Source organism: Aromatoleum toluclasticum ATCC 700605 (assembly GCF_000378245.1).
In the GTDB taxonomy this organism is placed as follows: Bacteria; Pseudomonadota; Gammaproteobacteria; order Burkholderiales; family Rhodocyclaceae; genus Aromatoleum; species Aromatoleum toluclasticum.
In genome coordinates, this window is the sequence record NZ_KB899493.1 from 111,922 (window position 1) to 168,816 (window position 56,895).

The window sequence follows — 56,895 nt, forward strand, 5'->3', positions numbered from 1 at the left end:
CGCAACGGCCGGCGGCGGCGCGATCACCGGGTCGCCCGGCACATTCACGGTGATGTTGCGGAAGGCGTTGATCAGCGAATCGGACAGGACGCGGTATTTGCCCTCATTCACCGACGAAAGCGAATACATCACGACGAAGAACGCGAACAGCAGCGTGATGAAGTCTGCGTAGGACACAAGCCAGCGATCCTGATTCTCGCGGTTCGCGTCGTCGTGCTGGCGGTGTCGGCGGTGGCGTCGCATCGCGGCACGCTCAGGCCATGTAGCCCTGCATGCGGCTCTCGATGATGCGCGGGTTGTCGCCGTTGGCGATGCCCACCAGGCCGTCGACGAGCATCTCGCGCTGCGACACCCCGTCGGCCACGTAGGCCATCAGCTTCTTCGACATCGGCAGGAAGACCAGGTTGGCGAAACCCACGCCATACACGGTCGCGACGAAAGCCACCGCGATGCCCGCCCCCAGCTTCGACGGATCGGTGAGGTTTTCCATCACATGGATCAGGCCCAGCACCGCACCGAGGATGCCCAGCGTCGGCGCGTAGCCGCCCGCGGCCTCCCAGATGCGCGCCCCCTGGCGCATCTGCGCCGCCCAGGCGTCGATCTCGACCTCCAGCACCTCGCGCAGCCGCTGCGGCTCGACGCCGTCGACGAGGAGCTGCAGCCCCTTGCGCGTGAACGGGTCGTTGATGCGCGGGATCTGCGCCTCCAGCGCCAGCAGCCCTTCCTTGCGCGCAACCTGGCTCCAGCCCGTCGCCTGACGGATCAACGCCGCATGGCTAGCCGGCGGCGGCACGAAGACCCAGCGGGTCATGCGGATGCCTTCGCGGAAGACCTTCAGCGGGCTCTGCAGCATGACCGCACCCAGCGTGCCGCCGACCACGATAAGGAAGGCGGTGGGCTGCATGAGGGACGCGATGTGGCCGCCCTCGATCACCTGCCCCATGATCAGGGCGGAGATGCCTAGCGTGAGTCCGACGACGCTGATCTTGTCCATGTCCGCAGTCCCTCGACCGGCCCGCTCAACCGCCGGACGGCGGATTCTTGGGCGGGCGACCGCGGCGCGCCCCGGTCGTGGCGCCGCCCGGCCGCGCGGTGCCGAGGATTCGCGAGCGCAGACGCGCCACGGCCTGGCTGTGGAGCTGGCACACGCGCGACTCGGACACGCCCAGCACCTCGCCGATCTCGCGCAGGTTGAGCTCCTCGTCGTAGTAGAGCGCCATCATCAGCTTCTCCCGCTCGGGCAAGTCCTCGATCGCCCGCACGAGCGTCTTACGCATATCGGCCTGTTCGAGGATGTCGGCCGGATTCGACTCATGTTCGCCGAGATGGCGCTCGAAGTAGTCCTCGCCCTCACCGTCGGTGAAGTCCTCGAAATGCACGAGCTGGTAACCGCGCGCGTCCTGCAGCATGCGCTGGTACTCGGCGAGCGGCATCCCCAGCAGCTCGGCGAGCTCCGCCTCGCTCGGCTGGCGCCCGTTGCGTTGCTCGAGTTCGTGCACCGCCGACTCGATGCGCCGCATGTCCCGCCGCATGCTGCGCGGCAGCCAGTCGTTCTCGCGCAGGCCGTCGAGCATCGCGCCGCGGATGCGCTGCACCGCGTAGGTCTCGAACTGCGCTCCGAGCCCGTCCTCGTAACGGCTGATAGCATCCAGCAGGCCCATCATGCCGTTCTGGATCAGGTCGTCCATCTGCACGCTGGCCGGCAGCTTCGCCATCAGATGGTAGGCGATGCGCTTGACCAGCGGAGCGTAGGCCTCCACCAGATGGTTCTTGTCGAGATTACCTGCTGCGTCGTACATCCACTTCGCCTGTATTTTCTTACGGCCCGGACGGGTTTCCGCGCTTGGGGGCAACGCAGCGGATTTCCATTGTCCCGCAGCCGACCCGCTTTTGCCAAACGGGTACGCACTCAATCCCATGCCTGTCTCCCGCGGACTGCCGCCGCGCCGGCCTGTGCGTTGCCGAAGGCCGCGAGACGCCGCAGGAAGGCGGCCTCCGCATCGCGCGGCGACGCTTCCGCCGCACTGTGCCCCAGCCCCGCCACCAACTCGTCGCGCTCCAGTTCGCCCAGCCATGCGAGCGGCACGCCGACGTGGCGGCGCACGAGCTCGCTCAGGCTGTGGAAGAAAGCCATTGCATCCTCGCGGCCGCGCGCACCGCACACCGCCACATGCAGCGAACCCGCCCCGGCCGTGGCAAGGCGCTTGATGACCTGGTAGGCGTCCGTCGCACCGCTGCGACTCGCCTCGGCGACGACCAGACGGCGCGGCGCGGCCAGCGCGAAGGGCGACGGATCGGTCGCGCTCTCGCACGCCGAATGGATCAGGACAACGTTCGCGGGGCGCTGCAGCGTGCGCAAGGCGTCGAGCACACAGTCGCGCCGCTCGCCGTCGAGCAGCGGCAATGCGAGCGCGCACGCCGCCACCGGCACGCGCCCGAGCAGGCCCGGCACCGGCTGGACGAGCGCCCGCACCGAACTGCGGCCGCCGAGCACGCTCAGCAAGTCGCCGCCCGCGGGCAGGCCGAGCACCCCGGCCAGCGAATCCTCGCCCTGCACCTCGTCGAGCAGCAACACACGCCGGCTGTGCCCGGCGATGCGGTGCGCCGCCTGCAGCGCAATGTCCGCACGGCGGCGTCCGGTCGCGTACAGCGCGACGACCGTCGGGGGTGCGCGCCGGAACAGGCGCCGCAGCCCGGCCGCCTGGTCTTCACGCGGGTCTATCATGTCAGACTCCGCCCGCCGCCAGCATCAGGGCTGCTTCGTCGCCCTGCAGCCTCCACGGCGACTCGGCCGACTGCTCGCGCAGCGCGCGGTGCAGCAGGTAGGCGCGATTCGGCAGGTGCAGGTCCTCCGGCACACGCTGCCCGTTGGCGACATAGAACACGTCGAGCTCGTTGCGCACGGCCACATCCAGCGCGGGGGCGAGCGATGCCGCCTCGTCGACCTTGGTCAGCACGCAGCCCGCCAGGTCCGGCCCGCTGTAGGCGCGCACGACATCGGCGAGGGTGTCGCCGCGGCAGGTCGAATTGAGCAGCAGCAGGCGGCGCACATCGCCGGCACCGGTCAGCATCGCCGCCTGGTCGGCGACCATCTTGTCGCGCTGGCTCATACCCATCGTGTCGATCAGCACCATGTGTTTGTTGCGCAGCTCAGCGAGGGTCTGGCGCAGGTCGGCCCCGTCGCGCACCGAGAACACCGGCACGCCGAGGATGCGCCCGTAGATGCGCAGCTGTTCCTGCGCGCCGATGCGGTAGCCGTCGGTCGTGATCAGCGCCAGCCGCTCGGCGCCATGACGCACGACGCAACGCGCCGCGAGCTTCGCCGTCGTCGTCGTCTTGCCCACGCCCGTCGGCCCCACCAACGCATACACGCCGCCGCGGTCGACGATGTCCGCATCCGACGCAACCGCACGCAGGTCGCGCGCGAGGGCGTTCTTCACCGCAGCGCGGGCGTCCTCGGGCGACGCCTCCTCCTCCACGGCTTCGGCCAGCCGGCGCGCGAGCACGCCGGAGAAACCGGCTTCGAGCAGTTCGCCGACGATGTCCGCGCGCGCGGGCGCCTTGCGCCGCGTCTCGCCCCACGCGAAACCCGCGAGCTGGCGCTCGATCATGCTGCGGATACCGGCCATTTCCTTCATCAGCTGAACGTTCGCATCCTGCAGCGAGCGGATGCGCTCGTCCTCGACCTCGCGCGCGGGCTCGGCGGCGCGGACCGGCGGCGCGGCCGGAGCAGGCTGCTTCGGCGCGGGAGGCATTTCCGTGGCAAGGGGCCTGGCCGCGGCCTCGGGAGCGCTCCAGTCGTCGATCGCGTACTGCTCGCTCAGTGCCGCGGCGCGCGTGCGCATCACGTAGTCGGGCGTTTCCATGCGCGGCGGGTTGAACGGGCGGATGATCCTGGCCGGTTTGCGCGGAGCGGCCTGCGGCGCCGGCGAGCGTCCCGACAGGCTCACCTGGAAATCGTCATCCTCGACCGACGGCGCCGGCGCACGCGGGGCCGGCTGGGGGATCCGCTGGGGGGCAGGCGCGGCTGCGCGCTGCGCACCGGGCAGCGCTCCCACGTCCTCCGCCGGCAAGGCGAGGATCTCGACGCCGCCCTCGACCGCGCGATTCGACAGCACGATGGCATCGGCGCCGAGTTCGGCCTTCAGGGCGCGCAGGGCTTCACGGGCGGAGGGGGCAAAGTAGCGCTTGACGTTCATGGTGGATCTCCCGGCTACCGCGCTCTGTGCGCAGCATGGAACCGATTATGGTGGCGGGGAGACGGATCGATAGCGCGGAATAGACCCTTTTTCCCCCCGCAAATCCCGCCCGCGACGGCTTCATCACAAGCGCTCAGCGCGCCGCCCCGCCCACCATCGCCGTGACGCGGATCGTGCGCGTCTCGGGCACTTCGGAATTCGCGATGACCTTGAGGGAAGGCACCGCACGGCGCAGGAAACGCGACAGCAGCCAGCGCAGCTGCGGCGGCACCAGCAGCACCGGCGGCAGTCCCATGTCTTCCTGCCGCTGCGACACCTCGGCCGCATGCCGCAGCATGCCGTCGGCGAGGCTCGGCTCGATGACGCCGCCATCGCCGCCGCCCGTTGACATCGCCTGCATGAGGATGCGTTCGAGCGCCGGATCCAGCGCCATCACCTGGATATCGGCATTGCCCGGGAACAGGCTCTGCAGGATCGAACGACCCAGCGCCTGACGCACGCGCGACGTGAGTTCGAGCGGGTCCTGGGTGCGCGGCGCGTTCTCGGCGAGCGTCTCGATGATCGTGCGCATGTCGCGGATGTTGACGCCCTCCTCGAGCAGGTTCTGCAGCACGCGCTGCACCGTCGCAACCGGCAGCAGCGCCGGCACAAGGTCCTCGACGAGCTTGGGCGTCGTCTTGCCGATGTGATCGAGCAGCGCCTGCGTCTCCTGACGCCCGAGCAGCTCCGCCGCATGGTTCAGGATCAGGTGGTTGAGGTGCGTCGCCACCACCGTGCTCGCATCGACGACCGTGTAGCCCAGCGCGTGCGCCTGTTCGCGCTGGCTCGCGTCGATCCAGTACGCCGGCAGGTCGAACGCCGGATCGCGCGTCTCGCGCCCGGCGAGCACCCCCGTCACGCGCCCCGGGTTGATCGCAAGATACTGCCCCGGGTAAGCCTCGCCGGACCCGATCTCGACGCCCTTCAGCGCGATGCGGTAGGCGTTGGGCTTGAGCTCGAGGTTGTCCCGGATATGCACCGGCGCCGACAGGAAACCGACATCCTGCGCGAACTTCTTGCGCAACCCGCGGATGCGCTTCAGCAGCTCGCCGTCCTGCCCCTTGTCGACCATCGGAATCAGGCGGTAACCGACTTCCAGTCCCAACACGTCCACCGGAGCGACGTCGTTCCAGCTCGCCTCCTGGCTCTCGGCCGGCACCACCGCCGCTGCGGCCTCGGGCGCGACCCGTACGGCAGCGGCCGCCTCCTTGCGCAAGATGCCGAAGCGCCGCCACGCGAGCCACCCAAGCGAACCGGCCATCAGGATGAACACCAGGTTCGGCATGCCGGGAATCAAGCCCAGCACGCCGATGATCGCAGCCGCGAGCATCAGCACCTGCGGATTCGAGAACACCTGGTCGATCACCAGGCCGCCCACGTCCGCGTCGTCGCCGACGCGCGACACCACCATGCCCGCCGCGACCGAGATGATCAACGCCGGGATCTGCGCGACGAGACCGTCGCCGATCGTCAGAAGCGTGTAGGTCTCGACCGCGACACCGGCCGCCATGTCGTGCTGCACGACGCCGACCATCAGCCCGCCGACAATGTTGATCAGCAGGATCACGATGCCCGCGACCGCATCCCCACGCACGAATTTCGACGCACCGTCCATCGCGCCAAAGAACTCCGACTCCTGCGCAACCTCCTTGCGCCGGCGCTTCGCCTCCGCCTCGTCGACCAGGCCCGCATTGAGGTCGGCGTCGATCGCCATCTGCTTGCCGGGCATCGCATCCAGCGTGAAGCGCGCACTCACTTCCGCGATCCGCCCCGCACCCTTCGTCACCACGACAAAGTTGATGACGACCAGGATCACGAACACCACCAGGCCGATCGCCGTATTGCCGCCGACGAGGAAGTGGCCGAAGGCCTCGATCACCTTGCCCGCCGCGTCGGGGCCAGTGTGGCCTTCGAGCAGCACGATGCGCGTCGACGCGACGTTCAGCGCCAGGCGCAGCAGCGTCGTCACCAGCAGCACGGTCGGGAACACCGAGAACTCGAGCGGACGGCGCGTATACATCGCCACCAGCATCACCATCACCGACACGGCGATATTGAAGGTGAAGAACACGTCCAGCGCGAACGCCGGCAGCGGCAGCACCATCATGGACAGCACCATGATGATGAAGATCGGCGCGCCGAGCATCCGCAGGTTCGTCGGCGTCAGCAGCGCACGCAGGTTGAGGACATCGTTCATTGCCAGCCTCTATCGCATCGTCCGTTCCGCACGCCCGCTCAGTCGGGCGCGCCGGGGTCCATGTCGGCGGGCACCGGCAGCTTGCCGGGCGCCGCAGGCGGAAGTCCGCCGTGAGCCATCCAGTGGTTGAGCTGATACACGTAGGCCATCACCTCGGCCACCGCCGTGTACAGCGCCCCCGGCACCGCCTGTTCCAACTCGCAGTGCTTGTACAGCGCGCGCGCCAGGGGCGGCGCCTCCAGCATCGGCACCTTGTGTTCCTTCGCCAACTCGCGGATCTTCAGCGCAAGCTCGCCGCGTCCCTTCGCGACGACGATCGGCGCGCGCATCTTGTCCGCGTCGTACTTCAGCGCCACCGAGAAGTGCGTCGGGTTCGTCACCACCACGTCGGCCTTCGGCACCTGCGTCATCATGCGACGACGCGCCATCTCGCGCTGCATCGCGCGGATGCGGCCCTTCACCTGCGGATCCCCTTCCTGTTCCTTGCTCTCGCGCTTGACCTCTTCCTTCGTCATGCGCAGCTTCTTGTTGTACTGCCACAGCTGGAAAGGCACGTCGATCAGCGCAAGGATCGCCAGCCCCATGATGATCAGCACCGTCGCGAACAGCACCATCTCGAGAAAGTCCGGCACCGCCGCTTCCACTGCCTCGCCGGTCAGGCCGAAGATGTGCTCGTGTTCGCGCCACACCGCGAAGACGCCCATCAGGCCGACCACCGCCGCCTTGAGGACCGACTTCACCAGCTCCGCCACCCCGTGCATCGAGAACATACGGCCGATGCCCTGGATGGGGTTCATGCGTTCGAGCTTCAGCCCCAGCATCTTCGGCGCGAACACGAAGCCCCCCATCAGCACCGGCGCCGCGATCGCCGCGACCATCAGGACCCCGAACAGCGGCAGCATCGTCAGCAGCGCATCGGTGAACAGAGCCCCGAAACTCTCCAGCATCAGCTTCGGATCGAAGGCGCGCGCGCGCTCGATCGCGAATCCGGCGCGCAACATGCCGAGGATGCGCCCCGACATCCATTCCCCCATCATCCACAGCGCGCCGATCCCGGCGATCAGGACGAGAAAGGTCGACAGCTCGCGCGACTGCGGAACCTGCCCTTCCTCACGGGCCTGTTCCAGCCGTCGTGACGATGGCTGTTCGGTTTTCTCGAGATCGCTGTCTTCGGCCACGGCCGACTCCTTGCCTGCACGCCGGACGCGGCCCGTTCAGCACGGACGTTCGGCGACGTGCGGCAATTATCGCCGCACACCGGCAAGCCCCGCCGCCGGATAAGCGCGGGAAAACAGCCCTAAATCGCGTATTGGAACGTGCGGCGGCCTGCTTGGGGCCCGCGGCGCCTCAGCGCCCGGCCGGCAGCCGGTCGACGCCGCGGATCACCGTACCCGCGCCGATGCCGCGCGCGGCGAACCAGCCTGCGTTCATCTCCAGCGCGAAGCGCGCCGGCGCAGCCGCACAATGGCTGTCCTCGGTCTGCGGCTTCATCTCCGCGATGTTCAGGATGCGCCCCTCGCGGTCCATGAACGCCACCGACAGCGGGATCAGCGTGTTCTTCATCCACATGCAGTGGCGTGCATCCTGCGCAAACGCGAACACCATGCCGTGCTGCAGCGGCATCGCCGTGCGGTTCATCAGGCCGATCTGACGCGCCTGATCCGTATGCGCCAGTTCCGCCTCGATGCGGTACATCCCCGCCCCCAGCTCGACCATCGGCAATTCCGCACGGGCAGCGGGCAGGCAAGCGCCGGCCATCGCAACGATCGCCGCACAGCGGCCGAAAAAGGACGGGAGACTCATCGCCGGAAAGCCCTGGGGAATGATTGGGAAGCGCGATTCTACCGCCTACGCCGCAGCGCGGTTAAGAACGCCGTCCTCGGGCGCCCCCGGCTGCGCGCGGCTGGCGCCCCGCAGCTTCCGGCCCGCGCCGGACCGGCACCGCGCGGCCCTGTTCCTCGCCGCCGAAACTCGCGCCATCGACCTCCTCGGCGCGCCACACCCCCGGCGCCAGGCCAGCGAGCGCCCAACCGCCGATCGCCACCCGGATCAGGCGCAGCGTCGGAAAACCCGCCTTCGCCGTCATCCGTCGCACCTGCCGGTTCTTCCCCTCGCGCAGCACGATCTCCAGCCACGACGTCGGCACGCTCTTGCGGAAACGCACGGGCGGATCGCGCGGCCACAGCCAGTCAGGCTCCGGAATACGCCGCGCCTCGCACGGCCGCGTCACGAAATCCCCCAGATCCAGTCCGCCGCGCAGCCGCGCCAACGAGTCCTCGTCCGGCTCGCCCTCCACCTGCACGACATAGGTCTTGGGCAGCTTGTGGCGCGGATCGGCGATCCGATGCTGCAATGCGCCGTCATCGGTCAGCAGCAGCAACCCTTCGCTGTCCGTATCGAGCCGCCCGGCCGCATACACGCCGGGCACCGGCACGAAATCCTTGAGCGTCGGCCGCCCCGGCTCCGCCGTGAACTGGCAGATCACGCCGTAGGGCTTGTTCAGGAGAATGACGCGGGACATGCGGAGAAGGAGGGGGAGAAGATCCGGACGCCGGAAGATGCGGGGAAGATAGGCGGGATCTGGCGGAGGCGGTGAGATTCGAACTCACGAACGGTTGCCCGTTGCCGGTTTTCAAGACCGGTGCAATCGACCACTCTGCCACACCTCCGGAAGCGGCGGAGTATATCACCCCGCCCCCGCATGTCATCCCCGCTCGAACAGTGCAATCGACTCGACGTGCGAGGTCTGCGGGAACATGTTCGCGATCCCGGCGCCGCGCAGCACGTAGCCCTTTTCGCGCACCAGCACCGCCGCGTCGCGTGCCAGCGTCGCCGGGTTGCACGACACATACACGATGCGCGGCGGCATCTGCTGCTCGCTCAGCGCCTTCACCACCGCAATCGCCCCCTCGCGTGGCGGATCGATCAGCAGCTTGTCGAGCCGGCCGAGCGCGGCGAGGCTGTCCTCGGTGGCTTCGAAAAGATTCGCCGCGTAGAACTCGGTCCGCTCCGCCAGTCCATTGCGCCGCGCGTTCTTCAACGCGCGTGCGACCAGCTCGTCGCTGCCCTCGACGCCGATCACATGCGCCCCGCGGCGCGCGATCGGCAGGCTGAAATTCCCCAGACCGCAAAACAGGTCGGCGATGCGCTCGCCCGGCTGCGGATCGAGCAATTGCATCGAGCGCCGGATCAGCAGCCGGTTGATGTCGACATTCACCTGCGTGAAGTCCGTCGGCAGGAAATCGAGCGTCACGTCGAATTCCGGCAGGGTATACGCGAGCCCCGGCCCCTTCTTCGGATGCAGTGGCTTGGCCGTTGCCGGGCTGCCCGGCTGCTGCCATACCTGCACGCCATGCAAGTCGGCAAACGCGGCGAGGTGCGCGATATCCTGCGGCGTGAACGGCAGCAGGTTGCGGAACACCAGAACCGTAATGCCCTCACTCACGGCGATCTCGATCTGCGGAAGCCGGTCGGGAATCGACAATCCCGCGACCAGCTCGTGCAACGCCGGCAGCAGCGCCGACACATGCGCGGGCAGCACCGCACAGCTCTGCATGTCGGCGATGTAACTGCTGCGGCGCTCATGGAAGCCGATCAGCACCCCGCCCTTCGACGGCACCATCCGCACGCCGATGCGCGCGCGGTAGCGGTAACCCCAAGCCGGCCCGTGGATCGCCGGATACACCACTTCCGGCGTCACCTTGGCGATATGCCACAACGCATCCTCGAGCACGCGCTGCTTGGTCGCCGCCTGCGCCACCGAATCGAAATGCTGCATCGAGCAGCCACCGCACGTGCCGAAATGCGGACACGGCGGCACCACCCGCTGCCCGCTGGGCTTGAGCACGCGCTCCAGTTCGGCCAGATCGTAGCTCGGTCTCTGGCGCACCACCCTGTATTCGACCGTCTCGCCAGGCAATGCGCCATCGACGAACACCGCCTTGCCGTCCACACGGGTGAACCCGCGCCCTTCGTGGTCCAGTGATTCGATGACAGCAACCGGCATCAAACGTCCGCCCAAAAGAGCGTGATTTTACTACTCGCACAGCGCTTTACCCGCCGGGTTCTATAATTGCCCCGACCGGGCGGAGAACAGGCGATTGCATCCGGCCTCTGCCTCCCCGCCCCACCCCGCTCACCGTGCAGGCTCTGATCATGGATACCCCACGCGAACAGACTTTCGACAGCTACGGCGAATACCGCTCAGCCTTCATCGGCGCCCTGGAGAACGCGCAGCAGACGGTGATCATCTTCGACCCCGACCTGCGTGAATGCGGACTGGAAAGCCCGCAAGGCATCGCGCAGCTGGAACGGCTGTGCTCGCAGAGCACGCGGCGCGACGCCCTGCGCATCCTGCTGCACTCAACCACCTGGCTGGAACAGGACTGCCCCCGCCTCACACGCCTCCTCGGCCATTACGCGCACTGCGCCAGCGTCCGCAGTGCGGACACCGGGGCCCGCCTCTGGAGCCAGCCCTTCCTGATCGCAGACGCCAGCGACCTCGTAACCCGCTTCCATCAGGACCTGCCGCGGGGAAAGCGCAGCACCGACGGATCGGGCACGCTCGCGCACCTTGCTACGCAATTCGAAACATTCTGGATGAATGGCGGGGTCAGTGCAGTCGGCACGCCGCTTGCACTTTGACCTATCGTTTTTCCTTATTGCGTTGCACCAACAAACTATTGGCACGCCTGCATCACATGCTAGAATTTCTTGAGGTTCACCGGACGGGAGGCTGTTTGCGCCCGCCCGGATGGAACTGATCACCCATTTAGCCCCCACAAGAAAGGACATCGAACATGAAACAGTCGCTCCTCGTTGCTTCCCTGCTCGCCCTCGCTGTTGCCGCCTGCGGCAAGCCGGCTGAAGCTCCGAAGGCTGAAGCCCCCGCCGCTGCCGCTCCGGCTGCGCCCGCTGCCGCCCCGGCCGCTGCTCCGGAAGCCGCTGCTCCCGCCGCCGCCCCGGCTGCTCAGGAAGCCGCTCCGGCCGCCGCTGCTCCGGCTGCTGCCCCCGCCGAAGCTCCGAAGGACGGCGCGCAGAAGTAATCCCGCCGCTCTCGCAGCGACGCAAAAAAGCCGGCTCTCGAGCCGGCTTTTTTGTTGCCCGTCGCAGTCCTTCACTTCGCCGCGGTCAGGCCATGCTGCTGTCCCGCCACGCGAAACGCAACCCGGCTTGCGGAACCTCGCGGACCCGCAAGCCGAATCCGACACCTCAGCGCAACTGCTCCTGCAGCAGCCCAAGAATCTTGCGCGCGGTTTCGGACGAATCCTCGCCCCCTTCGCGAGTCATCACGCTGACCACCGACTTTTCGCCCTCACCCCGGACACGCAGGCGGTATTCGCCCCCCTTCTGCACGGACTGTTCGTTGCTGCGCCAGAAAGCGAGCTTGGACAAGATGCCTTCGGATTTCTTCGTCTGCACGTCCGCATCCGGATCCACGTAGCGGACAAAGAAGAGTCCCTTCGAGCGGTCACGATCCTCGACCGTGAAGCCGATGCGATCCAGCGCCAGACCCACGCGACGCCACGCCCGGTCAAAGGACTCATCCATTGCCAACGTCACGCTGCCGCCGCTCGCCCCCTTGAGAGCGGCACGCTCGGCCGCCGGCGCCGCCGCCACGATGGCCGCCGCGCGCTCTTCCGCCGCGCCAAGCCGAACCATCAGGCGACGCAGCATTTCGGCTTCGAGCTCGGGATCGGCCGGGCGAGGCTGCCAAACGGTCGTGTCCTTCGCCTCGTTGGGATAGATCTCCATCATGCCGCGATGGCTGATGTAGATTTCCACCGTATTGGGATCCTTGCCCGCCTCCATCCGCGTACGGAACTTGTCGCGCACCGGCGTCGAGAACACACCGTCGAGCACCTTCCCGAGCGTCGAGCGGATGAAGTCCTGCGGAAGCTTCGCGCGGTCCTCGGCCCAATCCGTCTCCATCACGCCGAGTTCGGGACGCTCGACGTTGAGGATGAAGCCCGTCTCGAGCCAGAAGTCCTTGACCTTGGGCCACATGACATCCGGTGAGCCTTGCACGACGAGCCAACGCTGACTGCCCGCGCGCTCGACGCGCATGCTTTCGACCTTCGGCAGCACCTCCTGCTGGCTTGCGCTCGGCTGGGGCTGCGCGCGGTCGGTCGCATAGGCCGAGTAGGTCGCCACACCCTTGGGCGAGACGTCCGGCACCACGTAACGGTCATCGCGTGTCGGGGCCGTGAGGTCCGGCGGAATCTCGAGCGATGGCAACTGCCGCGCGCTCTTGTAATCGATCTTCTTGGATTCGACGAGGGAGCCGGAGCAACCCGACAAGGCGACGGCCGCGCCGAGCAGCGAGGCCGCAGTACGCAAGGTACGATTCATGAGTTTCGGTAGTTCCAGGAAAAATCAGACGTTCACGCCGGCGCGACGCATTGCCGCACGTACGCGCTCGTGCAGGCCCTCGGACAGCTGGGTGAGCGGCAGGCGGATGCCGGACGTGACCAGCCCCATCTGCTCGACCGCCCACTTCACCGGGATCGGATTGGCCTCGCAGAAAAGGTCGCGGTGCAGGCCGACGAGACGTGCATTGATCTCGCGCGCCTTGATCGCGTCGCCGGCGATGGCCGCGGCGCACATCTCGTGCATCGCGCGCGGGGCGACGTTGGCCGTCACCGAGATCGCGCCATGGCCGCCCAGGAGCATGAAGGCCATGCCGGTCATGTCATCGCCGGTATACAGCGCAAACCCCTTGGGTGCACGCTCGATCAGGTCGCACGCACGGTCGATGCTGCCCGTGGCGTCCTTGATGCCGACGATGTTCGGAATCTGCGCCAGCCGCAGCGCCGTGTCGTTGGACAGGTCGGCCACCGTGCGCCCCGGCACGTTGTACAGGATCAGCGGCAGTTCGACCGCCTCGGCGATCGAGCGATAGTGGCGGTACAGGCCTTCCTGCGTGGGCTTGTTGTAGTACGGCACGACCGACAGATGCGCCACGGCGCCCGACTTCTGCGCGAAGCGCGCGAGTTCGACGGCCTCGGCCGTCGAATTCGCGCCGGTGCCGGCGATCACGGGGATGCGTCCGGCCGCGTGCTCGACCGCCACGCGGATCAGCTCGCAGTGTTCTTCGACGGTCACCGTGGGCGACTCGCCGGTCGTTCCGACGATGACGATTCCGTCGGTACCCTCGGCAACATGGAAGTCGATCAAGGCGCGCAGGCGCGGAATGTCCAGGCTGCCATCTTCGTTCATCGGGGTGACGATGGCGACAATCGATCCGGTAATCATGGAAGCGGCCGAAAATTAAAAGAATCGATTCTACCTGATCGACGCCGGACGGCCAGTGGCTTGCACGAAGGACTGGCTGCCGGCCCCGGCTCGCACCCTCCGGTGCGGGCGTCCTGCAACTCGGCGTTCAAAGGTCGGCAAGCTCCTTGACGTGCGCCACGACCGAGCGTGCCAGCGATGACAGCGAGTAGCCGCCCTCGAGGATGGACACGATGTTCTTGTGCCCGCACTCCTCGGCCACCGCCTTGACCTGCCGGGTGACCCACACGTAGTCCGACTCCACCAGCCCCACCGAGCCCATGTCGTCCTCGTAATGCGCATCGAAACCGGCCGAGATGAACACCATCTGCGGCTTGTGCTCCCGCAGTGCAGGCATCCAGCGCTCGGCGACGATCGTGCGGAAAGCATCGCCGCGCGTCCCCGCGGGCACGGGCACGTTGACCATGTTCGGCGCCGTGCAGTCCGCACCGCTGTACGGATAGAAGGGATGCTGGAAGATGCTCACCATGAGCACGCGCGGGTCGTCGCGAAAAGCGTCTTCCGTGCCGTTACCGTGGTGCACGTCGAAATCGACGATCGCCACGCGTTCCAGCCCGTGCGCCTCCAGCGCATGACGCGCGGCAATGGCCACGTTGTTCAGGAAACAGAACCCCATCGCCTTGCCGCGCTCGGCGTGATGACCCGGCGGACGCACCGCGCAGAACGCATTCTCGATTTCGCCCTTCAGCACGAGATCAGTGGCCAGAACGCCGGCACCAGCCGAGCGCAACGCCGCCTTCATCGTCCCCGGACTCATCGCGGTATCCGGGTCGAGATGGCGGATGCCGTGATCGGGCACGCTGGCATTAAGCTCTTCGAGATAATTGGCCGGATGCACCCGGACGATCTGCTCCTCCGTCGCCAACGGGGCGTCATAGAACGAGAGGTACATGTCGAGACCGGCGGCGATCAGCCGATCGTTGATGGCAGCCAGCCGGTCCGGACATTCCGGATGGAAGGTTCCCATGTCGTGCAGCCAGCAATCGCGGTGCGTGATGAACGCAGTCGTCGTCATACCCCCCCTCTCTCGCGTGCGGGTCAAACTTCCCGCATCCCAGCCTTCGAATCGGCGCATCCTTGAAGGGCGCAGCCTGTCGGTCTTTGCTCTATTATCACCGCTTCCCGGTGAATTTCACAGTACGTCCGCGCCATGCCCCATCGCTACGCAATTCGCGTTCTCGAAGCTGCCAACTGCATCATCCTCGGCAAGGACCGCGAACTGCGGCTCGCCCTCTCCTGCCTCATCGCGCGCGGACATCTGCTGATCGAGGACATCCCGGGCGTGGGCAAGACGACGCTTGCGCACGTCATTGCCCGCCTCATCGGACTGCACTTCCAGCGCATCCAGTTCACGAGCGATCTTCTTCCCGCCGACATCGTCGGAGTGTCGATCTTCGACCGCGAAACCGGCAGTTTCCGCTTCCACCCCGGCCCCGTCTTCAGCCAGCTCATCCTCGCCGACGAGATCAACCGCGCCACACCCAAGACGCAGAGCGCGCTGCTGGAAGCCATGGAAGAGCGTCAGGTCACGGCGGATAGCGAAACGCACCCGCTACCCGACCCGTTCTTCGTCATCGCGACGCAGAACCCGTCTCACCAGATCGGCACCTTTCCGCTGCCCGAGAGCCAGCTCGACCGCTTCCTGCTGCGCATCCGCCTCGGCTATCCCGACCGCAGCGCCGAACGGGCACTGCTGATGGGCGAGGACAGGCGCGAACTCCTCGAACGCCAGCGTGCCGTGATCCAGCCGGACGACCTGCTGGCGATGCAGCAGGCGGCGCACGCGATCACCGTATCCGAACGCCTCGTCGACTACATCCAGGCGCTCCTCGCCAGCACCCGCCACAGCCCCGAGCTCGCCGCCGGCCTCAGCCCGCGCGCCGGCCTGGGCCTGATCGCCGCAGCCCGCGCCTGGGCTCTCATCGAGGGACGCGACCACGTCCTGCCCGAAGACATCCAGACCGTATTCCCGCACGTTGCCGCCCATCGCATGCATTCGGCGGTCGACGGACGCAGCGTCACACCCGAGGTGCTCGGCCAGCTCATCCGCGACGTACCCGTCGTCTGATGCCCCCTCGTCCCGACGCTCCGCGTCGCCACCTACTGGACGGCACCCCCGCGGGGTTTCGACCGGCGCAGCCCGAACGGCATTCGCTCGCCGGGTTGATGATCCCCCTGCGTCGCCACCTCGATCGCTGGCTGTTTCGGATCGGCCCGCCGGAACCGTCCCCGATCGTGCTCGGCCAGCGGCGCATCTTCGTATTGCCGACACCCGCGGGCCTGGCCTTCGCGGCCGCGCTCCTGGTCATGCTGATCGCATCGATCAATTACAACCTCAGCCTGGGCTATGCGCTCGTGTTCCTCCTTGGCGGAGTGTCGGTCGCGAGCATGGTGCACGCCTTCCGCAACCTCCTGCACCTGTCCTTCACGCCGGGGCGTGCAGAGCCGGTCTTTGCCGGCGAGAGTGCCTGCTTCCACGTCGTCGTCGCCAATCACAGACATGCGCGGCGGCCTTCGCTGCGCCTCAAGGCGCACGGCGCGATCGTACCGTTCGAGATCGGGGCCGGTGACGGAGGCGACCTGATCGTTCCGGCCGTGACCGCAGGACGCGGCTGGATGGCACTCGGCCGCGTGCGTATCGAAACGACCTATCCGCTCGGCCTGATCCGCGCGTGGAGCGTGCTGGTCCCCGATCAGCGCTGTCTCGTGTATCCCGCGCCCGAGCCAATGCCCCCGCCACTACCCGAAGGCGCATCCCGCAACCTGGGACGGCGTGCCGGCTCGACCGGCGATGATGATTTTGCCGGCTTGCGGCCGTATCAACCGGCGGACTCTCCACGCCACGTCGCGTGGAAGACGCTCGCCCGCGGCGGCCCGATGCTCACGAAGCAATTCAGCGGCATGGATGGCGGAGAGATCCATCTCGACTGGGACGATTTCCCCCCGGACCTCGACATCGAGGCCCGCTTGTCGCGCATGACGGCCTGGATCGTGGCGGCCGAGCAACGGGGGCTCGCGTTCTCGCTCACGCTGCCCGACGCACGAATCGCCATGGGGCGCGGGTCCGAGCACAGCGCCGGCTGTCTGCGGCGGCTTGCCCTCTTCGGAACTGAAGCCGGCACCGATGCGTGACGCCCGCTCGCCCGCTCCCGCACAGTTCGGCTGGCTGCTCGCGGCAGTCGCCGCGACCCTCGCGCCTCACGCGATGGAACTCCCCTACTGGCTCGTCATCCTCTGCGCCGGCCTCATCGCCATCCGCGGCGCGCTGCTGTGGCGGCGCGGGACGCCGCCCCGCCAGCTCCTCATCCTGCTCGTTGCGGTCGCGGCGGGAATCGGGGTACGGTTCGAATTCGGCCATTTCTTCGGCAAGGATCCCGGCGTCGCCCTGCTTGCCGTGCTGCTGTGCCTGAAACTGCTCGAATCGCGCAACACACGCGACCTTCGCGCAGCCGTCCTGCTCGCCTACTTCCTGCAACTCGGCCTGTTCTTCTACAACCAGACACCGGGTATCGCAGCCCTGGCGCTCGCGGGCTCGCTGCTGACCACGACGAGCCTGCTGAGCCTCGAAGACGCCGCCGCACGGCCGGCCGCCCAACTGCGCGCCAGCGCGCTGCTCCTCGCGCAGGGCTTGCCCTTCATGCTGGTCCTGTTCGTGCTCTTCCCGCGTGTGCAGGGCCCCCTATGGGGCCTGCCGACGGACGCATACAGCGGGATGACCGGACTCTCCGACACCATGACGCCCGGTTCCATCAGCCAGCTCGGCCTGTCCGATGCCATCGCCTTCCGCGCCGAATTCAACGGTGCTCCGCCGCCGCCCTCCCGACGCTACTGGCGCGGCCCGGTGCTCACCCGCTACGACGGGCGAAGCTGGCGACCGGGCTTCAGCACGATCGCCGCCGCGCCCCGTTACCAGCCTTCAGGCCGCGCCTACGAATACCGCCTCACTCTCGAACCGCACAATCAGCCGTGGCTTCTCGCGCTCGACTTCCCGGCTGCAAACATTCCGAAGGCGCGCTATGCCGGCGACTACCGGCTGCTCGCCGAACAGCCCGTGCGTGCGCGTACACGCTTCGATCTGCGTTCGTACCCCGCGACCGCGGTGGGAAAGGACGAGAGCACCATCGTGCTTGCCGAGGCGAGGCGGCTTCCGGCCAACTTCAATCCACGCAGCACAGCCCTGGCACACGAAATCGCGGCGGGCACCTCCGACCCCGCGACCATCCTCGCACGCGCCCTCGAACGCATGCGCGGCATGGACCTGACATATACGCTCAGCCCGCCCCTGCTGGGCACTCACTCGGTCGACGAATTCCTGTTCGACACCCGGCAGGGGTTCTGCGAGCACTTCGCGTCAGCTTTCGTGTTCCTGATGCGGGCGGCGGGCGTTCCGGCACGCGTGGTCACCGGCTACCAGGGCGGCGAGATCAATCCGGTCGACGGCAGCCTCGTCGTGCGGCAGTCGGACGCCCACGCCTGGGCGGAAGTGTGGCTCGCCGAGCGCGGCTGGATTCGCGTAGATCCCACGGCGCTATCCGCCCCTGCCCGCATCGAGTCCGGCCTGAGCGCGGCCTTGCAGGATTGGGATGCCCTTCCGCTGCTCCGGCGCCCGGGCATGGACTGGCTGCGCGACGTGCGGTATCGCTGGGAAGCCCTCTCGAATACGTGGAACCAATGGGTTCTTGGATACAATCCCGAGCGGCAACGCGACCTGCTCGAGCGGATAGGATTCCCGCAGCCCGACTGGCGCACGCTGGCCATGCTGTTGGGTATCTCCGCGGCAGGCCTGATGATGATGCTCTTGGCGTGGGCCTTTGCGCAACGCCACCGACATGATCCGCTCGACGCTGCGTGGGCACGGTTTTCCGGCAAACTCGCCCGCCACGGCGCGGCCAGGCACCCGTGGGAGGGGCCACTCGATTACGGCAAACGCCTGGCGATGACCTTCCCGGAGCACGCCGAGCCGTTGCGCTCCATCAGCGAAGGCTACGCCAATCTGCGCTACGGCGCGGAGCCTGCCAACCCGCACCGCGTGCGCCTGCTCGCCCGATCCATCCGGAGATTGAAGCTTAAATGAAACGTACCTTCGCCGCCGCGGCCCTGAGCCTCGGACTGATATCACAACCCGGCCTCGCCGGCGGCTCCTTCGCCGAGCGCCCCGAAGCCATTCGCTTCGCAGACTCGATGCAGGAAAAGCACGGCTTCGACCGCGACACGGTGCTCGCAACGCTCGGACGGGCCCACCAGGAACCTCGCGTGCTTGACCTGATCCGTCCGCCCGCAACGCCCGGCATCCGCTCCTGGCAGCGTTACCGCGCACGTTTCCTCGACAGCAAACGGATCGAGGGCGGCATCGCGTTCTGGCAGACACATGCGGGCGCGCTGCAGAAAGCCGCCGATCAATATGGCATCCCGCCCGAAATCGTCGTCGCCATCATCGGCGTGGAAACCTATTACGGGCGTAATACGGGCAATTTCGAGGCCGTCTCCGCCCTCGCAACCCTCGCCTTCGACTACCCGCCGCGCGCGGCGCTCTTCCAGGGCGAACTCGAACAACTGTTCCTGCTCGCTCGCGAACAGGTCCGCGATCCGCTCTCATACTACGGGTCCTACGCCGGCGCGATCGGCTATCCCCAGTTTCTGCCCAGCAGCATCCGCAGCTATGCCGTCGACTTCGACGGCGACGGGCACATCGACTTCGACAACGAACCTGCCGACGCCATCGGCAGCGTCGCCAACTACCTTGCCCGGCACGGATGGGTGCGTGGCGAAACGGTCGCCATTCCGGCCCTCGTCCCTGCCGAAGCCGACGCGCAGACACTTGTCGACTCCGGTATCGAACCGGCACTCGCGCCCGAAACGATCGCCTCCGCAGGCATCGTCGCGGCCAGCGCGAATCCCCCGGCAAAGCCGGCGACCCTCGTCGACCTGGCGACCCCGGGTGCACCGACCGAATACTGGCTCGGTTATCGCAACTTCTACGTGATCACGCGCTACAACAAGAGCAGCTTCTATGCGATGGCCGTGTACGAACTGGCACGCGCACTGCGCGACCAGTACGTGAACGTCGCGGCACCACAATAGACACAGCCACTAACAGCGGGGAAAAGCGTCAGAGCAGTTCGTCGCGCGAAATGCCGCGGCGCTTGACCGTGCGCCGCAACTGGCTCAGGGCTTCGAGCTGGATCTGCCGCACCCGCTCGCGCGTGAGCGACAGGCGCGCAGCCAGCTCTTCCAGCGTCATCACCTCGCATTCATCCAGGCCATAGCGGTGGCGAATCACAAGGCGCTGCTTCTCGTTGAGCATGCCGATCCACTCGCGGATCAGCTCCTCAACCTCGGCGTCCTGGATCGAAACGTCCGGCGACGTCGCCTGGTCATCGGCCAGCGATTCCCCGATCGACAGCGTCGGATCGATCTCCAGCGGCGCATCGAGGGAGGCGGTGTGCTCGCTCAGGGACAGGATCGCACGCACCTCGTCGACGGATTTGTCCAGCATCGTCGCGACCTGTTCCAGCGTGAACTCCCCGTTCCCGGCCGCCTCCAGGCTGCGCTGGGCCCGCAGGACCTGATTGAGCTCCTTCACCACATGGACAGGAAGCCGGATCGTGCGCGACTGGTTCATGATCGCACGCTCGATGTTCTGGCGTATCCACCAGGTCGCGTAGGTCGAGAAACGGAACCCTCGCTCGGGATCGAACTTCTCCAGTGCGTGCATCAAGCCGAGGTTGCCCTCCTCGACCAAGTCGAGCAGGGGGATGCCGCGATTCAGGTAATGCTTGGCGATATTGACGACCAGACGCAGGTTGCGCTCTATCATCGTCTGGCGGGCCTGAAAATCACCCACCCTCACGCGGCGCGCCAAGGCCGCCTCCTCCTCCGCGGTCAGCAGCGGATTCGCGCCGATCTCGTTGAGGTAGATCTGGGTGACGTCGCTGAGAAACTCGTTCTCGAAAACCGGCGCAACCCGCTCGACAAAAACCTCCACCTCGAGGGGCAGATCCGGTTCCTGACTCTCTACATCGTCATGACTTGCCGGATCGTACATAGCCTCCTCGTCAGCGTGCAGGCAAATACTTCAGCGGATCTACCGGACGGCCCTGCTTGCGGATCTCGAAGTGCACCTTGGGACGATCCGCATCGGTGCTCCCTAGCTCCGCGATCTTCTGGCCTTTCGACACCGAATCGCCTTCCTTCACCAGCAGCTGCTGATTATGCGCATACGCTGTCAGGTAATTGGCATCGTGCTTGATGATGACCAGTTTTCCGTAGCCACGCAAGCCGCTTCCGGAGTACACCACCTTTCCGCCCGCAGACGCCACCACCGGGTCCCCTGGCTTGCCGGCGATATCGACACCCTTGTTCGTACCCTCGTCGTAGGTCTCGATGACCTGCCCGGCGGCCGGCCACAGCCACGACGTATTGCCCGGCGCCTTGTCCGGCTCCGGTGCAGCAGAAGCAGACGGCGCGACCGGCACGCTCGCCCCCGCCCGCGGATTCACCGAGGCCCACGCCTCGTCGCTATAAGCCTGTTTGCCCCCGCGGGGTTCCTGCTTGAACCCGCCCGCGACCGGCGGGGCGGCTTCGCCCGGCGTCTTGACCGGCTGGACGTCCACCGGCTGGGTAATCGCGATAGGCTGCGCCACGGCGCCGCCCCCCCCGCCACTGGCCGTCGCAGGAGCAGCGCCAACCTTCAGCGCCTGCCCGACATGGATCTGGTTCGGGTCGGCGAGGCCGTTCCAGCCGACCAGATCCTTCACCGTGACGCCATACTGCCGCGCGATGCCCAACAAGGTCTCCCCGGGGCGCACCACGTGAGTCGGCGCCTCCGTCTTCGACGCCGTGGCTGCGGCCCCCGAAACGGATTCGGCGGCGGGCGGCGACGTGCCGTCCCTGACAGGGGCAGGCCGCGTGGCAGCGCATCCCACCAGCATCGCAACGATGCCGCACAGCGTCAGCCAGCGGCACACATGACCAAGCTTCACTGAATCACTCATTCCGTACCAGTCAATAATGGGACGAACCGCACAGCTTCGAGGCGGCTCTCCCGAAAAACATTCCCCTGCCGCTCGATCATCACGAGCCTCTGGTCCGCACCACCGACGGGCAGCATCAGCCGTCCGCCCGGAGCAAGCTGCTCCCTGAGCGACACCGGCACGCTCGCCGCAGCAGCCGCGACGATAATCGTGTCATACGGAGCAGCCTCGGGCAAACCCATCGTGCCATCGGCACATTTCAGGCGCACGTTGGGCAGACGCAAGGGTCGGAGATTTTCACGCGCTACATCGAGCAGCGGACGGATCCGTTCGACCGCATACACTTCCGTGGCGACGAAGGACAACACCGCCGCCTGGTAGCCACATCCCGCTCCGACCTCCAGGGTCCGCCCCAGTTCGCGGCCGGCCCGCAACGCCTCGATCATCTTCGCGACCACGAAAGGCTGCGAGATCGTCTGCTGATAGCCGATGGGCAGGGCCGTGTCGTCGTATGCGCTGTACGCGAGCCCCTCTTCGACGAATGCATGCCGCGGCACCTGCATCATCGCCCCGAGCACTTTCTCGTCCCGGATGCCCTGAGCACGCAGGCGGTCCACCATGCGAGCCCGCGCACGCGTCGCGGCCTGCACGGCATCGGGTCGGCGCAGGCTCATCGTGCCAGCCATTCGGAAACGCCCGGCATCAGGTTGTAGTGCGTCAGATCGATCTGCAGGGGGGTAATGGAGACAAAACCTTCCGCCACGGCATGAAAATCCGTACCCTCGCCGGCGTCGGCCGCCTGACCCGCCGCGCCGACCCAATATACCGTCTCGTTGCGCGGCGTCGTGCTGCGGATCACCGGCTCGGCCTTGTGGCGCTTGCCCAGGCGCGTGATCTTCTGCCCGCGCAATTCCTCATACGGCCGATCGGGAACATTCACGTTCAGCAGCACCGGCTGGCGGAACGGCTCGCGCAGGAAGCGTTCGGCCAGGTCGCGTGCCACGCGCGCCGCGGCGGAAAAATCGCTCGCCTGCTTGCTCACGAGGGAAATCGCGATCGACGGCACGCCGAGCAGGTAGCCTTCGGTGGCCGCCGCGACGGTGCCGGAGTACACCGTGTCGTCACCCATGTTGGCACCGTGATTGACCCCCGACACGACCATGTCAGGCAGATGATCCAGCATTCCGGTCACCGCCAGATGCACGCAGTCCGTGGGCGTGCCATTGACGAAGTGGAAGCCGTTGGCAGCACGGCGCAGCGACAAGGGACGATCGAGGGTCAGCGAATTGCTCGCACCGCTGCGGTCGCGCTCGGGCGCCACGACGGTCACATCTCCCACCTCGGCGAGCGCCGCTGCCAGGGCAGCGATACCGGGGGCAAAATAACCGTCGTCGTTACTGACCAGAATGCGCATGATTTTTCCGTTCGGAGGGATACAAACCACAATGGGAGCCGGATGTATCGCAGAAGCGGGAAAACATCTTAGCACACCGGCGCCCCCCGCCCGGCCACCCGGAGAGTCCGACGGAGTGCATAAAAGCAAAAACCGGCCAGCGGCCGGTTCTTGTTTGAACTTATTGGTCGGGGCGGCGGGATTCGAACTCGCGACCCCTTGCACCCCATGCAAGTGCGCTACCAGGCTGCGCTACGCCCCGACACAAGCCGCCATTATAGCAGGGCTATCGGATATTGCCAGCCCCGCATCACGCTTTCAGCAGCGCGAGCGTCGCGACGATCTCCGCTCGCACGCCGGCGAGTGTTTCGCGCAGGAGAACGGACGCCTCGGCCTCCTCCTGCTCGTGGATGGCGGACTCGCCAAGCTTGTTACGCGCACCCGAGATCGTGAAGCCTTCGTCGTACAGCAGTTCGCGGATGCGGCGCACCAGCAGCACTTCGTGATGCTGGTAGTAGCGCCGGTTGCCCCGCCGCTTCACCGGCTTGAGTTGGGTGAACTCCTGCTCCCAGTACCGCAGCACATGGGGCTTCACCGCGCACAACTCGCTCACTTCACCGATCGTGAAGTAGCGTTTTGCCGGAATCGGCGGCAGAGGCCCGGAGGCCTCGTTATGGCTGCTTGCCTGCATCACTCAGCTGCTCCACGGCTGCCTTCAGCTTCTGACTGGCATGGAAGGTGACAACCCGGCGAGCAGTGATCGGAATTTCCTCGCCGGTCTTCGGGTTCCGTCCGGGCCTCTGCGGCTTGTCACGCAACTGGAAATTGCCGAACCCGGAGAGTTTCACGGATTCGCCCTTTTCCAGCGCGAGCCGGATCTCCTCGAAAAAACCTTCCACCATGTCCTTGGCTTCACGCTTGTTGAGGCCGACACGCTCGAACAGCAGATCGGCCAACTCTGCTTTGGTCAGGGTCACGTTCATGATGGGACTATCCACGCAAGCGGGCGCCGAGCACAGTTTCTGCATGATGCACAATCGCCGTGACTGCGGCATCCACCTCTGCATCCTCAAGCGTGCGCTGAGTATCTTGCATCAACACCCTGAACGCAAGGCTCTTTTTTCCCGGGTCGATGCCTTTGCCATGGTACACATCGAAGAGCTCGACCCCCTTCACGATGGCGGGCACCGACTCGTTCAGCACCTCGATCACACGCGCCACCGGCAGCGCCTGCTCGACTACGAGAGCAAGGTCGCGCGTGACCGCGGGCTGCCGCGAGATCTCCGAGTAGGCCGGCAGATCAGCCAGCAGCACCGCGTCCATGTCGAGCTCGAACACGACCGGAGCGGTACCGAGGTCATAGCGTTGAACCCAGACCGGGTGAAGCTCGCCGACAACGCCGATGCGGCGGCCGTCCAGCAGCACCGCCGCGGCACGGCCGGGATGGAGCGCGGGCTCCGAGACCGGCTCGAACTTGAGGACACGCGGCGCGAATAGCGCCTCGACGTCCCCCTTCACGTCATAGAAATCGACGTTGCGCGTCGGCACACCCCATTGCTCGGGCAGTGCGGGACCGGCCGCGAGGCCGGCAACACGCACCGGCTGATGGAATCCGACGACCGGTTCGCCGTCCGCCTTGCGCTCGAAACAACGACCGATCTCGAACACGCGCACGCGGCTCAACTGGCGCTTGCGGTTCGCCACGAGGTTGCCCGTAAGCCCGGGAATCAGGCTGCTGCGCATTACGCTCATCTGGCTGGCGATCGGGTTCGCGAGCCGGATCGGCGCGTCGTTGGCGCAGAAATCGCGCTCCCACGCCTCTTCGACGAACGCGTAGTTGACCACCTCCTGGTAGTCGCGGCCGGCCAGCAGGTGACGGACATCCCACGCGGTACGGCCTGACTCGGAACGATCCAGCATCGCCAGCCCTCCCTGCGGCGGCAGGGCCGGGATGTTGTCGTAGCCGTACAGACGCGCGATTTCTTCGATCAGATCCTCCTCGATCTCGATGTCGAAACGGAAGGACGGCGGCACGACGAGGAGGTCGTCCCCCTCGTGGCGCACACCGAGGTGCACGCCATTGAGCAGTTTCACGATCGCGGCATCGTCGGGATCGATGCCGAGCAGACGACGCGCGCGCGCCGGACGGAGACGCACCGGCTTGCGTGCCGGCAGATGCTCCTTCGACACCGCCTCGACGACCGGACCCGCTGCACCGCCGCAGATATCGAGGATCAGCTGCGTGGCGCGCTCGATCGCGCTGGCCGCGAGCTCGAAGTCCACGCCGCGCTCGAAGCGGTGCGAGGCATCGGACACGAAGCCGTAGCTGCGCGCGCGTCCCGCGATCGCATCGGGCGCGAAAAACGCGCTCTCGAGGAACATGTCGGTCGTCTCTAGCGTGATCCCGCTGTCCTCGCCTCCCATGATGCCCGCGAGCGCGAGCGCGCGTGCCTCGTCGGCGATCAGCAGCGTGTCCGCCGCCGGGGTGACGGTCTGCTCGTTGAGCAGCAGCACCTGTTCGCCCTCGCGCGGATAGCGCACATGGATCGCACCGGACAGATGCGCATTGTCGAAGGCATGCAGGGGCTGACCGAGCTCGAGCATCACGTAGTTCGTGACGTCGACGAGCGCGCTGATCGAGCGCACGCCGCAACGCTGCAGGCGCTGCTTCATCCAGTCGGGCGTGGGCGCCTTCGCGTCGACACCGCGCACGATGCGCCCGCAGTAGCGCGGACATGCGGCCGGCGCATCGAGCACGATGGCACGACGGTCGTCGAGGGTCGGCGCGACGACCGCAATTTGAGGCGCGGAAAGCGGCTGCCCCGTCAGCGCTGCGACCTCGCGACCGACCCCGAGCAGACTCAGACAATCGGAGCGGTTGGGCGTGAGCTTGATCGTGAACAACGTGTCGTCGAGCGCCAGATACTCGCGCAGGTTCGTGCCGACGGGCGCGTCGGCGGGCAGATCCATCAGGCCGCCATGGTCTTCCGAAAGCCCCAGCTCGCGGGCCGAGCACAGCATCCCGAATGACTCAACACCGCGCAGCTTGGCCGCCTTGATTTCGAAGCCGGGCAGCTTTGCACCGACGACCGCACACGGCACCTTCATGCCGACGGCGGCGTTGGGGGCGCCACAGACGATCTGCAGCAGATCTCCCTGCCCGGCGTCGACCTTGCACAGCTTCAGCTTGTCGGCATTGGGGTGCTTTTCCGCCTCGACGATCCGGGCGACGACGACGCCGGTGAAGGGCGGTGCAACGGGAGCGGATTCTTCGACCTCGAGGCCGGCCATCGTCAGGAGATGTCCGAGCGCCTCGCTGTCGAGCGGAGGATTGACGAGGCTCCGCAGCCACTGTTCCGAGAATTGCATGATTCGATTACCTGAATTGGCTCAAGAAGCGCAGATCGCCTTCGAAGAACAGGCGCAGATCGTTGACCCCGTAGCGCAGCATCGTGAGGCGGTCCGGCCCCATGCCGAAGGCGAAACCGGTATAGCGCTCGGGATCGATGCCGCCGAAGCGAAGGACATTCGGATGCACCATGCCGCAACCGGCGATCTCGAGCCAGCGCCCCTCGAGTGCGCCGCTCATGAAGGCGACGTCAATCTCGGCGCTGGGCTCGGTGAAGGGGAAGAACGAGGGACGGAAACGCACCTGCAGGTCTTCGGTTTCGAAGAACTTGCGCAGGAAGTCGGCGATCACGCCCTTGAGGTCGGCAAAGCTGACGCTCTCGCCGACCCACAGGCCCTCGACCTGGTGGAACATCGGCGAATGCGTCGCATCCGAATCGACGCGGTACACGCGGCCCGGCGCAATGATGCGCAGCTCGGGCATTTGCTCGCGCCCCGCATGGCGGGCGGCATGATCGAGCATCGCACGCACCTGCACCGGGCTGGTGTGCGTGCGCAGTAGCACCTCGTCGTTGCCTTCGAGGTAGAAGGTGTCGTGCATCGAGCGCGCCGGGTGGTTTTCCGGCGTGTTGAGCGCGGTGAAATTATGCCAGTCGGTCTCGATCTCGGGACCGTCGGCGACGACGAAGCCGATCGAGCGGAACAGCCCTTCGATGCGCTCGAGGGTGCGGCTCACCGGATGCAGACCGCCCGCCGATGTACCACGGCCGGGCAGCGTGACGTCAAGCGCCTCAGCTGCGAGCTGGGCGAGCAGAACGGCTTCGCGCAGGGCATTGCGGCGGGCTTCGAGCGCCGCCTCGATCGCATCCTTGGCGCGGTTGATCTCGGCGCCGGCCGCACGGCGCTCTTCGGGCGCGAGCTTGCCGAGTCCCTTGAGCTGCTCGGTGAGCACCCCCGTCTTGCCGAGAAAGCGCGCCTTGGCCTGTTCCAGCTGGACGCCGTCCGCCGCCGCGGCGAACTCGGCCGCGGCCTGTTGAACGAGTTGATCGAGCTTATCCATTTGCTTGCCGTGGAAAATTCAGGAAAAAAAAAGGAGGCCAGGCCTCCTTTTTTCGTGCTGCGTCGGATTACGCAGCGAGTTTGGCCCGGGCTTGGTCAGCAAGCGCCGCAAAAGCGGGCTTGTCGAACACGGCCAGGTCGGCCAGCACCTTGCGATCCACTTCGATCGCGGCCTTCTTCAGGCCGTTCATGAAGGTGCTGTAGGTCAGGCCCACTTCACGCGCAGCGGCGTTGATACGGGCGATCCACAGGGCGCGGAACTGGCGCTTGCGCTGACGACGGTCGCGGTAGGCGTACTGACCGGCCTTCATCACCGCCTGTTTGGCGATGCGGTATACGTTCTTGCGACGGCCGCGGTAACCCTTGGCCTGATCAAGAACCTTCTTGTGACGTGCGCGGGCGGTTACACCACGTTTAACTCTGGGCATGGCGGTCTCCTATCAAGCGTAAGGCAGCATGGCGCGGATCAGCTTCTCGTCGGCGGCGTGAACTTCCGTCATGCCGCGCAGCTGGCGCTTGCTCTTGGTGGTCTTCTTGGTAAGGATGTGGCGCTTGAACGCCTGGGACCGCTTGATCCCACCACTAGCGCGGACCTTGAACCGTTTCGCGGCTCCGCTCTTGGTTTTCATCTTGGGCATTGCTAACTCCAGGTTTATGAATGACGTCAGGTAGCGTCGCCATGCGGCGCGTTTTCAACCCGACACCACTTGTTTTCCGGCGGCCAACGTCCACCGGGATTTGCGTCCCGCCCTAAAGCGGGGAGCAGATTCTTCTTCGCGCTCAGCGATTCTTGCGAATCGGCGCGATCACCATGACCATCTGACGCCCTTCCATCTTGGGCATCTGCTCGACCTGACCCAATTCCTCCAGATCGGCCTTGACCCGCTCGAGCTGACGCAGGCCGAATTCCTGGTGCGCCATTTCCCGACCGCGGAAACGCAGCGTCACCTTGCACTTGTCACCTTCCTCAAGGAAGCGCTTCAGATTGCGCAGCTTGATCTGGTAGTCGTTCTCGTCAGTCGCCGGGCGCAGCTTCACTTCCTTGACCTGCACCTGCTTCTGCTTGAGCTTGGCTTCGTGGGCCTTCTTCTGCTCCTGATACTTGAACTTGCCGAAATCCATCACCCGACAGACCGGGGGCTGCGCCATCGGCGCGATTTCGACAAGATCGAGCCCGGCCTCTTCAGCCGCCTCGATGGCCGCTCTCAGGGAGACAATACCGATCGGTTCGCCGTCTTCACCGACCAGACGAACTTCGGGCGCGCTGATCTCCTCATTGACGCGCTGCTTTTTTTCTTGAGCGATGGTTCAGTTCTCCACGAATGCCAAAAATCAAATCGAGGCCGACCGCGCTTCAACTTCGCGCTGCCAACGCTCGATCAGGGTATCGAGGGTCATCTGGCCAAGATCCTGGCCCCCTCGGGCACGCACGGCAACGAGGCCTGCCGCCTTTTCCTTCTCGCCGATGACGATCTGGTAAGGCAGCTTGTGCACGCTATGTTCGCGGATTTTATAGGTAATCTTTTCGTTACGCAAATCCGCCTCGACGCGAAAACCCGCCTGCTTCAAGCGTTTTGTGACTTCCGTCGCATATTCCGACTGCCCTTCCGAGATGTTCAGCACGACTGCCTGCACCGGCGAAAGCCACAGCGGCAGCGCACCCGCAAAATGCTCGATGAGGATGCCAATGAAGCGCTCGAGCGAACCGAGGATCGCGCGATGCAGCATCACGGGGAACTTCTTGGTGTTGTCCTCGGCGACATATTCGGCGCCGAGACGAACGGGCAGGTTGAAGTCGAGCTGCAGCGTGCCGCACTGCCAGACGCGACTGAGACAGTCCTTGAGCGAGAACTCGATCTTCGGCCCGTAGAAGGCGCCTTCGCCCGGCTGCAGTTCGTACGCGAGCCCTTGCGCATCGAGCGCCGCCGCGAGCGCCGCCTCGGCCGCATCCCACTGCTCATCCGTGCCGACGCGCTTGTCCGGCCGCGTCGACAGCTTGATCAGGATGTCGTTGAAGCCAAAATCGGCATATACCTTCTGAAGCAGGCTGATGAAGGCCGCCGACTCGGACTGCACCTGATCCTCGGCGCAGAAGATGTGCGCATCGTCCTGGACGAAGTTGCGCACGCGCATGATGCCGTGCAGCGAGCCGGACGGCTCATTGCGATGACAGGAGCCGAACTCGGCCATGCGCAGCGGCAAGTCGCGGTAGCTCTTCAACCCCTGGTTGAAGATCTGGATATGGCACGGGCAGTTCATCGGCTTCACGGCGTAGTCGTGCTTCTCCGACTGCGTCGTGAACATCAGGTCGGAGTACATGCCCCAGTGACCGGATTTCTCCCACAACGAGCGATCGACGATCTGCGGCGTCTTCACTTCCTGATAGCCGTTTTCGAGGATGGTACGGCGCATGTGCTGCTCGACCTGCTGCCACAGCGTCCAGCCGTTGGCGTGCCAGAACACCATGCCGGGCGCCTCTTCCTGCAGATGGAAGAGGTCCAGCAGACGACCGAGCTTGCGGTGGTCGCGCTTCTCGGCCTCTTCGAGCATGTGCAGATAGCCCTCGAGGTCTTCCTTCTTCGCCCAAGCCGTGCCGTACACGCGCTGCAGCATCTCGTTCTTCGAGTCGCCGCGCCAGTAGGCGCCGGCGAGCTTGGTCAGCTTGAAGACCCTGAGCTTGCCCGTGGAGGGGACGTGCGGACCGCGGCACAGGTCGATGAAAGCGCCTTGGCGATAGAGCGAGACGTCCTCGCCCTGCGGGATCGAGGCGATGATCTCGGCCTTGTAGTTCTCGCCCTGCGATTTGAAGAATTCGACGGCCTTGTCGCGCGGCCACACTTCGCGCGTAACCGGGATCTCGCGCTTGGCGAGTTCGGCCATGCGCTTTTCGATGCTCTCGATATCTTCCGGCGTGAACGGGCGCCTGTACGAGAAGTCGTAGTAGAAGCCGTTATCGATGACCGGACCGATCGTGACCTGGGCATCCGGAAAGAGCTCCTTCACCGCATGCGCGAGCAGGTGGGCGGTCGAGTGCCGAATGATATCGACGCCCTCTTCGCTCTTGTCGGTGACGATCGCGAGCGATGCATCAGCCTCAATGCGATGCGAGAGATCGACAAGCTTGCCATCGACCTTGCCGGCGAGAGAAGCCTTCGCGAGACCCGCACCGATCGACGCCGCGACGTCGAGCACGGTCACCGGATGGTCGAAGCTGCGTACGGAACCGTCGGGGAGCGTGATGTTCGGCATGATCTCTAGGCCTCGAGCAAGGGATGACGAAAAGCAGGACGATGAAAAACGTGGACGAAAAAAAAGTGCGGACGGGCCGCACTTTCTTCCTGGAGCACTACAGCGGAGCCCGACTTTTCAGTTTCCGGCTTCAGTAGTAGTTCGGAAGATCATCTTCCTGCTCCATACGTTGGTAGGCGCGATTGGACTCGAACCAACGACCCCCGCCTTATCAAGACGGTGCTCTAACCAGCTGAGCTACGCGCCTGCTAAGAGCTGCGCATTATAGGTATCGATTGCGACGTACGCAATATCTTTTTGAAAATTTCTTCGAATCCCCTCCACGCGATCCGACGGGGATTGCGCGCCTCAATGGCTGGTGCCCTCCTCGCGCGTGATCTTGTTCCAGACGTTGTACTTGCCGACCGGTTTCTTCATCGGCAGGCGCTTCACTTCCTCCAGCGTCTTCGCGTCATAGACGATCAGCGCGCCGTCCATCTCCCACAGGCTCGCGAGCGCGTAACGGCCGTCACGCGTGAATTCGATGTGTGCGAGGGTCTGGCCCGGCGCGGCCTTGAGTTCCTTGACGATCTCCAGCGTCTGCTTGTCGATGACCTGCAGCGTGTTCTTCGCCTCGCGGCTCATCATCGAATCGACGAAGGCGTAGCGGCTGTTCTCGTGGCTGCGCAGGAAGAAGCCGGGACCACGCGTGGGGATGCGCTTGACGACGCTCCAGTCCTTGAGGTCGATGACCGTGACTTCGGCGGCCTTGAGGTTGGTGCTCGCCATCACGCGCCGCCCCTGCCAGTCCCACGAGATACCGGAGCCAAGATGAGGCATGCCGTCGAGCGCGAGATCGGCGATCTTGCGGCGCACGTCGAGGTTGACGACCTGCCCCACCCCCTCGCGCGAGGCTCCGAGCACCGTGGAGTAGTCCTGCGTGAAGAAGAAATCGTCGAGGGGGGCGCTCAGTTCCGTGCGGCGCGGGTTGAGGTAGGCAGGCACGAAAGCGCCTTCGCGGTACTTGTAGTCGTGCACGTAGCCGACGGGGATGTCTCCGGCGGCGGGATCGAAGCTGATTTCCCACACTTCGGGAACGTCCTTGAGGGCGGCGACGAAGGACTTGCGCGGGGTGGCCTCATATACCGCGGAGACGCGCGAACTCGTCTTGCCGTCACGGTCGGTGACGGGGATCGATTTCAGCAGGTTGAGCTCGCCGTCGAGCAGCACCAGGGTGTGTGGCAGGTAGTTGGCCACCGCCACATGCTTGCCGTCGGCCGATACGGCGACGTTGCGGGTATTGATGCCGGCGCGGATCTCGGTGACGACCTTGAGGTTCCACAGGTCGTACTTGGTGATCCAGCCGTCACGCGACGCGAAGAAGACGTAGCGGCCATCGGCTGTGAACTTGGGCCCGCCGTGCAGCGCGTGACGGCTCTGAAAGCGGTGAATGGGCTCGAGCTTGTCACCGTCGAGCACCGATACGTGATGATCGCCCGTCTCGACGACGAGGAAGAGATTCATCGGATCGGCGTCGAACACGGGCTTCGCGAGCAGCGACGCGGGATCGACGTGGGCGATGCGCGAGGCGCGGATGTCGGCCTCGCTCCAGCTCGGCGCCGGGACGACGGGGGTATAGATCCACGCGATGAGCGCAGCGATCTGATCCTCTCCGATCACGGCGCCAAAGGGTTGCATCTGCGTTGCGGTGCGGCCGTCGCGCACGACCGTGGCCGCTTCTTCCTTGCGCAGGCGCGCGAGGTTCTCGGGCAGCAGTGCCGGGCCGGTCGCACCGAGTCGGTCCGGGCCGTGGCAGGCGGCACAGTGTTGCTGATAGAGCGCCGCGGGACCGTCCGCCCCCTTCGAGTCGGCGGAGTGAAAGGCAAGGGCTGCGCCGACGAGAAATGCAGACAGGACGAGGATGCGCCGCGCAGGTGACGGCAGGATGTGGGTCGGCTTCATGGGATCTCTGGATCAGGCGGTGCGGCGACGCGGGACGAAGGGCGTCGTGACGACGCGCTCGCCAAGTGTGGCATCGCCGGAGATGCCTATTTCCTCGTCGCCGAGGTAGCAGCCGGGATCCTCGGCCCACGGATCACCGGTGATCTGCTGCGCACGTACGCGCGAGCTGCCGTTGCAGATGTCGAGGTGACGGCAGGCCCCGCAGCGCCCCGAAAGGGTCCGCGGGTGCTGCTTGAGGCCGGCCATCAGCGGATTGGACAGGTCGCTCCAGATCTCGGAGAACTTGCGCTCGCGGACGCTGCCGAGCGGCACGTGCCACCACATCGTGTCGGGATGCACGACGCCGAGGTTGTCGATGTTGGCGACGTTCACCCCGCTGGCGTTGCCGCCCCACTGCACGAGTTTGCCGCGGATGTGTTCGACGTGGTCGGGGAAGCGCCGCGCGACCCAGTGCAGCAGGTAGACGCCGTCCGCATCATTGTTGCCGGTGACGAAATCCTTGTCGATGCCGCGACGGTGCAGGTCCAGGCAGGTTTCGAAGAGCAGGTCCATCGCGTCGCGCGTGGTCTGGTGGCGCGCGTCGTCGGCCCGATGCTTGTTGCCGCGGCCGGCGTAGTTGAGGTGCGAGAAGTAGAACTTGTCGATACCTTCGTCCTCGACCAGACGCAGCAGCGCCGGCAGGTCGTGCGCGTTGTCCTCGGTCATCGTGTAGCGCACGCCGACCTTGATGCCGCGCGAGAGACACAGGCGGATGCCGGCCATCGAGGCCTCGAAGGCGCCTTCGAGGCGGCGGAACTTGTCGTGCGTGGCGCCGATGCCGTCGAGGCTGACGCCGACGTAGTCGAAGCCGGTGTCATCGATCGCGTCGATATTGCCGTCGTTGATCAGCGTGCCGTTGCTGGACAGGCCGACGTAGAAGCCCAGTTCCTTCGCGCGCCGGCCGATCTCGAAGATGTCGGGGCGCAGCAGCGGCTCGCCGCCGGACAGGATCAAGACCGGAACACGGAAGGCCTTGAGGTCATCCATCACCCGGAAGACGTCGGCGGTCGAGAGTTCGCCCGGAAAGTCCTTGTCGGCCGAGATCGAGTAGCAGTGCTTGCAGGTGAGGTTGCAGCGGCGGATCAGGTTCCAGATGACGACGGGACCGGGCGGATTGTGGCGCGCGGCGACGGGGGTGGGGTGTTCGAGTTCGCGGATGAAATTCGAGATGCGGAACATGGATTGCCTCCGAGGTCCCGGCCATTAGAGCGCGGACGGGCTGACGGAAAAATGACGGCCATCAAGCGGGCAGAGGCCGTCCGCGGGGATTAGCCCGGCGCGCCGATGCGCAGGCCGGTCTTCTTCAGGATCGCGGAGGAGAACAGCACGTCGCGGGCACGACAGACGCCAGGGAAACGCGCCTCGATCCGGGCGGCGATGTCGTCGAGTTCGGCGCGCACGGCCTCGTGGCTGCGGCCATGGACCATTGCGAACAGGTTGTAGGGCCAGTCCGGCAGGCGGCGGGGACGACGGTAGCAGTGCGTGACGGCGGCAAGCGAGCCCAGCCACTCGCCGACCGCATCGATCGCTTCGTCGGCGACGTCCCACACGCTCATGCCGTTGGCGGTATAGCCGATCGCGTAGTGGTTCGGCACGGCACCGATGCGACGGATCACGCCGCGGTCGAGCATGGACCGGATCCGGGCAAGCAGCTCTTCCGGGGCGACGCCGAGATCGCGGGCGACCGCCCCCCACGGATCGGGCACCAGCGGCAGGCCGCCCTGCGTCGCGACGATGATGCGGCGTTCGAGTTCGTCGGTGGCCACGCCCATCATGCCTCCAGCTTCATTTCGACAAAGTATTCACGTTCCTTTGGAAACAGGAACACGGGCAGCCCCGTCGCAGTTTCGATGCGCCGCGCACAGTCGGCGATACCGTCGGGCCGTTCGGTGGCGAGCACGAACCACATGTTGAGGGCGTGTCCACGGCGGTAGTTGTGCGCGACCTCCGGAAAATCATTGACCTGCGCGGCGACACGGTCGAAGGTCGCGTCGGGGACGCTCATCGCGGCAAGGCAGAACGCGCCGCCGATGCGCTCGATCTGGAACATCGGGCCGAAGCGCGTCAGCACGCGCGCGTCGAGGAGGCGCTGCAGGCGGGCCAGCACCTCCTCCTCGGCCAGCCCCAGACGCGCACCGACGTCGGCAAAGGGTCGCTGCGCGAGTGGAAAGTCGCCCTGCAGGGCGTTGATCAGCGCGCGGTCAATATCGTCGAGCGCGGCGGGAGCCACGGCTGGCGTACGGCGCTCGTTCATTTGTCCGCGTCCGTGAGGTAACACGCGCCCTGCTGCTTGAAGCGGCGGCAACTGAAAAGCACCTCGTGCGCCCAGCGGTCGAGGCCGAGGCGGCGGGCGATGTCGTCGCGAGCCATGCGCACAGCCTCGCGCGAACGTCCGTGGATCATGCAGAATAGGTTGTAGCGCCAGCCTGGGAGCGCACGCCGGCGGCGATAGCACAGCGTGACGGCCGGCTCGGTCGCGAGCAGGCGGCCAATGCGGCCGACCTCCCCGTCCGGGACATCCCACACGCACATCGCATTGGCGCGAAAGCCGAGCTCGTGATGCCGCACGACGATACCGAAGCGCTTGACGATGCCATCGGCAAGCCAGCGCTCGATCATTTCGATGGCCATCGCCTCGCTGAGGCCAGCCTTGCGTCCCAGCATCTCGAAAGGGGCCGATTCGAACGGCAGTCCTTCCTGCAGCGCGCGCATCAGGCCGCGCTCCAGCGCCGGCAGCGCACAGGCAACCTCGGGGGTCGCCCGTACGGACGGGGCTGCCTCCTTGTCCGCGGTGCGCGCCGCACCGGCCAGATCGAACCCGAGATCGATGTGGAACTCCTCTTCCAGCGGCAGCACGATCACGGCGCAGCCGGTATCGCGTTCGATGCCGGCGACGATTTCCCTTAATCGTTCCGATGACGCCGCGGTGATGACGAACCAGAGGTTGTAGGCGTGTTCGCGCTGGTAGTTGTGATTGACTTCGGCGACCGCGCTCACGCGTGCCGCGACTTCCTCGAGCCGCTCCGCCGGCGCGGCAAGGGCAGCGAGCGCGCTGGCGCCGATGCGGCGCGGCGCAAACACGGCACCGACGCGACTGACGACGCCCGAGGCCTGCCATGCCCGCAGCGCATCCAGCACCTCGTCTTCGCGCAGGCCGCAGTCTGCCGCGATCGCTGCGAAGGGTCGGGGCACGAGCGGAAATCCGCGCTGGAAGTCGTTGAGGAGGCGAAAAGTGCGGGAACCGGCCGCTGCGCCGGGAAGCTCTGCTGCGCCGGGTTCGATCACGCGTACGCCATGACAGCTCATGTCAGAACCCTGTGCGGAATGCGCGGCTGGTGAAGAAAATTCCGCTCGGACTGGCGGCGGGGAGTTCGGCGATCTTCTGGCGACTGCGGGTATCGTAGATCGCGACCTTGTTGTCGTCACGCGCCGAAATCCACACCGCCTCGCCCTTGGGCGTGAACTCGAGGTGCAGGATCGCGCGGCCAGGCTGGAAGCTATCCACGAGCCGGTTCGTGAAGGTGTCGATCACCTGCATCCAACCGTTGTCCGGGAAGGCGAAATTCACCCACACCTCGCGCCCGTCGGGCCGCGCCATCACGAACACGGGCTGACTCTTCACCGGAATGCGGGCGACTTCCTTCCAGCTTCCGAGTTCGACGACGAGCACCTCGTGGCGGCCGATGGCGGGCAGGTAGACACGTCCCGCGGCGACCGCCCAGCCGCGCAGGTGAGGCATCTTGTACACCGGCAATGCCTGCTCGCCGCGGCCGTAGCCGGGCAGGATGGTGCGCACGCCCTGCCCGGGCTGCCACAGATCGAGCATCGACAGACCGTCCTCGCCGAACAGGCCGGCGATGTAGTAGCGGCCGTCCGGCGTGACGAGTGCATCGTAGGGCTGCTTGCCGGCCGGATAGCGTTCGGTCTTCGGACTCTTCGGATCGGACAGATCGGTGACACGGATCTCGTTCGCGTCGAAAAGCGAATAGATGAAGCGGTTTCCCGGCAGGTCGGCAAGACCGACCACCTTCGAGCGCTTGCCCTCTGCGCCGTAGTCGGCCGGCACGTCGGCAACGAGTTCCAGGGTGTCGGCATCGAAGGCCTTGATCCCGCCCGGCTCGTAGTTCTGCGCGACCACCAGGCGGCCATCCTGCGAGACGGCCCCGCCAATCGAGTTGCCCGCCTGCACGACGCGCCCTGCGATCGTCGCGGTCAGCAGATCGACCTTGGTAAGCCCGCCGTCGCGCCCGAACACGTAGGCGTAGCGCCCGTCGCGCGAGAACACCACCGATGCATGCGACAGGTCGCCGAGCCCCGATACCTGCGCGAGCGACTTGCGGCCGGAGGTCTCGATCACCTGCACCTGCCCCGTCGCGCGCTCGATCACCACCCCGAGGTCACCGGTGCCGCGCAGCGGCGGCTGCGGCGTTGCGCATGCAGACAGGAGCAGCACCGCGACGATCCACCACATGTATTTCACGATCAGGTGCAGCATTTGACCCTCATTTCGTATCCGAACTGCAAGAATGTTGGAAACCTGCTCAGCGCGCGGCGCCCGAATCCGCCGGGAAGCCTTCCTGCAGGCGCTCCACGATCCATGCCGCCTCGTCCTCGGCGACGATGCCGTGAAACGGCGGCATCGGCGTACCGGGGCGGCCGCCGAGTATGGTCGCGACGAGGCTGTCCTGCGGCTTGTCGCGCAAGGCTGCCGCCGTCAGCGCGGGCCCCAGCCCGCCCTGCAATGTAAGTCCGTGGCATGAACCGCAATCCTGGCGCACCAGATGGACCAGTTCGCGCATGCGCTCGGGCTGCGGGGTTGCCTGCTGCGCACAGGCGGGCATTGCCGCAGCCAGCGCGACCGATGCCTGAAATATCGTCCGAAACACCCCGCTCGACACGCCTCGATCTCCTGAAGATTGGCTGATCCGCCTCGCACCGCACTCCACCTCGAAACGGAGTTCGCAGCCGAAGCGGCGAGGCAAGTATCAATCGCACGGCATTCCGCGCTCCTTGATATCGGTTAATTTCCCGGACGCGACGTAGGGATACAGTGTCGGCGCGATTCAGCTGTTTGCCAACACGACCCAGCCGCGCAGACATCTCCGCGCGGCGTCCTGGAGAGCCATCCATGAGCACGTACAACGGCGTCACCGACCCGCGGCAGTGCATCGCCGGCGAGGCACCCCGCTCCGTCGGCAAGGTCTACCTCGTGGGCGCGGGCCCCGGCGATCCGGACCTGCTCACACTGAAGGCTGCACGCCTGATCGGCGACGCGAAGGTCGTCGTCTACGACCATCTCGTCGGCCAAGGCGTCCTTGCGCTGGTCAATCGCAGCGCGCGCCTGATCTACGTCGGCAAGGAATCGGGCAACCACTCGCTGCCGCAGGACCGGATCAACGGCCTGCTCGTCGAGCTCGCGCGCACCGGCCTCGACGTCGTGCGACTCAAGGGCGGCGACCCGTTCATGTTCGGACGCGGCGGCGAGGAAATGGAGGAACTCATCGGCCACGGCGTCGACTGCGAAGTCGTGCCCGGCATCACGGCCGCATGCGGAATCTCCGCCTGTACGGGCATGCCACTCACGCATCGCGATCACGCGCGATCGGTCGTGTTCACGACCGGCCACCTCAAGGACGGCAGCGTCAACCTCGACTGGCCCGCACTCGCGCGGCCGAACCAGACGGTCGTGATCTACATGGGGCTGGGCGCGCTCGACATCATCTGCCGTGAGCTCATCGCCCACGGCCTGCCCCGCGACACCCCCGCGGCCGTCGTCCACGCCGGCACGACAAGCCGTCAGGTCACCCTGACGGACCGGGTCGATCGCCTTGCCGCGTCGGTACGGCGTGCGGGACTCAAGTCGCCTGCGCTCATCATGGTCGGATCCGTCGTTTCGCTGCAAAGCCTTCTCACCCAGGCTCCTCATCCCGAAGAACTTGCGCTCACGGCATGACAAAGCCCGTGCGCGGTGATTCTGTCATAGACGTAATGGTTAAGACCCCAATTTGATCGAGGTTAAGGATTTGCCGTCCGACAAGGATCAATCTTTGGCGCTGTAACGCTTTACCGCACGACATCTTTCAGAAGGGAGATCGCAATGAGTAAGCAACGTAAATGGCTGTCCGGCGCAATCGTACTGGCCAGCCTGCCGCTGGCTATCGCGCAGGCTTTCGCCGAAGAACCCAAGCATATTGGTGAAGCTGAAGCGAAATACCAGGCCGGCGGCTCGCCGCTCGCCGACGCGGACTTGTACAAGGACAGCAATCCCGATGCTCCCAAGATGAGCAAGGCGGAATTCGACAAGGCCCGCAACATCTATTTCCAGCGCTGTGCCGGTTGTCACGGCGTGCTGCGCAAGGGCGCCACCGGCAAGCCGCTCACCCCGGACATCACGCTGGCGCGCGGCAGCGAATACCTCAAGGTCTTCATCAAATACGGATCGCCGGCGGGCATGCCCAACTGGGGCACCTCAGGCGAACTCTCCGACGACGAAGTCGACCTGATGGCCCGCTATATCCAGCAGACGGCCCCCACCCCGCCCGAATTCGGCATGGCGGACATGAAGCAGACGTGGAAGGTCATCATCCCGCCCGAGAAGCGGCCGACAAAGAAGATGAACAACTTCAACATCTCCAACATCTTCTCGACCACGCTGCGCGACAGCGGTGAGGTCGCGTTGATCGACGGCGACACGAAGAAGATCATCAGCATCATCAAGACCGGTTACGCGGTGCATATCTCCCGCATTTCGGCCTCGGGTCGCTATCTGTTCGTGATCGGTCGCGACGCGCGCGTCAACATGATCGACTTGTGGATGGAGAAACCCGACAACGTCGCCGAAATCCGCATCGGCCTCGAAGCGCGCTCGGTGGACACATCCAAGTTCAAGGGATACGAAGACAAGCTTGCGATCGCCGGCGCCTACTGGCCGCCCCAGTTCGTCATCATGAACGGCGACACCCTGGAACCGCTGAAAATCGTCTCCACCCGCGGCCTCACCGTCGACACCCAGGAATACCACCCCGAGCCGCGCGTCGCTTCGATCGTCGCCTCGCACTTCAAGCCCGAGTTCGTCGTTAACGTGAAGGAAACGGGCAAGACGCTGATGGTGGATTACTCCGACATCACCAACCTGAAGATGACCGAGATCGGCTCCGCCCGCTTCCTGCATGACGGCGGCTGGGATCTGTCCAAGCGCTACTTCATGGTGGCGGCGAACCAGTCGAACAAGATCGCCGCGATCGACGCCAAGGATGGCAAGCTCGCCGGCCTGGTGGAAGTCGGCAAGATCCCGCACCCGGGCCGCGGCGCCAACTTCGTGCACCCGAAGTACGGCCCGGTCTGGGCGACCGGCCACCTCGGCGACGACTCGATCGCACTGGTCGGCACGGACCCGAAGAATCACAAGCAGTACGCGTGGAAACTCGTCGAAAACCTGAAGAGCCAGGGCGGCGGTTCGCTGTTCATCAAGACCCACCCGAAGTCGAACCACCTGTACGTGGATAACCCGCTGCATCCGGAAGCCAAGGTCAGCCAGTCCGTTGCGGTCTATGACCTCAAGAACCTGCAGGCTGGCTACAAGGTTCTGCCGATCGGCGAATGGGCGGGCCTGAAGGACGAAGGCGCGAAGCGTGTCGTGCAGCCCGAGTACAACAAGGACGGCAACGAGGTGTGGTTCTCGGTCTGGTCGGCGAAGGACAAGGAGTCGGCGATCGTCGTCGTCGATGACAAGACCCTGCAGCTGAAGACCGTGATCAAGGATCCCAAGCTGATCACGCCGACCGGCCACTTCAACGTGTACAACACCCAGCACGACGTGTACTGATCGCGCGGGGCGGCCCGTCCGCCCCCGCACGGCAACACCGACGGCCAGCCTTGCGCTGGCCGTTTCATTTGCTGCGGATGGCTATTTCCTCAGGCGCGTGACGACGAACAGGATCACGATCGCGCCGACGACCGAACCGACGAAGCCGGCCGGCTGGCCCGGGCGATAGAGCCCGAGGAATTGTCCGCCGTAGCCGGCCAGCATCGCACCGGCGATGCCGAGCAAGGTCGTCATGATGATGCCCTGTCCGTCCCTCCCCGGGTGCAGCAGGCGGGCGAGCAGCCCGACGACGAAACCGATGACGATGGTAGCGATCAGGGACATCCGGAATACCTCCCTATGGTCGGGACGCCGGCCAGGCGGCGAGAAACTCCTTCCAGTGCGGCGCATCGATGCGTGCGAGTGACTGGCGCACGGTGTCCAGTTCGGCCTCAAAGGCCGCCGTGTCGAGTTGGCCACGCATGCGCTGGAAACCGAGATACACGAGGTACGTGTTCACGACGTCAGTCTCGCAGTAGTCGCGGATCTCTGCAATCCGCCCCTCCTGCCAGGCCGGCCACACCGCCGAGCCGTCCATCCCCAGCTTGCCCGGAAAGCCCATCAGCTTGGCGAGCTCGTCGAGCGGCGCATTCGCGCGCGGCTGGTACATCGCCAGCAGATCCATCAGGTCGAGATGCCGGCTGTGATAACGGCCGATGTAGTTGTTCCACTTGAAATCGCGCGAGTCGTGATAATCCCCCTCGCCCTGGTCCCAGTAGCGCGGCGCGGACACGCCGTGCCTAAGGCCCCGGTAGTGCAGCACCGGCAGGTCGAAGCCGCCGCCGTTCCACGAAACGATCTGCGGCGTGTAACGCTCGATACCGTCAAAGAAGCGCTGGATGATCTCCCCCTCGCCACTGTCCGGCTCCGACAGGGAAAACACGCGAAACTGGTTCGCGTCGCGCAGGGCACACGAAATCGTCACGACACGCTGCAGGTGATGCTGCAGGAAATCGCTCCCGCCGGCAGCACGGCGCTGCTGGAACGCGAATTCGGCGACCTCGTAGTCGCTTAGATCCTCGGGCAGGCCATTGAGCACGCGGATGCCGGCCACGTCGGGAATGGTTTCGATATCGAATACGAGGACCGGCATCGGCGAGTCTCCAGAAAGATCGTCAGCCGGGGAACACGCCCGTCGACAGATAACGGTCGCCGCGATCGCAGACAATCGAAACGATCACGGCATTCTCCAGCTGTGCGGCAAGGCGCACCGCCACATGCGTCGCCCCGCCAGACGAAATCCCCGCGAAAATGCCCTCTTCGCGCGCAAGGCGGCGCGTCATTTCCTCGGCATCGGCCTGGCTCACGTACTCCAGCGCATCGACCCGGGGTTTCTCGTAGATGCGCGGCATATAGGCCTCCGGCCACTTGCGGATGCCGGGAATCTGCGAGCCCTCCTCGGGCTGGCAGCCGATGATGCGGATCGCCGGATTCCTTTCCTTGAGGAAGTGCGAGCAGCCCATGATCGTACCCGTCGTCCCCATGCTGCTGACGAAGTGGGTGATACGACCACCCGTCTGCTCCCAGATCTCCGGTCCGGTCGCCTCGTAGTGCGCGAGCGGATTGTCCGGATTGGCGAACTGGTCGAGGATGATCCCCTTGCCCTCATCGCGCATGCGTTCGGCGACATCCCGGGCCATCTCCATGCCGCCTTCGCGTGGCGTCAACACCAGCTCTGCGCCGAAAGCGCGCATCGTCTGCCGACGTTCCACGCTCTGGTTCTCCGGCATGACCAGAATCATGCGATAACCGCGGATCGCCGCGGCCATTGCCAGCGCAATGCCCGTGTTGCCGCTCGTCGCCTCGATCAGCGTATCGCCGGGGCGAATATCGCCGCGCCGCTCTGCATGCACGATCATTGACAGAGCCGGGCGGTCTTTCACCGATCCGGCGGGGTTGTTGCCTTCGAGTTTGGCGAGGATCACGTTGTTGCGCCCCGCCCCGATGCGCTGCAGGCGCACCAGCGGAGTCTGACCCACATAATCGTCGAGCGTCTTGAAATCCATCGTGCCTTGTTCCGGAATGGTTGGTCCGCCTCGATCTTAAGCCGCCGCCCCCTGAGTCGATAACCTGCGCCGCGGTATAAGCTTATAGCGCCATTGGTACCGGGCAGCCGTGCATCAGCGCCGGCCGATCCCGTGATACTCGAGACCGGCACGCTTCATCGTCGCCGGCTCGTACATGTTGCGTCCATCGAATACCACCGGATGACGCAGCAGCTCTCGGATGCGCTCGAAATCGGGGCTGCGGAATTCCTTCCACTCCGTGACGATCACGAGCGCGTCGGCCCCCTCGAGCGCAGCCATCGGGCGATCGACGTAACGCAGTCGCGCCTCGTCGCCGAAGATGCGATGTGCCTCGTCCATCGCCACCGGATCGTAGGCCGACACCGTCGCACCACGGCGGAACAGCTCCCCGATCACCACGCGGCTTGGAGCATCGCGCATGTCGTCGGTGTTGGGCTTGAATGCGAGCCCCCACAGGCCGAAATTCATTCCGGAAAGATCCGATCCGAAGCGCGCGACGATCTTGTCCACCAGCCTGAGCTTCTGCGCCTCGTTGGCCTGCTCGACCGAATTCAGGATCAGCAGGTCGTGCCCGTGCTCGCGTCCCGAGCTGACCAACGCCTTGACGTCCTTCGGGAAGCAGGAGCCGCCATAGCCGCAACCCGCGTAGAGGAAGTGCCAGCCGATGCGCGGATCCGAACCGATGCCCTGGCGCACCAGCTCGATGTCCGCACCGAGCACCTCGGCGAGGTTCGCCAGCTCGTTCATGAAGCTGATGCGCGTCGCGAGCATCGCGTTCGCGGCATACTTGGTCAGCTCGGCGCTGCGCACGTCCATGACCAGCAGCTTTTCGTGGTTGCGCTGGAACGGCCCGTAGAGCTCGCGCATCAACAGGATCGCCCGCTCGTCCTCCGCCCCGACGATAATGCGGTCCGGGCGCATGAAATCCTCGACCGCAGCGCCTTCCTTCAGGAATTCCGGGTTCGATACCACGCTGAACGGCAGGTCGGCGCCCCTGGCCTTCAGCTCCGCTGCGATCGCCGCGCGGACCTTGTCGCCGGTGCCGACCGGAACGGTGGACTTGTCGACCACCACGCGATAGCCGTCCATGTAGCGACCGATATTCCTCGCGGCAGCCAGCACGTACTGCAGGTCTGCCGATCCATCCTCGTCCGGGGGGGTGCCGACCGCGATGAACTGTATCGCACCGAATCGCGCGGCGTATTCCACGTCGGTCGTGAACGAAAGACGTCCGGCTGCGACGTTGCGCCGCACGATCTCCAGCAGGCCCGGCTCGTGGATCGGGATCCCGCCCTCCTCGAGGGTACGGATCTTCGCCGGATCGACGTCCAGGCAAAGCACATCGTTGCCCACGTCGGCAAGGCAGGCGCCGCTGACGAGGCCCACGTAGCCGGTACCGATCACGGTGATCTTCATGAATTTACCCCACTCGAAATGAAAAACGGTCCGCATGCAGCGAACCGCCGGAAACCAGGAACAAGCGCGTGGAGATCACGGTGCCAGATCGTACTCTTCGGTACGCCGCGGCGGATAGGTCTCCCATCCGCCACAGGCCGGACAGCGCCACTGGAACTGCCGCGCCTTGAAGCCGCATTCGGCGCAGCAGTAGCGCGCCACCCGGCGCGTATGGCCGTGGATGAGCTGCTTCACCAGTTCGATGTCGCCGCGCTGCTCGGCAGGCACATGCAGCAGGGCAGCCTCTAGCAACTTGTCCAGGCCCAGCAGAGTCGGATTGCGCCGCAATTCCTCGCGCACCAGGTCGTACGCAGCGCGCGACCCCTCCTTTTCCAGCTCCCAGTGAAACACTTCGTCGAGAAGATCCAGCGAGGCATGCCGCTCGAGCCACGAGCGCAGCAGGGTCTGCCCCTGCTCGATGCGCCCCAGCTTCGCATGCGCATCCATCACGCGCTCGGCGACCAGGGCCAGATAGATCGGATCCTGGCTCTCGACGCGCTTCCATACATCGATCGCTTCCTCGTATCGGCCCTGCACAGCGTGCAGATCGCCCTGTACCAGGCTGGCACGCACGCAACGCCGGTTGATCGAGAAGGCCTCGTCGAGGTACTTCTGCGTTTCGTCGTACTTCGAACTTGCCAAGGCAGAAGTCGCCAGTTCGCAGTAGAAATTCGCCACCTCCTTGCGCCACATCACGCTCTCGTGGTCCGGCAGCGCCTTGGCGGCCTCCACCGCCTTCGCCCAGTCCTTCTCCTGCTGGTAAATCTCCAGCAGATAGCGCATGGCAAGGTCGTTGAGCCGCGAGTCGCGCAACTGCCCGAACACCGCCTCGGCACGATCGAGCAGACCGGCCTTGAGATAATCCTGCCCCAATTCGGCCATCGCCTGAAGGCGCTGCTCCTCCGACAGATCCTCGCGATCGACCAGATTCTGGTGCATGCGGATTGCGCGGTCGGTCTCGCCGCGCCGGCGGAACAGGCTGCCGAGCGCAAAGTGCAGCTCGATCGTCTGGGGATCGATCTTCACCGCCTCGATGAAGGCATCGATCGCCTTGTCCTGCTGCTCGTTGAGCAGGAAGTTCAAGCCAGAGAGATAGGAGCGCGGCAGCGCACGCGACTCATGGACAACCTGCCGGATGTCGATGCGTGCGGCCAGCCAGCCCAGCGCGAAAAACAGCGGCAGGGCGAGAAACCACCAAAGTTCGATATCCATCGGATTCAGAAGGTTTCCGGTGCCTGCATCTCGGGCGCAGGCGGGGGCGCGACACCGGTGGAGGCCTGGCGGTCACGCTCCGCACGGGCGAGCTGGCGACGCAGGCGGCCGATCTCGCGCCGCTGCCGCAGCAGCGAGCCGAAGGTGGCCGTGACCCCCAGCAGCGCCCCGGCGGTAAAGGACACCAGGATCACGAATACGAGCGGCAACTGCCAAGCACTTCCGAAGAAGAACTGGAGGCCGACCAGATGATCGTTCTTCACTGCGAAACCGAACAGGAGGAAGAACAGCAGAAAACGGAAGAACCACATCAGGATACGCATGGGTCGGAATTATCCCCGAGCAAATGACAAAAAAAAAGGCGGCTCACGCCGCCTTCCCTGTCGATCACGAAGCAAATTCCGGAACTGCACGCTCAACCCGCGATATCCACGCGCTCGCGCAGTTCCTTGCCTGCCTTGAAATGGGGCACGTACTTCTCGGGCACGTGCACCTTGTCACCCGATTTCGGATTACGCCCGACACGCGGCGGGCGGTAATTCAACGCAAAGCTGCCAAACCCGCGGATCTCGATGCGATCCCCGCGCGCAAGCGCATCGGACATCGCATCGATCACCATCTTGACCGCGTAATCGGCATCCTTTGCGACGAGCTGCGGAAAACGCGCCGCGAGCCTCGCAATCAGCTCCGATTTGGTCATGACCGATCAGATTTACTGCTTCTGCTCGTTCAGCTTGGCCTTCAGCAGCGCACCCAGGTTGGTCGTACCGCTGGCTGCGGTATCCGACGCCAGCTTCTGCATCGCATCGCTCTGTTCGGCCTGATCCTTCGCGCGAATCGAGAGGTTGATCGAACGGGTCTTGCGATCCACGTTGATGATCATCAGCTCGAGTTCCTGACCGTCCTTGAGCACCGTCGTCAGATCGTCGACACGATGGGCAGCAGCTTCCGAAGCACGCAGGTAGCCTTCGACGTCCTCGTTCAGCGCGATCACGGCGCCGCGGGCATCAACCGACTTCACGGTACCGCGCACGAGGCTGTTCTTCTCGTGGGTGGCGATGAAGTTGGTGAAGGGGTCGCCTTCCAGCTGCTTGACACCCAGCGAGATGCGCTCGCGCTCGACGTCGATCGCCAGCACCACGGCCTCGACTTCGTCGCCCTTCTTGAAGCGGCGCACCGCCTCTTCGCCGGCATCGCTCCACGACAGGTCGGACAGGTGCACCAGGCCGTCAATACCGCCGTCGAGGCCGATGAACACACCGAAGTCGGTGATCGACTTGATCTGGCCGCGAACCTTGTCACCCTTCTTGTGGTTGATCGCGAAATCGTCCCACGGGTTCGACATGCACTGCTTCATGCCCAGCGAGATGCGGCGACGGTCTTCGTCGATCTCGAGGATCATCACTTCGACTTCGTCGCCCAGCTGGACGACCTTGGTCGGGTGGATGTTCTTGTTGGTCCAGTCCATTTCGGACACGTGGACCAAGCCTTCGATACCCTGCTCGACTTCAACGAACGCGCCGTAGTCGGTGATGTTCGTGACCTTGCCGAACAGGCGGGTGCCCTGCGGGTAGCGGCGGGCGATGCCCACCCACGGATCTTCGCCCAGCTGCTTGAGACCCAGCGAGACGCGGTTCTTCTCCTGGTCGAACTTGAGCACCTTGGCGTCGATTTCGTCACCGACGTTGAGCACTTCCGACGGATGACGCACACGACGCCAGGCCAGGTCGGTGATGTGCAGCAGGCCATCGATGCCGCCCAGGTCGACGAACGCACCGTAGTCGGTGATGTTCTTGACGATACCCTTGACGACAGTGCCTTCCTTCAGGTTGGCCAGCAGCTTTTCGCGCTCTTCGCCCATCGTCTCCTCGAGCACCGCACGGCGGGACACGACGACGTTGTTGCGCTTGCGGTCGAGCTTGATGACCTTGAATTCGAATTCCTTGCCTTCGTACGGCGTGGTGTCCTTGACCGGACGCATGTCGACCAGCGAGCCCGGCAGGAAGGCGCGGATGCTGTTGGTCATGACGGTCAGACCGCCCTTCACGCGACCCGAGATCAGGCCCTTGACCAGCGAGCCTTCGTTGAGTGCCTTCTCGAGATCGTTCCAGGCGGCGATGCGCTTGGCCTTCTCGCGGGACAGGCGGGTTTCGCCGTAACCGTCTTCCAGGGCGTCGATGGCGACGTGAACGAAGTCACCGATCTGAACTTCGAGTTCGCCACGGTCGTCGCGGAATTCCTCGATGGGAACGTAGCTCTCGGACTTGAGGCCGGCGTTCACGACCACGAAGTTGTGGTCGATGCTGACCACCTCGGCGGTGATCACTTCACCAGGACGCATGTCCTGACGGGCCTCACTCTCGGCGAGCAGCGCGGCGAAATTTTCCATGGAATCGGAAACGGAGGAAACAGAGGTCATAAGGAGTTGAAATCCAAAAGCCGCCCGAAAGCGGCCACCAGCGGTAGATTGATAAGAACGGATCGCCCCGGAATCCGGAGCCGGCGACCCACCTTCAGCGGAAACGCTCCGTCAGGAACGAACCCGGTCAAGCACAAAACCGACGGCCTGCTCGACATCCATTTCGGTGGTATCGAGAAGCGCCGCATCCGGCAGCTTCTGCAGGGGCGCCACGGGCCGGGCGGCATCACGCGCATCCCGATCCTGAAGATCCTTTAGAAGACTTTGCATGTTAGCAGCCATTCCCTTTTCCATCAACTGCTTATAGCGCCGCTCGGCGCGCGCCTGCGCGGTGGCCGTCAGGAATATCTTGGTGCCGGCATCGGGAAAGACCACGGACCCCATGTCCCGCCCCTCGGCGACCAGGCCGGGCGCATGTCGATACTCACGCTGACGGTCGAGCAAGGCGGCGCGCACGTCCGCCAGCACCGCCACCTTCGAAGCACCGACCGAGGCTTCCTCGGTGCGGATCGCATCCGTTACGTCTTCGCCACCGAGGAACACACGCCCATCGGTGAAGCGTGCCGGCAGCGTGGCGGCCAGCCCTGCGAGGGCGGGCTCGTCATCAAAGGAAACGCCGGCCCGCATCGCAGCGAGCGCGACCAGGCGATACAGCGAGCCGCTATCGAGGCAATGGTAGCCGAGCGCTTCGGCCACCCGTGCAGCGACCGTACCCTTGCCGGAAGCCGAAGGCCCGTCGATCGCGACGACAGGTACCGGCCGGGTGACCTCGCCAAAGCGCGCGAAGTAGGTCGGAAAGGTCTTGTTCACGCACTTCGGATCGTTGATCCGCACGCGACAATCGCCCAGCGACACGAGAGAGAAACACATCGCCATGCGGTGGTCGTCATAGGTGTCGATCGCCGCGGGAACGAGCCGCGCGGGCGCGGTCACGCACAGGTAGTCGGGCCCCTCCTCGACCGTGGCGCCGACCTTGCGCAACTCGTTCGCCATCGCCGCGATGCGGTCGGTCTCCTTGACCCGCCAGCTCGCGATGTTGCGCAGGCGGCACGGACCGTCGGCAAAGAGGGCGGCGACCGCCAGCGTCATTGCCGCATCGGGGATGTGATTGAGGTCGAGATCGAAGGCCTTGAGGCGCGCGCCCTCGGGCGCACGCGCCTCAATCCAGTTGTCGCCCATGTCGATGCGGGCACCGAGCTGTTCGAGCGCCTCGGCGAAACGTACATCCCCCTGGATGCTGCCACGCCCGACCCCCTCGACGCGCACCGGTCCGCCGCCGATTGCCCCGGCCGCGAGGAAATACGAAGCCGACGACGCATCCCCCTCGACGAAGATGACACCGGGGCTGCGATAGCGGGCCGCGCCCGGAACAATGAAGCGCTCCCAGCCCTCACGCCGGACGACGACGCCGAAGCGCGCCATCAGGTCGAGGGTGATGCCGATGTAGGGCTTGGAGATGAGCTCGCCGACAACCTCGACCGTGGTCTCCACGCCGGTGAGCGGCAGCGCCATCAGCAGGGCGGTCAGGAACTGACTCGACACGTCGCCGCGCACGCGCACCACGCCGCCCGGGCGGATCGTGGCAGGGCGGATGTGCAGCGGCGGGAAACCGTCGTTGCCCGCATAGCCGATATCGGCACCGATCTGGCGCAACCCGTCCACGAGGTCGCCGATCGGACGCTCGTGCATGCGCGGAACGCCGGACAGCCGGTACTCGCCCCCGGACAGCGCCAGTGCCGCCGTCAAGGGCCGGAACGCGGTTCCCGCGTTGCCGAGGAACAGATCGGCAGCCTTCACGGGGAAGGGGCCACCGACGCCGCGCACGCGATAGTTGTCGCTCTCGCCGTCGCACGACCATTCGACGCCGAGCACCCGCAACGCTTCGAGCATGCGCTCGACGTCGTCCGAAGCGAGCAGGTCACGAATGTCGGTTTCGCCCTCGGAGAGCGCCGCGAGCAGGAGCGTACGGTTCGAGATGCTCTTGGACCCCGGCAGGCGGACGCGCCCGCTCGCGCCGAGCAGCGGCGGCAAATCAAGAAATTCCATGGTCACTCCGACCTTGAAGCAGGATTGGCGGAATTGGCGAACTGCTCGCCCCACACGTTGCGGGCGTGGCGAGCCTCGCTGAAGAGCTGCTCGAGACGGTCCGCATCGCCCGACAGGAGCAGGGCGCGCATGTAGGCCAGCTCGGCAAGATACTGGTCCAGCTCCGCGAGCAGCGCCTGACGGTTCGCGATGCAGATATCGCGCCACATCTCGGGGTGGCTCGCCGCGATGCGGGTGAAGTCGCGAAATCCGCCGGCCGCGAAACTGAAGAGCTGTTCGGCATTGGCCCGCGCGGCGAGGTCGTGCACAAGGCCGAATGCAAGGAGATGCGGCAGATGGCTGACCGCAGCGAACACGCGGTCGTGCTCCTGCGGCGGCATTTCGTGGATCACGGCGCCGCAAGCCTCCCAGGCCTCGCGGACGCGCAGGATGGCCGCCGGCTCGTTCTCCGGCAGCGGCGTGACGACGACCCGCCGCCCCTCGTACAGACTCGCAAAAGCCGCATCGACGCCGCTCTTCTCGGCGCCGGCGATGGGATGCCCCGGCACCGTGTAAGCCAGATGGGCGCCAAGATGACGATAGGTCGCCTCGATCACGTCACGCTTGGTGCTGCCCGCGTCGGTCACGACCGCACCGGGAGCCAGGTGGGGCGCCATGGCTGCCATGACCGCGTCCATCTGTCCCACCGGCGGAGCGAGCAGCACGAAGTCGGCACCGTCGAGCGCCGACGCCCAGTCCGCGCTCGCTTCGTCGATCACGCCCAATTCCACCGCGCGCGCGAGCGACTCCTTGCTGCGCCCGATACCGACGATACGCCGCACCATCCCCGCGCGACGCAGCGCCAGCGCGAAAGACCCGCCGATCAGGCCGACGCCGCACACAACCAGCTTGTCGATCACACCCATGCACGAAACTCCGGGGACCCGCGTCCCTTATCCTTCACCTGCCGACGAGACAGGCGCGCACCACGCCGGACGGCCGGCGCGTGTGCTGCCTGCCTCGCGCCCGCGATGACGCGTCAGATCGCGGCCACCGGATAGGATCCCAATACCTTGACGAACGCGGCGCGCTCGTTGAGTTCCCGCAGCGCCGCCGCGACACCCGCGTCCTCGCGATGGCCGTCGATATCGACGTAGAACACGTACTCCCACAGCCCACCGCGGGCCGGGCGCGACTGCAGCTTGGTCATGTCGACACCGTGCCGCGCCAGCGGCTCGAGCAGCGCATGCATCGCCCCGGGACGGTTCGACGCGGAACACACCAGCGAGGTCTTGTCGCACCCCGACGGGCCCGCGTCATGATCGCCGATCACGACGAAACGCGTCGTATTGTTCGGATCGTCCTCGATGTTCGCGGCCAGCACATTGAGCCCGTACAGTTCCGCTGCGGCTTCGCCGGCGATCGCGCACGACTCGGGATCCTCCGAGGCCATGCGGGCAGCCTCGGCGTTGCTCGCCACCGGGACGCGCGACAGGTGCGCGAGGTTGCGGTTGAGCCACTCATGGCACTGCGCGAGCGACTGGGCATGGGAGTACAGCCGTTTCGCCGCGCCGATGCCGTCAGCCTTCGACAGCAGGTGCTGATGGATGCGCAGATTCACTTCGCCGCAGATCTTCAGCGGATTCGCCAGCAGCAGGTCAAGCACTCCGCCGACGGCACCCTCGGTCGAATTCTCGACGGGCACGACACCGTAGTCGGCGTTCCCCGCCTCGACCGCGCGGAACACGTCGTCGATCGCGGCGGTCGGCATCAGCGCCGCAGCACCGCCGAAATGCTTGCGCGCGGCACTCTCGGAGAAAGTGCCCGCGGGACCCAGATAGGCCACTTTGGTCGGATGCTCCAGCGTGAGGCAGGCCGACATGATTTCGCGGAAGATCCGCTGCACCGCCTCATCGGGCAAGGGCCCCGGATTCGCGGCAGCCAGGCGCCGCAGCACCTGCGCCTCGCGCTCGGGACGATAGAGATTGCCCTGCTTGATCTCGCCGATGCGTTGCGCGCTGCGCGCACGCTCGGCAAGACGCGCAAGGATCTCCTCGTCGAGCCGGTCGATGGTGTTCCTGAGATTCTTCAGTTCGTCGCTCATGCTCGCCTCTTCACTCCCCACCGGGGCAGCTCAAGCCGTTTCAACCATGTTGCGCGGCAAATCCGCGCATGTAATCCACCAGCGCCCGCACGCCTTCGATCGGCATCGCGTTGTAGATCGAGGCACGCATGCCGCCGACAGACTTGTGCCCCTTCAGCTGCGTAAGCCCCGCCGCCTTCGCGCCGGCAAGGAAGGCGTCGTTGAGCGCCTCGTCGCGCAACAGGAAGGGCACGTTCATGCGCGAGCGGCTCCCGACCTCGACCGTGTTGCGGTAGAAACCGCTGACATCGATGAAATCGTACAGAAGCGCCGCCTTCTCGATATTGCGCCTCTCCATCGCCGCCAGTCCGCCCTGAGCCTTGAGCCACTGGAACACCAGTCCGGCGACGTAGATGCCATAAGTCGGAGGGGTATTCAGCATCGAACCGTTGTCCGCCATGACCTTGTAGTCCATGACGGTCGGCGTCAGCGGACTCGCGCGGCCCAGCAGGTCGTCGCGCACGATCACGATGATAAGGCCGGAGGGACCGATGTTCTTCTGCGCACCGGCATAGATCAGGCCATAACGGCTGACGTCGGTCGGGCGCGACAGGATGTGCGAGGACATGTCGGCCACGAGCGCTGCCGCCGTCTGCGGCAGACCGTCATCGCCGACCTCCACACCGTGGATCGTCTCGTTGGTGCACAAATGCACGTAGGCGGCACGCGGGTCCAGCGTCAGCTCGTCCGCACGCAATGCGCGCGCAAACCCTTCCGCTTCGGTGCTGCCGACCAGGCGAACTGCCCCGCCGAGCGGCCCGGCCAGGCGCTGCGCCTCCTTGAACGCCTTCTTCGACCACGCCCCGGTCACGAGGTAATCCGCCGAACCGCCACCCAGCAGGTTCATCGGGATCTGCGCGAACTGCTGCGTTGCACCGCCCTGCAGGAAGAGCACGCGATAGTTCGGCGGAATCGCCATCAGCTCGCGCAGGTCAGCTTCGGCCTGCTCGATGATGGACATGAACTCCTTGCCGCGATGGCTCATTTCCATCACGCCGCAGCCGGAACCGTGCCAGTCGAGCATCTCCTCGGCAGCCTGGCGCAACACCGACTCCGGCAGGGCCGCCGGTCCGGCGCTGAAATTGAACACCCGGGTCATCGTCCAGTCACTCCCTGTGCACGTCTCATTCGGCCGAAACGCCGTCACCCGCCTCATCCGCCTCGTCCGGGGCATCAGCCTGCTCGCCGACCGTTGTGTCGTCAGCTTCCGACTCGGCCACCTTCTCGATCCCCGCGAGCGTATCGCTCTGATCGAGGTTGATCAGCGTGACGCCCTGCGTAGCCCGCCCGAGTTCGCGGATGTCCTGCACCTTGGTGCGGATCAGCACCCCGCCGGTCGAGATCAGCATCACCTCGTCCGTCTCCTCGACCAGACATGCGCCGACCAGTCGGCCGTTACGCTCGGACGTCTGGATTGCGATCATGCCCTTCGTACCGCGACCGTGGCGCGTGTATTCCGCAACCGGAGTGCGCTTGCCGTAGCCGTTCTCGGTCGCCGTCAGAACGCAGAGATCCTCCCGCTTGGCGACCAGCATCGCAATCACCCGCTGCCCGTCCTCCAGCGTCATGCCGCGCACCCCGCGCGCCTCGCGTCCCATCGGCCGCACGTCGGCCTCGGGGAAGCGAACCGCCTTGCCAGCATCGGAGAACAGCATCACGTCGCTCTCGCCGTCGGTGATCGCAACGCCGATCAGACGATCGCCGTCGTCGAGGCTCGCTGCGATGATCCCTGCCTTGCGCGGATTGGCGAAGGCTGTCAGCGCCGTCTTCTTCACCGTGCCCTCGGCCGTCGCCATGAACACGAAGTGATTGTCGTCAAAGGCCTGCACCGGCAGGACCGCGTTGATCTTCTCCCCTTCCATCAGCGGGAAGAGATTCACGATCGGACGCCCGCGAGAATTGCGCGTACCTTCCGGCACCTCGTACACCTTCAGCCAATACACACGTCCGCGGCTCGAGAAGCACAGGATGTAGTCGTGCGTGTTGGCGACGAAGAGATGGTCGATGAAATCGTCGTCCTTCATCCCCGTTGCCTGCTTGCCGCGCCCGCCGCGGCGCTGCGCACGGTAGTCGGCAAGCGGCTGGCGCTTGAAGTAGCCGCCATGCGACAACGTGACGACCATATCCTCGGGCGCGATCAGATCCTCGATATTGATCTCGCCGGTATTCAGCACGATCTCCGAGCGGCGCGGGTCGCCGAACTGGTTGCGGATCACGCCCAGCTCCTCGACGATGATCGCCGTGATGCGCGCAGGATTCGCAAGGATGTCCAGCAGATCCGCAATAACGTCCATGACCTCGCGGTACTCGGCGACGATCTTGTCCTGTTCGAGGCCCGTTAGGCGCTGCAGGCGCAACTCGAGGATCGCCTGCGCCTGCGCATCGGACAGGCGGTAACCCTGTTCCGACAGTCCGAACTCGGCAGCGAGACCTTCCGGCCGGTAGCTGTCGGCCGTTGCACGCGCCAGCATCTCCTCGACCAGCGCCGAGCGCCACTGGCGCGCCATCAGCTCGCGCTTTGCGTCCGACGGCGTCGGCGCTGCCTTGATCAGCGCGATGATCTCGTCGACGTTCGACAGCGCAACCGCGAGGCCCTCGAGGATGTGTCCGCGTTCGCGCGCCTTGCGCAGCTCGAACACCGTGCGCCGCGTGATGACTTCGCGCCGGTGCGCAAGAAAGCACTCCAGCATCTGCTTCAGGTTCAGCGTATGCGGCTTGCCGTCGACCAGCGCCACCATGTTCATGCCGAAGGTGTCCTGCAGCTGCGTCTGCTTGAACAGGTTGTTCAGCACGACCTCGGGCACCTCGTTGCGCTTGAGTTCGATCACGACACGCATGCCGGACTTGTCCGACTCGTCGCGGATCTCGCTGATCCCCTCGATCTTCTTCTCGTTGACGAGCTCGGCGATCCGTTCGAGCAGCGTGCGCTTGTTAACCTGATACGGCAGCTCGTCGACGATGATCGCCTGCCGGTTGCCCTTCTCCAGATCCTCGAAGTGCGTGCGGGCGCGCATCACCACGCGCCCGCGCCCCGTGCGGTATCCGTCATGTACGCCCGACAGGCCGTAGATCAGCCCCGCGGTGGGGAAGTCCGGCGCCTGCACGATGCGGATCAGGTCTTCGATATCGGTTGCCGGATCGCTCAGCAGCAGCAGGCACGCATCGATCACTTCACCGAGGTTGTGCGGCGGGATGTTCGTCGCCATACCCACCGCGATACCCGACGAACCGTTGATCAGCAGGTTCGGGATCCTCGCCGGCAGGATCAGCGGCTCCTTCTCCGAACCGTCGTAGTTCGGCCCGAAGTCCACGGTCTCCTTGTCGATATCGGCCAGCAGCTCGTGCCCGATACGCGCCATGCGGATTTCCGTATAACGCATCGCCGCGGCGTTGTCGCCATCGACGGAACCGAAGTTGCCCTGACCGTCGACCAGCATGTAGCGCAAGGAAAAATTCTGCGCCATGCGCACGATCGTGTCGTAGACCGCCGAATCGCCGTGCGGATGGTACTTGCCGATCACGTCGCCGACGATACGTGCCGACTTCTTGTACGACCTGTTCCAGTCGTTCGACAACTCGTGCATCGCATACAGCACACGCCGATGCACCGGCTTCAGGCCGTCGCGGGCGTCGGGCAGCGCCCGCCCGACGATCACGCTCATCGCGTAGTCCAGATAGGAGTGCCGCATCTCGTCTTCGAGACTGATCGGCAGTGTTTCCTTGGCAAACGAAGTCATTTGGCGGCGACGGCAAAAACGGCGAGGTAAAAACGTTAAATCTTAACACGCCGACCGCCCTTGCCGCCCGCCGCGTTCGAGAGCCCGATTGTCGCCCCCGGACCCGTGTGCTTAAATCTGAAGCACGACGAGGCGCACAGCAGCCGGACAAGACGTGCCCGCGGCAGCTAGCGCAGCCGCGATGCGATTGCACGCCCCGGCCCGACCGACCTGCGGGCAACGCCCCCCTTCCCGACCACATTTGGAGGCTGCAAGGTGAGCCAACCCGCCGATCTCGTGATCAACGCACGCTGGATCATTCCCGTCGAACCGGCCGACGTGACGCTGGAACACCACGCGGTGGCGATCCGCAACGGAACCATCATCGACCTGCTCCCCCAGGATCTCGCACGCACGCGCTATCAGGCGAACCGGACCGTCAGCCTGCCCGATCACGTGCTCATTCCGGGCTTGATAAACCTCCACGCGCACTGCCCCATGGCCCTGATGCGCGGCATCGCCGACGATCTTCCCCTGATGCGCTGGCTGCACGAGGCGATCTGGCCTGCCGAGGGCAAGCACGTCTCGAGCACCTTCGTCCGCGAAGGCACCCTGCTGGCGACTGCAGAGATGCTGCGAGGAGGCATCACCACCTGCAATGAGATGTACTTCCACCCCGCGGCCGCTGCAGAGGCCTTCGACCTCCTCGGCATGCGTGCCGTGATCGGCCTCACCGCGCTCGAATTCCCGACACCCTATGCCAGCGACGCCGACGACTACCTACGCAAAGGCCTTGCCGCCAGGGACGCGTGGCACGGCCACCCCCTGATCGACTTCGCGCTCGCGCCGCACGCCCCCTACACCGTCTCCGACGGCACGCTCGCGCGCATCGCGACTCTTGCGGCAGAGCTCGACATCCCGATTCACATGCACATACACGAGACCGCCCAGGAGGTCACGGACTCCCTCGCACAGTACGGCAAACGGCCGCTGGCGCGGCTCGCCGGCCTCGATCTGCTCGGCGACAACTTCATCGGCGTGCATGCAGTCCATCTCGACGACGCCGACATCGACTTGCTGCAGCATCACCGCTGCAGCGTCGCACACTGCCCCACCTCGAACATGAAGCTTGCCAGCGGCATCGCACCCGTCGCGCGCCTGCTCGCATCGGGAATCCGGACGGGCCTCGGCACGGACGGCGCCGCAAGCAACAACCGCCTGGATCTCTTCCAGGAAATCCGCCACGCCAGCCTGCTGGCCAAGGTATCGACGCTCGACGCCACGGCCGTCCCCGCGCACTCCGC

At 65.5% G+C, this 56,895-nt stretch carries 54 protein-coding genes and 3 tRNA genes (2 of these 57 cut by a window edge); 9 read left to right on the forward strand and 48 right to left on the reverse strand.

Annotated features, from left to right (window positions below):
* The 11 genes from motD to rlmD form a co-directional block, all read right to left on the reverse strand.
* Positions 1-243 carry the 5' end (the start) of a flagellar motor protein MotD gene (gene motD, locus F464_RS0106070; protein ID WP_018988900.1) on the reverse strand. 624 nt of this gene lie to the left of the window's left edge, so the window shows 243 of its 867 coding nt (coding positions 1-243); the start codon lies at positions 241-243; the stop codon falls past the left edge of the window.
* Between the two features lie 10 nt (positions 244-253).
* The gene (locus F464_RS0106075; protein WP_018988901.1) at positions 254-994 is read right to left on the reverse strand and encodes a flagellar motor protein; all 741 of its coding nucleotides are present in this window, start codon (positions 992-994) and stop codon (positions 254-256) included.
* A 25-nt stretch (positions 995-1,019) separates the two neighbouring features.
* Complete coding sequence (locus tag F464_RS0106080; protein WP_018988902.1) at positions 1,020-1,799, reverse strand: RNA polymerase sigma factor FliA; 780 nt, start codon at positions 1,797-1,799, stop codon at positions 1,020-1,022.
* Between the two features lie 110 nt (positions 1,800-1,909).
* Positions 1,910-2,725, reverse strand: a complete 816-nt coding sequence (locus F464_RS0106085) for a MinD/ParA family ATP-binding protein (protein ID WP_018988903.1) — start codon at positions 2,723-2,725, stop codon at positions 1,910-1,912.
* 1 nt (position 2,726) lies between these two features.
* Positions 2,727-4,199: a flagellar biosynthesis protein FlhF gene (gene flhF, locus F464_RS0106090; RefSeq protein ID WP_018988904.1), complete on the reverse strand. Its 1,473-nt coding sequence runs from the start codon at positions 4,197-4,199 to the stop codon at positions 2,727-2,729.
* A gap of 133 nt (positions 4,200-4,332) precedes the next feature.
* The gene (flhA, locus tag F464_RS0106095; RefSeq protein ID WP_018988905.1) at positions 4,333-6,435 is read right to left on the reverse strand and encodes a flagellar biosynthesis protein FlhA; all 2,103 of its coding nucleotides are present in this window, start codon (positions 6,433-6,435) and stop codon (positions 4,333-4,335) included.
* Positions 6,436-6,473: 38 nt separating this feature from the next.
* Positions 6,474-7,613 carry a flagellar biosynthesis protein FlhB gene (gene flhB / locus F464_RS0106100; RefSeq protein WP_018988906.1) on the reverse strand — a complete coding sequence of 380 codons (1,140 nt, stop codon included), beginning with the start codon at positions 7,611-7,613 and terminating at the stop codon, positions 6,474-6,476.
* A 169-nt stretch (positions 7,614-7,782) separates the two neighbouring features.
* The gene (locus tag F464_RS0106105; RefSeq protein WP_408605226.1) at positions 7,783-8,238 is read right to left on the reverse strand and encodes a DUF192 domain-containing protein; all 456 of its coding nucleotides are present in this window, start codon (positions 8,236-8,238) and stop codon (positions 7,783-7,785) included.
* A 61-nt stretch (positions 8,239-8,299) separates the two neighbouring features.
* On the reverse strand, positions 8,300-8,956 hold the full coding sequence (locus F464_RS0106110; protein WP_026295788.1) for an rRNA large subunit pseudouridine synthase E: 657 nt from the start codon (positions 8,954-8,956) through the stop codon (positions 8,300-8,302).
* A 60-nt stretch (positions 8,957-9,016) separates the two neighbouring features.
* Positions 9,017-9,104: transfer RNA gene (locus F464_RS0106115), tRNA-Ser, on the reverse strand.
* A 35-nt stretch (positions 9,105-9,139) separates the two neighbouring features.
* A complete protein-coding gene (gene rlmD / locus F464_RS0106120; protein ID WP_018988908.1) occupies positions 9,140-10,441 on the reverse strand; it encodes a 23S rRNA (uracil(1939)-C(5))-methyltransferase RlmD in 1,302 nt (433 codons plus the stop codon).
* Between the two features lie 149 nt (positions 10,442-10,590).
* Here rlmD and F464_RS29835 point away from each other — a divergent pair, with 149 nt between their 5' ends.
* Both F464_RS29835 and F464_RS30220 read left to right on the forward strand, forming a co-directional pair.
* Positions 10,591-11,079: a DUF7931 domain-containing protein gene (locus F464_RS29835; protein WP_018988909.1), complete on the forward strand. Its 489-nt coding sequence runs from the start codon at positions 10,591-10,593 to the stop codon at positions 11,077-11,079.
* A gap of 155 nt (positions 11,080-11,234) precedes the next feature.
* Positions 11,235-11,480 carry a hypothetical protein gene (locus F464_RS30220; RefSeq protein WP_084600420.1) on the forward strand — a complete coding sequence of 82 codons (246 nt, stop codon included), beginning with the start codon at positions 11,235-11,237 and terminating at the stop codon, positions 11,478-11,480.
* Between the two features lie 166 nt (positions 11,481-11,646).
* On the opposite strand, the gene bamC is transcribed toward F464_RS30220, so the two are convergent.
* The 3 genes from bamC to F464_RS0106140 all read right to left on the reverse strand — a co-directional run bounded on the left by bamC (position 11,647) and on the right by F464_RS0106140 (position 14,743).
* The gene (gene bamC, locus F464_RS0106130) at positions 11,647-12,786 is read right to left on the reverse strand and encodes an outer membrane protein assembly factor BamC (protein ID WP_018988910.1); all 1,140 of its coding nucleotides are present in this window, start codon (positions 12,784-12,786) and stop codon (positions 11,647-11,649) included.
* Between the two features lie 24 nt (positions 12,787-12,810).
* The gene (gene dapA / locus F464_RS0106135) at positions 12,811-13,689 is read right to left on the reverse strand and encodes a 4-hydroxy-tetrahydrodipicolinate synthase (protein ID WP_018988911.1); all 879 of its coding nucleotides are present in this window, start codon (positions 13,687-13,689) and stop codon (positions 12,811-12,813) included.
* Positions 13,690-13,816: 127 nt separating this feature from the next.
* Positions 13,817-14,743, reverse strand: coding sequence for a histone deacetylase family protein (locus F464_RS0106140; protein WP_018988912.1), 927 nt, complete (start codon positions 14,741-14,743; stop codon positions 13,817-13,819).
* A gap of 135 nt (positions 14,744-14,878) precedes the next feature.
* On the opposite strand from F464_RS0106140, the gene F464_RS0106145 reads away from it, so the two are divergent.
* The 4 genes from F464_RS0106145 to mltB all read left to right on the forward strand — a co-directional run bounded on the left by F464_RS0106145 (position 14,879) and on the right by mltB (position 19,809).
* The gene (locus F464_RS0106145) at positions 14,879-15,796 is read left to right on the forward strand and encodes an AAA family ATPase (protein WP_018988913.1); all 918 of its coding nucleotides are present in this window, start codon (positions 14,879-14,881) and stop codon (positions 15,794-15,796) included.
* 98 nt (positions 15,797-15,894) lie between these two features.
* Positions 15,895-16,860: a DUF58 domain-containing protein gene (locus F464_RS0106150; RefSeq protein ID WP_018988914.1), complete on the forward strand. Its 966-nt coding sequence runs from the start codon at positions 15,895-15,897 to the stop codon at positions 16,858-16,860.
* Positions 16,853-18,802 (forward strand): transglutaminase TgpA family protein, encoded by a 1,950-nt coding sequence (locus tag F464_RS0106155; protein WP_018988915.1) that lies wholly within the window; start codon positions 16,853-16,855, stop codon positions 18,800-18,802. The genes F464_RS0106150 and F464_RS0106155 overlap by 8 nt, the downstream gene beginning before the upstream one ends.
* Positions 18,799-19,809, forward strand: a complete 1,011-nt coding sequence (gene mltB, locus F464_RS0106160; RefSeq protein ID WP_018988916.1) for a lytic murein transglycosylase B — start codon at positions 18,799-18,801, stop codon at positions 19,807-19,809. Before F464_RS0106155 ends, mltB begins: the two co-directional genes overlap by 4 nt.
* Before the next feature lie 28 nt (positions 19,810-19,837).
* Here mltB and rpoS read toward each other — a convergent pair whose 3' ends face one another.
* From rpoS to F464_RS0106265, 21 genes are all read right to left on the reverse strand, one after another.
* On the reverse strand, positions 19,838-20,773 hold the full coding sequence (gene rpoS, locus F464_RS0106165) for an RNA polymerase sigma factor RpoS (RefSeq protein ID WP_018988917.1): 936 nt from the start codon (positions 20,771-20,773) through the stop codon (positions 19,838-19,840).
* Between the two features lie 10 nt (positions 20,774-20,783).
* Positions 20,784-21,710, reverse strand: coding sequence for a peptidoglycan DD-metalloendopeptidase family protein (locus tag F464_RS0106170; protein WP_408605227.1), 927 nt, complete (start codon positions 21,708-21,710; stop codon positions 20,784-20,786).
* 8 nt (positions 21,711-21,718) lie between these two features.
* Positions 21,719-22,375, reverse strand: coding sequence for a protein-L-isoaspartate(D-aspartate) O-methyltransferase (locus F464_RS0106175; protein WP_026295791.1), 657 nt, complete (start codon positions 22,373-22,375; stop codon positions 21,719-21,721).
* Positions 22,372-23,115, reverse strand: coding sequence for a 5'/3'-nucleotidase SurE (gene surE / locus F464_RS0106180; RefSeq protein WP_018988920.1), 744 nt, complete (start codon positions 23,113-23,115; stop codon positions 22,372-22,374). The genes F464_RS0106175 and surE overlap by 4 nt, the downstream gene beginning before the upstream one ends.
* Positions 23,116-23,279: 164 nt before the next feature.
* Positions 23,280-23,356 (reverse strand) — tRNA-Pro (locus F464_RS0106185).
* Between the two features lie 48 nt (positions 23,357-23,404).
* Complete coding sequence (locus tag F464_RS0106190; RefSeq protein WP_018988921.1) at positions 23,405-23,785, reverse strand: MerR family transcriptional regulator; 381 nt, start codon at positions 23,783-23,785, stop codon at positions 23,405-23,407.
* Positions 23,766-24,077: an integration host factor subunit alpha gene (locus F464_RS0106195; RefSeq protein WP_018988922.1), complete on the reverse strand. Its 312-nt coding sequence runs from the start codon at positions 24,075-24,077 to the stop codon at positions 23,766-23,768. The genes F464_RS0106190 and F464_RS0106195 overlap by 20 nt, the downstream gene beginning before the upstream one ends.
* Before the next feature lie 7 nt (positions 24,078-24,084).
* Positions 24,085-26,463 carry a phenylalanine--tRNA ligase subunit beta gene (gene pheT / locus F464_RS0106200; protein ID WP_018988923.1) on the reverse strand — a complete coding sequence of 793 codons (2,379 nt, stop codon included), beginning with the start codon at positions 26,461-26,463 and terminating at the stop codon, positions 24,085-24,087.
* Between the two features lie 7 nt (positions 26,464-26,470).
* Positions 26,471-27,502: a phenylalanine--tRNA ligase subunit alpha gene (gene pheS / locus F464_RS0106205; protein WP_018988924.1), complete on the reverse strand. Its 1,032-nt coding sequence runs from the start codon at positions 27,500-27,502 to the stop codon at positions 26,471-26,473.
* Between the two features lie 67 nt (positions 27,503-27,569).
* Positions 27,570-27,929 (reverse strand): 50S ribosomal protein L20, encoded by a 360-nt coding sequence (rplT, locus tag F464_RS0106210; protein WP_018988925.1) that lies wholly within the window; start codon positions 27,927-27,929, stop codon positions 27,570-27,572.
* Positions 27,930-27,941: 12 nt separating this feature from the next.
* Positions 27,942-28,139: a 50S ribosomal protein L35 gene (rpmI, locus tag F464_RS0106215; RefSeq protein WP_015437124.1), complete on the reverse strand. Its 198-nt coding sequence runs from the start codon at positions 28,137-28,139 to the stop codon at positions 27,942-27,944.
* 142 nt (positions 28,140-28,281) lie between these two features.
* Positions 28,282-28,806 carry a translation initiation factor IF-3 gene (infC, locus tag F464_RS0106220; RefSeq protein WP_084600421.1) on the reverse strand — a complete coding sequence of 175 codons (525 nt, stop codon included), beginning with the start codon at positions 28,804-28,806 and terminating at the stop codon, positions 28,282-28,284.
* Positions 28,807-28,833: 27 nt separating this feature from the next.
* Positions 28,834-30,750 (reverse strand): threonine--tRNA ligase, encoded by a 1,917-nt coding sequence (thrS, locus tag F464_RS0106225; RefSeq protein ID WP_018988927.1) that lies wholly within the window; start codon positions 30,748-30,750, stop codon positions 28,834-28,836.
* A gap of 170 nt (positions 30,751-30,920) precedes the next feature.
* Positions 30,921-30,997: transfer RNA gene (locus F464_RS0106230), tRNA-Ile, on the reverse strand.
* 101 nt (positions 30,998-31,098) lie between these two features.
* Positions 31,099-32,691 carry a cytochrome D1 domain-containing protein gene (locus F464_RS0106235; protein WP_018988929.1) on the reverse strand — a complete coding sequence of 531 codons (1,593 nt, stop codon included), beginning with the start codon at positions 32,689-32,691 and terminating at the stop codon, positions 31,099-31,101.
* Positions 32,692-32,703: 12 nt separating this feature from the next.
* The gene (gene nirJ, locus F464_RS0106240) at positions 32,704-33,909 is read right to left on the reverse strand and encodes a heme d1 biosynthesis radical SAM protein NirJ (protein WP_018988930.1); all 1,206 of its coding nucleotides are present in this window, start codon (positions 33,907-33,909) and stop codon (positions 32,704-32,706) included.
* Positions 33,910-33,998: 89 nt separating this feature from the next.
* Complete coding sequence (ahbB, locus tag F464_RS0106245) at positions 33,999-34,502, reverse strand: siroheme decarboxylase subunit beta (RefSeq protein ID WP_018988931.1); 504 nt, start codon at positions 34,500-34,502, stop codon at positions 33,999-34,001.
* Positions 34,502-34,984: an Lrp/AsnC family transcriptional regulator gene (locus F464_RS0106250; protein WP_018988932.1), complete on the reverse strand. Its 483-nt coding sequence runs from the start codon at positions 34,982-34,984 to the stop codon at positions 34,502-34,504. The genes ahbB (F464_RS0106245) and F464_RS0106250 overlap by 1 nt, the downstream gene beginning before the upstream one ends.
* Positions 34,981-36,036 carry a siroheme decarboxylase subunit beta gene (gene ahbB, locus F464_RS0106255; protein ID WP_198292231.1) on the reverse strand — a complete coding sequence of 352 codons (1,056 nt, stop codon included), beginning with the start codon at positions 36,034-36,036 and terminating at the stop codon, positions 34,981-34,983. The genes F464_RS0106250 and ahbB (F464_RS0106255) overlap by 4 nt, the downstream gene beginning before the upstream one ends.
* 1 nt (position 36,037) lies before the next feature.
* A complete protein-coding gene (locus tag F464_RS0106260; protein ID WP_018988934.1) occupies positions 36,038-37,225 on the reverse strand; it encodes a cytochrome D1 domain-containing protein in 1,188 nt (395 codons plus the stop codon).
* A 46-nt stretch (positions 37,226-37,271) separates the two neighbouring features.
* On the reverse strand, positions 37,272-37,571 hold the full coding sequence (locus F464_RS0106265; RefSeq protein ID WP_084600436.1) for a c-type cytochrome: 300 nt from the start codon (positions 37,569-37,571) through the stop codon (positions 37,272-37,274).
* A gap of 287 nt (positions 37,572-37,858) precedes the next feature.
* Here F464_RS0106265 and cobA point away from each other — a divergent pair, with 287 nt between their 5' ends.
* Positions 37,859-38,683, forward strand: coding sequence for a uroporphyrinogen-III C-methyltransferase (gene cobA / locus F464_RS27935; protein ID WP_018988936.1), 825 nt, complete (start codon positions 37,859-37,861; stop codon positions 38,681-38,683).
* A 144-nt stretch (positions 38,684-38,827) separates the two neighbouring features.
* Entirely contained in the window at positions 38,828-40,555 is a 1,728-nt protein-coding gene (locus F464_RS0106275) for a nitrite reductase (protein WP_018988937.1), read from the forward strand.
* An 81-nt stretch (positions 40,556-40,636) separates the two neighbouring features.
* Here F464_RS0106275 and F464_RS0106280 read toward each other — a convergent pair whose 3' ends face one another.
* The 13 genes from F464_RS0106280 to gyrA form a co-directional block, all read right to left on the reverse strand.
* Positions 40,637-40,879 carry a GlsB/YeaQ/YmgE family stress response membrane protein gene (locus F464_RS0106280; protein WP_018988938.1) on the reverse strand — a complete coding sequence of 81 codons (243 nt, stop codon included), beginning with the start codon at positions 40,877-40,879 and terminating at the stop codon, positions 40,637-40,639.
* Positions 40,880-40,892: 13 nt separating this feature from the next.
* Complete coding sequence (locus tag F464_RS0106285; RefSeq protein ID WP_018988939.1) at positions 40,893-41,687, reverse strand: 3'-5' exonuclease; 795 nt, start codon at positions 41,685-41,687, stop codon at positions 40,893-40,895.
* A 22-nt stretch (positions 41,688-41,709) separates the two neighbouring features.
* Positions 41,710-42,600, reverse strand: a complete 891-nt coding sequence (cysM, locus tag F464_RS0106290; protein ID WP_018988940.1) for a cysteine synthase CysM — start codon at positions 42,598-42,600, stop codon at positions 41,710-41,712.
* Positions 42,601-42,714: 114 nt separating this feature from the next.
* Positions 42,715-44,037, reverse strand: a complete 1,323-nt coding sequence (locus F464_RS0106295; protein WP_026295796.1) for a UDP-glucose dehydrogenase family protein — start codon at positions 44,035-44,037, stop codon at positions 42,715-42,717.
* A gap of 75 nt (positions 44,038-44,112) precedes the next feature.
* Positions 44,113-45,288 (reverse strand): lipopolysaccharide assembly protein LapB, encoded by a 1,176-nt coding sequence (gene lapB / locus F464_RS0106300; protein ID WP_018988942.1) that lies wholly within the window; start codon positions 45,286-45,288, stop codon positions 44,113-44,115.
* 5 nt (positions 45,289-45,293) lie between these two features.
* On the reverse strand, positions 45,294-45,611 hold the full coding sequence (locus tag F464_RS0106305; protein WP_018988943.1) for a LapA family protein: 318 nt from the start codon (positions 45,609-45,611) through the stop codon (positions 45,294-45,296).
* Between the two features lie 92 nt (positions 45,612-45,703).
* Entirely contained in the window at positions 45,704-45,988 is a 285-nt protein-coding gene (locus F464_RS0106310; RefSeq protein WP_015437141.1) for an integration host factor subunit beta, read from the reverse strand.
* A 12-nt stretch (positions 45,989-46,000) separates the two neighbouring features.
* Positions 46,001-47,677 carry a 30S ribosomal protein S1 gene (gene rpsA, locus F464_RS0106315; protein WP_018988944.1) on the reverse strand — a complete coding sequence of 559 codons (1,677 nt, stop codon included), beginning with the start codon at positions 47,675-47,677 and terminating at the stop codon, positions 46,001-46,003.
* Between the two features lie 141 nt (positions 47,678-47,818).
* Positions 47,819-49,753 (reverse strand): bifunctional 3-phosphoshikimate 1-carboxyvinyltransferase/cytidylate kinase, encoded by a 1,935-nt coding sequence (locus F464_RS0106320; protein WP_018988945.1) that lies wholly within the window; start codon positions 49,751-49,753, stop codon positions 47,819-47,821.
* 2 nt (positions 49,754-49,755) lie between these two features.
* On the reverse strand, positions 49,756-50,658 hold the full coding sequence (locus F464_RS0106325) for a prephenate dehydrogenase (protein ID WP_018988946.1): 903 nt from the start codon (positions 50,656-50,658) through the stop codon (positions 49,756-49,758).
* Between the two features lie 113 nt (positions 50,659-50,771).
* Positions 50,772-51,836, reverse strand: a complete 1,065-nt coding sequence (gene pheA, locus F464_RS0106330; protein ID WP_018988947.1) for a prephenate dehydratase — start codon at positions 51,834-51,836, stop codon at positions 50,772-50,774.
* 40 nt (positions 51,837-51,876) lie between these two features.
* Positions 51,877-52,974, reverse strand: coding sequence for a 3-phosphoserine/phosphohydroxythreonine transaminase (serC, locus tag F464_RS0106335; RefSeq protein WP_018988948.1), 1,098 nt, complete (start codon positions 52,972-52,974; stop codon positions 51,877-51,879).
* 25 nt (positions 52,975-52,999) lie between these two features.
* Positions 53,000-55,612, reverse strand: coding sequence for a DNA gyrase subunit A (gyrA, locus tag F464_RS27940; RefSeq protein WP_018988949.1), 2,613 nt, complete (start codon positions 55,610-55,612; stop codon positions 53,000-53,002).
* A gap of 255 nt (positions 55,613-55,867) precedes the next feature.
* Between gyrA and F464_RS0106345 the strand changes: the two genes are divergently transcribed.
* Positions 55,868-56,895, forward strand: partial view of a TRZ/ATZ family hydrolase gene (locus F464_RS0106345; protein ID WP_018988950.1) — the 5' portion only. It continues 292 nt past the right edge of the window; the window shows 1,028 of its 1,320 coding nt (coding positions 1-1,028); it begins with the start codon at positions 55,868-55,870; the stop codon falls past the right edge of the window.

Bases quoted from the DNA above. Each gene is read 5' to 3' on its own strand.
- F464_RS0106075 (WP_018988901.1), bottom strand. From the start codon at position 994: ATGGACAAGATCAGCGTCGTCGGACTCACGCTAGGCATCTCCGCCCTG.
- F464_RS0106080 (WP_018988902.1), bottom strand. From the start codon at position 1,799: ATGTACGACGCAGCAGGTAATCTCGACAAGAACCATCTGGTGGAGGCC.
- F464_RS0106085 (WP_018988903.1), bottom strand. From the start codon at position 2,725: ATGATAGACCCGCGTGAAGACCAGGCGGCCGGGCTGCGGCGCCTGTTC.
- flhF (WP_018988904.1), bottom strand. From the start codon at position 4,199: ATGAACGTCAAGCGCTACTTTGCCCCCTCCGCCCGTGAAGCCCTGCGC.
- flhA (WP_018988905.1), bottom strand. From the start codon at position 6,435: ATGAACGATGTCCTCAACCTGCGTGCGCTGCTGACGCCGACGAACCTG.
- F464_RS0106105 (WP_408605226.1), bottom strand. From the start codon at position 8,238: ATGAGTCTCCCGTCCTTTTTCGGCCGCTGTGCGGCGATCGTTGCGATG.
- F464_RS0106110 (WP_026295788.1), bottom strand. From the start codon at position 8,956: ATGTCCCGCGTCATTCTCCTGAACAAGCCCTACGGCGTGATCTGCCAG.
- rlmD (WP_018988908.1), bottom strand. From the start codon at position 10,441: ATGCCGGTTGCTGTCATCGAATCACTGGACCACGAAGGGCGCGGGTTC.
- F464_RS29835 (WP_018988909.1), top strand. From the start codon at position 10,591: ATGGATACCCCACGCGAACAGACTTTCGACAGCTACGGCGAATACCGC.
- F464_RS30220 (WP_084600420.1), top strand. From the start codon at position 11,235: ATGAAACAGTCGCTCCTCGTTGCTTCCCTGCTCGCCCTCGCTGTTGCC.
- bamC (WP_018988910.1), bottom strand. From the start codon at position 12,786: ATGAATCGTACCTTGCGTACTGCGGCCTCGCTGCTCGGCGCGGCCGTC.
- dapA (WP_018988911.1), bottom strand. From the start codon at position 13,689: ATGATTACCGGATCGATTGTCGCCATCGTCACCCCGATGAACGAAGAT.
- F464_RS0106140 (WP_018988912.1), bottom strand. From the start codon at position 14,743: ATGACGACGACTGCGTTCATCACGCACCGCGATTGCTGGCTGCACGAC.
- F464_RS0106145 (WP_018988913.1), top strand. From the start codon at position 14,879: ATGCCCCATCGCTACGCAATTCGCGTTCTCGAAGCTGCCAACTGCATC.
- F464_RS0106150 (WP_018988914.1), top strand. From the start codon at position 15,895: ATGATCCCCCTGCGTCGCCACCTCGATCGCTGGCTGTTTCGGATCGGC.
- F464_RS0106155 (WP_018988915.1), top strand. From the start codon at position 16,853: ATGCGTGACGCCCGCTCGCCCGCTCCCGCACAGTTCGGCTGGCTGCTC.
- mltB (WP_018988916.1), top strand. From the start codon at position 18,799: ATGAAACGTACCTTCGCCGCCGCGGCCCTGAGCCTCGGACTGATATCA.
- rpoS (WP_018988917.1), bottom strand. From the start codon at position 20,773: ATGTACGATCCGGCAAGTCATGACGATGTAGAGAGTCAGGAACCGGAT.
- F464_RS0106175 (WP_026295791.1), bottom strand. From the start codon at position 22,375: ATGAGCCTGCGCCGACCCGATGCCGTGCAGGCCGCGACGCGTGCGCGG.
- surE (WP_018988920.1), bottom strand. From the start codon at position 23,115: ATGCGCATTCTGGTCAGTAACGACGACGGTTATTTTGCCCCCGGTATC.
- F464_RS0106190 (WP_018988921.1), bottom strand. From the start codon at position 23,785: ATGCAGGCAAGCAGCCATAACGAGGCCTCCGGGCCTCTGCCGCCGATT.
- F464_RS0106195 (WP_018988922.1), bottom strand. From the start codon at position 24,077: ATGAACGTGACCCTGACCAAAGCAGAGTTGGCCGATCTGCTGTTCGAG.
- pheT (WP_018988923.1), bottom strand. From the start codon at position 26,463: ATGCAATTCTCGGAACAGTGGCTGCGGAGCCTCGTCAATCCTCCGCTC.
- pheS (WP_018988924.1), bottom strand. From the start codon at position 27,502: ATGGATAAGCTCGATCAACTCGTTCAACAGGCCGCGGCCGAGTTCGCC.
- rplT (WP_018988925.1), bottom strand. From the start codon at position 27,929: ATGCCCAGAGTTAAACGTGGTGTAACCGCCCGCGCACGTCACAAGAAG.
- rpmI (WP_015437124.1), bottom strand. From the start codon at position 28,139: ATGCCCAAGATGAAAACCAAGAGCGGAGCCGCGAAACGGTTCAAGGTC.
- thrS (WP_018988927.1), bottom strand. From the start codon at position 30,750: ATGCCGAACATCACGCTCCCCGACGGTTCCGTACGCAGCTTCGACCAT.
- F464_RS0106235 (WP_018988929.1), bottom strand. From the start codon at position 32,691: ATGAAGCCGACCCACATCCTGCCGTCACCTGCGCGGCGCATCCTCGTC.
- nirJ (WP_018988930.1), bottom strand. From the start codon at position 33,909: ATGTTCCGCATCTCGAATTTCATCCGCGAACTCGAACACCCCACCCCC.
- ahbB (WP_018988931.1), bottom strand. From the start codon at position 34,502: ATGGGCGTGGCCACCGACGAACTCGAACGCCGCATCATCGTCGCGACG.
- F464_RS0106250 (WP_018988932.1), bottom strand. From the start codon at position 34,984: ATGAACGAGCGCCGTACGCCAGCCGTGGCTCCCGCCGCGCTCGACGAT.
- ahbB (WP_198292231.1), bottom strand. From the start codon at position 36,036: ATGAGCTGTCATGGCGTACGCGTGATCGAACCCGGCGCAGCAGAGCTT.
- F464_RS0106260 (WP_018988934.1), bottom strand. From the start codon at position 37,225: ATGCTGCACCTGATCGTGAAATACATGTGGTGGATCGTCGCGGTGCTG.
- F464_RS0106265 (WP_084600436.1), bottom strand. From the start codon at position 37,571: ATGCCCGCCTGTGCGCAGCAGGCAACCCCGCAGCCCGAGCGCATGCGC.
- cobA (WP_018988936.1), top strand. From the start codon at position 37,859: ATGAGCACGTACAACGGCGTCACCGACCCGCGGCAGTGCATCGCCGGC.
- F464_RS0106275 (WP_018988937.1), top strand. From the start codon at position 38,828: ATGAGTAAGCAACGTAAATGGCTGTCCGGCGCAATCGTACTGGCCAGC.
- F464_RS0106280 (WP_018988938.1), bottom strand. From the start codon at position 40,879: ATGTCCCTGATCGCTACCATCGTCATCGGTTTCGTCGTCGGGCTGCTC.
- F464_RS0106285 (WP_018988939.1), bottom strand. From the start codon at position 41,687: ATGCCGGTCCTCGTATTCGATATCGAAACCATTCCCGACGTGGCCGGC.
- cysM (WP_018988940.1), bottom strand. From the start codon at position 42,600: ATGGATTTCAAGACGCTCGACGATTATGTGGGTCAGACTCCGCTGGTG.
- F464_RS0106295 (WP_026295796.1), bottom strand. From the start codon at position 44,037: ATGAAGATCACCGTGATCGGTACCGGCTACGTGGGCCTCGTCAGCGGC.
- lapB (WP_018988942.1), bottom strand. From the start codon at position 45,288: ATGGATATCGAACTTTGGTGGTTTCTCGCCCTGCCGCTGTTTTTCGCG.
- F464_RS0106305 (WP_018988943.1), bottom strand. From the start codon at position 45,611: ATGCGTATCCTGATGTGGTTCTTCCGTTTTCTGCTGTTCTTCCTCCTG.
- F464_RS0106310 (WP_015437141.1), bottom strand. From the start codon at position 45,988: ATGACCAAATCGGAGCTGATTGCGAGGCTCGCGGCGCGTTTTCCGCAG.
- rpsA (WP_018988944.1), bottom strand. From the start codon at position 47,677: ATGGAAAATTTCGCCGCGCTGCTCGCCGAGAGTGAGGCCCGTCAGGAC.
- F464_RS0106320 (WP_018988945.1), bottom strand. From the start codon at position 49,753: ATGGAATTTCTTGATTTGCCGCCGCTGCTCGGCGCGAGCGGGCGCGTC.
- F464_RS0106325 (WP_018988946.1), bottom strand. From the start codon at position 50,658: ATGGGTGTGATCGACAAGCTGGTTGTGTGCGGCGTCGGCCTGATCGGC.
- pheA (WP_018988947.1), bottom strand. From the start codon at position 51,836: ATGAGCGACGAACTGAAGAATCTCAGGAACACCATCGACCGGCTCGAC.
- serC (WP_018988948.1), bottom strand. From the start codon at position 52,974: ATGACCCGGGTGTTCAATTTCAGCGCCGGACCGGCGGCCCTGCCGGAG.
- gyrA (WP_018988949.1), bottom strand. From the start codon at position 55,612: ATGACTTCGTTTGCCAAGGAAACACTGCCGATCAGTCTCGAAGACGAG.